Source organism: Nitrincola lacisaponensis, from assembly GCF_000691225.1.
GTDB lineage: Bacteria > Pseudomonadota > Gammaproteobacteria > Pseudomonadales > Balneatricaceae > Nitrincola > Nitrincola lacisaponensis.
In genome coordinates, this window is record NZ_JMSZ01000021.1 from 57,672 (window position 1) to 114,784 (window position 57,113).

Annotated in this window: 55 protein-coding genes (2 of these 55 cut by a window edge); 28 read left to right on the forward strand and 27 right to left on the reverse strand. The window is 52.3% G+C overall.

Features of this window, described 5'->3' with window-relative positions:
• The 6 genes from ADINL_RS07445 to ADINL_RS07470 all read left to right on the forward strand — a co-directional run.
• A protein-coding gene (locus ADINL_RS07445) for an ABC transporter ATP-binding protein (protein ID WP_036545872.1) crosses the window boundary here: on the forward strand, positions 1-196 show its end. 578 nt of this gene lie to the left of the window's left edge; 196 of the gene's 774 nt are visible here — the last part of the coding sequence; the start codon falls outside the window, past its left edge; it ends in the stop codon at positions 194-196.
• A complete protein-coding gene (locus tag ADINL_RS07450; protein WP_036545875.1) occupies positions 196-918 on the forward strand; it encodes an ABC transporter ATP-binding protein in 723 nt (240 codons plus the stop codon). The genes ADINL_RS07445 and ADINL_RS07450 overlap by 1 nt, the downstream gene beginning before the upstream one ends.
• 105 nt (positions 919-1,023) lie before the next feature.
• Positions 1,024-2,235: an ABC transporter substrate-binding protein gene (locus tag ADINL_RS07455; protein WP_036545878.1), complete on the forward strand. Its 1,212-nt coding sequence runs from the start codon at positions 1,024-1,026 to the stop codon at positions 2,233-2,235.
• Positions 2,236-2,320: 85 nt separating this feature from the next.
• On the forward strand, positions 2,321-3,208 hold the full coding sequence (locus ADINL_RS07460) for a branched-chain amino acid ABC transporter permease (protein WP_036545882.1): 888 nt from the start codon (positions 2,321-2,323) through the stop codon (positions 3,206-3,208).
• Between the two features lie 2 nt (positions 3,209-3,210).
• Positions 3,211-4,203 carry a branched-chain amino acid ABC transporter permease gene (locus tag ADINL_RS07465; RefSeq protein ID WP_152547643.1) on the forward strand — a complete coding sequence of 331 codons (993 nt, stop codon included), beginning with the start codon at positions 3,211-3,213 and terminating at the stop codon, positions 4,201-4,203.
• 42 nt (positions 4,204-4,245) lie between these two features.
• Positions 4,246-5,424 carry an acetyl-CoA C-acyltransferase gene (locus ADINL_RS07470; RefSeq protein ID WP_036545888.1) on the forward strand — a complete coding sequence of 393 codons (1,179 nt, stop codon included), beginning with the start codon at positions 4,246-4,248 and terminating at the stop codon, positions 5,422-5,424.
• A gap of 6 nt (positions 5,425-5,430) precedes the next feature.
• On the opposite strand, the gene ADINL_RS07475 is transcribed toward ADINL_RS07470, so the two are convergent.
• The gene (locus tag ADINL_RS07475; RefSeq protein WP_338036393.1) at positions 5,431-6,393 is read right to left on the reverse strand and encodes an AraC family transcriptional regulator; all 963 of its coding nucleotides are present in this window, start codon (positions 6,391-6,393) and stop codon (positions 5,431-5,433) included.
• 161 nt (positions 6,394-6,554) lie between these two features.
• On the opposite strand from ADINL_RS07475, the gene ADINL_RS07480 reads away from it, so the two are divergent.
• The 7 genes from ADINL_RS07480 to ADINL_RS07510 are packed head-to-tail and all read left to right on the forward strand — an operon-like array spanning position 6,555 to position 14,816.
• Positions 6,555-8,048: a CoA-acylating methylmalonate-semialdehyde dehydrogenase gene (locus ADINL_RS07480; protein WP_036545890.1), complete on the forward strand. Its 1,494-nt coding sequence runs from the start codon at positions 6,555-6,557 to the stop codon at positions 8,046-8,048.
• A 44-nt stretch (positions 8,049-8,092) separates the two neighbouring features.
• Positions 8,093-9,247 carry an acyl-CoA dehydrogenase family protein gene (locus ADINL_RS07485; protein WP_036545893.1) on the forward strand — a complete coding sequence of 385 codons (1,155 nt, stop codon included), beginning with the start codon at positions 8,093-8,095 and terminating at the stop codon, positions 9,245-9,247.
• A 9-nt stretch (positions 9,248-9,256) separates the two neighbouring features.
• Positions 9,257-10,033 (forward strand): enoyl-CoA hydratase, encoded by a 777-nt coding sequence (locus ADINL_RS07490; RefSeq protein WP_036545895.1) that lies wholly within the window; start codon positions 9,257-9,259, stop codon positions 10,031-10,033.
• A gap of 25 nt (positions 10,034-10,058) precedes the next feature.
• A complete protein-coding gene (locus ADINL_RS07495; protein WP_036545897.1) occupies positions 10,059-11,165 on the forward strand; it encodes an enoyl-CoA hydratase/isomerase family protein in 1,107 nt (368 codons plus the stop codon).
• A gap of 44 nt (positions 11,166-11,209) precedes the next feature.
• A complete protein-coding gene (mmsB, locus tag ADINL_RS07500) occupies positions 11,210-12,094 on the forward strand; it encodes a 3-hydroxyisobutyrate dehydrogenase (RefSeq protein ID WP_036545899.1) in 885 nt (294 codons plus the stop codon).
• 23 nt (positions 12,095-12,117) lie between these two features.
• Positions 12,118-14,010 carry an AMP-binding protein gene (locus tag ADINL_RS07505; RefSeq protein WP_036545903.1) on the forward strand — a complete coding sequence of 631 codons (1,893 nt, stop codon included), beginning with the start codon at positions 12,118-12,120 and terminating at the stop codon, positions 14,008-14,010.
• A gap of 44 nt (positions 14,011-14,054) precedes the next feature.
• Positions 14,055-14,816, forward strand: coding sequence for an SDR family oxidoreductase (locus ADINL_RS07510; RefSeq protein WP_036545905.1), 762 nt, complete (start codon positions 14,055-14,057; stop codon positions 14,814-14,816).
• 13 nt (positions 14,817-14,829) lie between these two features.
• Here ADINL_RS07510 and ADINL_RS07515 read toward each other — a convergent pair whose 3' ends face one another.
• Genes ADINL_RS07515 through ADINL_RS07530 form a run of 4 tightly spaced genes read right to left on the reverse strand, consistent with a single transcriptional unit; the run spans position 14,830 to position 20,041 of the window.
• Complete coding sequence (locus tag ADINL_RS07515; protein WP_036545908.1) at positions 14,830-16,659, reverse strand: protein kinase domain-containing protein; 1,830 nt, start codon at positions 16,657-16,659, stop codon at positions 14,830-14,832.
• An 11-nt stretch (positions 16,660-16,670) separates the two neighbouring features.
• Positions 16,671-17,855 (reverse strand): 2-oxo acid dehydrogenase subunit E2, encoded by a 1,185-nt coding sequence (locus tag ADINL_RS07520; RefSeq protein WP_036545911.1) that lies wholly within the window; start codon positions 17,853-17,855, stop codon positions 16,671-16,673.
• 25 nt (positions 17,856-17,880) lie between these two features.
• The gene (locus ADINL_RS07525; RefSeq protein ID WP_036545912.1) at positions 17,881-18,858 is read right to left on the reverse strand and encodes an alpha-ketoacid dehydrogenase subunit beta; all 978 of its coding nucleotides are present in this window, start codon (positions 18,856-18,858) and stop codon (positions 17,881-17,883) included.
• On the reverse strand, positions 18,851-20,041 hold the full coding sequence (locus ADINL_RS07530) for a thiamine pyrophosphate-dependent dehydrogenase E1 component subunit alpha (protein ID WP_036545915.1): 1,191 nt from the start codon (positions 20,039-20,041) through the stop codon (positions 18,851-18,853). The genes ADINL_RS07525 and ADINL_RS07530 overlap by 8 nt, the downstream gene beginning before the upstream one ends.
• Positions 20,042-20,252: 211 nt before the next feature.
• Between ADINL_RS07530 and ADINL_RS07535 the strand changes: the two genes are divergently transcribed.
• Positions 20,253-21,062, forward strand: coding sequence for an alpha/beta fold hydrolase (locus ADINL_RS07535; protein ID WP_204368212.1), 810 nt, complete (start codon positions 20,253-20,255; stop codon positions 21,060-21,062).
• Between the two features lie 4 nt (positions 21,063-21,066).
• Here ADINL_RS07535 and ADINL_RS07540 read toward each other — a convergent pair whose 3' ends face one another.
• The 8 genes from ADINL_RS07540 to ADINL_RS07575 form a co-directional block, all read right to left on the reverse strand.
• Positions 21,067-21,690: a DUF938 domain-containing protein gene (locus tag ADINL_RS07540; protein WP_036545918.1), complete on the reverse strand. Its 624-nt coding sequence runs from the start codon at positions 21,688-21,690 to the stop codon at positions 21,067-21,069.
• A gap of 91 nt (positions 21,691-21,781) precedes the next feature.
• Complete coding sequence (locus tag ADINL_RS07545) at positions 21,782-22,675, reverse strand: ZIP family metal transporter (protein WP_084154429.1); 894 nt, start codon at positions 22,673-22,675, stop codon at positions 21,782-21,784.
• Between the two features lie 107 nt (positions 22,676-22,782).
• Positions 22,783-23,235 (reverse strand): phosphatase domain-containing protein, encoded by a 453-nt coding sequence (locus tag ADINL_RS07550; RefSeq protein ID WP_036545921.1) that lies wholly within the window; start codon positions 23,233-23,235, stop codon positions 22,783-22,785.
• Positions 23,228-23,800, reverse strand: a complete 573-nt coding sequence (locus tag ADINL_RS07555; protein WP_036545924.1) for a histidine phosphatase family protein — start codon at positions 23,798-23,800, stop codon at positions 23,228-23,230. The genes ADINL_RS07550 and ADINL_RS07555 overlap by 8 nt, the downstream gene beginning before the upstream one ends.
• 29 nt (positions 23,801-23,829) lie before the next feature.
• The gene (locus tag ADINL_RS07560) at positions 23,830-24,888 is read right to left on the reverse strand and encodes an MBL fold metallo-hydrolase (protein ID WP_036545926.1); all 1,059 of its coding nucleotides are present in this window, start codon (positions 24,886-24,888) and stop codon (positions 23,830-23,832) included.
• A complete protein-coding gene (locus tag ADINL_RS07565; protein ID WP_036545929.1) occupies positions 24,885-25,979 on the reverse strand; it encodes an ABC transporter ATP-binding protein in 1,095 nt (364 codons plus the stop codon). Before ADINL_RS07565 ends, ADINL_RS07560 begins: the two co-directional genes overlap by 4 nt.
• The gene (locus ADINL_RS07570; RefSeq protein ID WP_036545932.1) at positions 25,967-27,670 is read right to left on the reverse strand and encodes an ABC transporter permease; all 1,704 of its coding nucleotides are present in this window, start codon (positions 27,668-27,670) and stop codon (positions 25,967-25,969) included. Before ADINL_RS07570 ends, ADINL_RS07565 begins: the two co-directional genes overlap by 13 nt.
• 6 nt (positions 27,671-27,676) lie before the next feature.
• Positions 27,677-28,657, reverse strand: coding sequence for an ABC transporter substrate-binding protein (locus ADINL_RS07575; protein ID WP_036545934.1), 981 nt, complete (start codon positions 28,655-28,657; stop codon positions 27,677-27,679).
• A gap of 144 nt (positions 28,658-28,801) precedes the next feature.
• Between ADINL_RS07575 and ADINL_RS07580 the strand changes: the two genes are divergently transcribed.
• Together ADINL_RS07580 and ADINL_RS07585 are read left to right on the forward strand one after the other, a co-directional pair.
• A complete protein-coding gene (locus tag ADINL_RS07580; RefSeq protein ID WP_036545936.1) occupies positions 28,802-29,557 on the forward strand; it encodes a DeoR/GlpR family DNA-binding transcription regulator in 756 nt (251 codons plus the stop codon).
• Between the two features lie 114 nt (positions 29,558-29,671).
• Entirely contained in the window at positions 29,672-31,594 is a 1,923-nt protein-coding gene (locus ADINL_RS07585) for a methyl-accepting chemotaxis protein (RefSeq protein WP_036545939.1), read from the forward strand.
• Here the strand turns inward: ADINL_RS07585 and ADINL_RS07590 are convergent.
• Positions 31,591-33,006 carry an aminotransferase-like domain-containing protein gene (locus tag ADINL_RS07590; RefSeq protein WP_036545942.1) on the reverse strand — a complete coding sequence of 472 codons (1,416 nt, stop codon included), beginning with the start codon at positions 33,004-33,006 and terminating at the stop codon, positions 31,591-31,593. The genes ADINL_RS07585 and ADINL_RS07590 overlap by 4 nt on opposite strands.
• A gap of 172 nt (positions 33,007-33,178) precedes the next feature.
• Here ADINL_RS07590 and ADINL_RS07595 point away from each other — a divergent pair, with 172 nt between their 5' ends.
• On the forward strand, positions 33,179-34,075 hold the full coding sequence (locus ADINL_RS07595) for an EamA family transporter (protein WP_036545944.1): 897 nt from the start codon (positions 33,179-33,181) through the stop codon (positions 34,073-34,075).
• A gap of 6 nt (positions 34,076-34,081) precedes the next feature.
• On the opposite strand, the gene dgt is transcribed toward ADINL_RS07595, so the two are convergent.
• The 4 genes from dgt to mgtE form a co-directional block, all read right to left on the reverse strand.
• A complete protein-coding gene (gene dgt / locus ADINL_RS07600; RefSeq protein ID WP_036545947.1) occupies positions 34,082-35,566 on the reverse strand; it encodes a dGTPase in 1,485 nt (494 codons plus the stop codon).
• Positions 35,553-35,882: a hypothetical protein gene (locus ADINL_RS07605; protein ID WP_036545949.1), complete on the reverse strand. Its 330-nt coding sequence runs from the start codon at positions 35,880-35,882 to the stop codon at positions 35,553-35,555. Before ADINL_RS07605 ends, dgt begins: the two co-directional genes overlap by 14 nt.
• Before the next feature lie 79 nt (positions 35,883-35,961).
• Positions 35,962-36,672 (reverse strand): MgtC/SapB family protein, encoded by a 711-nt coding sequence (locus tag ADINL_RS07610; RefSeq protein WP_204368213.1) that lies wholly within the window; start codon positions 36,670-36,672, stop codon positions 35,962-35,964.
• A 21-nt stretch (positions 36,673-36,693) separates the two neighbouring features.
• Complete coding sequence (gene mgtE / locus ADINL_RS07615; protein WP_036545951.1) at positions 36,694-38,070, reverse strand: magnesium transporter; 1,377 nt, start codon at positions 38,068-38,070, stop codon at positions 36,694-36,696.
• A gap of 500 nt (positions 38,071-38,570) precedes the next feature.
• Between mgtE and ADINL_RS07620 the strand changes: the two genes are divergently transcribed.
• Positions 38,571-39,374 (forward strand): DUF3750 domain-containing protein, encoded by an 804-nt coding sequence (locus ADINL_RS07620; protein ID WP_239644349.1) that lies wholly within the window; start codon positions 38,571-38,573, stop codon positions 39,372-39,374.
• Between the two features lie 71 nt (positions 39,375-39,445).
• Positions 39,446-39,625 carry a PLDc N-terminal domain-containing protein gene (locus ADINL_RS07625; RefSeq protein WP_036545953.1) on the forward strand — a complete coding sequence of 60 codons (180 nt, stop codon included), beginning with the start codon at positions 39,446-39,448 and terminating at the stop codon, positions 39,623-39,625.
• Between the two features lie 41 nt (positions 39,626-39,666).
• Here the strand turns inward: ADINL_RS07625 and ppnP are convergent, their stop codons facing one another.
• A complete protein-coding gene (gene ppnP, locus ADINL_RS07630; protein WP_036545957.1) occupies positions 39,667-39,948 on the reverse strand; it encodes a pyrimidine/purine nucleoside phosphorylase in 282 nt (93 codons plus the stop codon).
• Positions 39,949-40,017: 69 nt separating this feature from the next.
• Positions 40,018-41,757 carry a methyl-accepting chemotaxis protein gene (locus ADINL_RS07635; protein WP_051632645.1) on the reverse strand — a complete coding sequence of 580 codons (1,740 nt, stop codon included), beginning with the start codon at positions 41,755-41,757 and terminating at the stop codon, positions 40,018-40,020.
• Positions 41,758-41,924: 167 nt separating this feature from the next.
• Here ADINL_RS07635 and ADINL_RS07640 point away from each other — a divergent pair, with 167 nt between their 5' ends.
• Together ADINL_RS07640 and ADINL_RS07645 are read left to right on the forward strand one after the other, a co-directional pair.
• Positions 41,925-42,953 (forward strand): DUF2868 domain-containing protein, encoded by a 1,029-nt coding sequence (locus ADINL_RS07640; RefSeq protein ID WP_036545960.1) that lies wholly within the window; start codon positions 41,925-41,927, stop codon positions 42,951-42,953.
• A 1-nt stretch (position 42,954) separates the two neighbouring features.
• Positions 42,955-44,319 carry a DUF3482 domain-containing protein gene (locus ADINL_RS07645; protein ID WP_051632646.1) on the forward strand — a complete coding sequence of 455 codons (1,365 nt, stop codon included), beginning with the start codon at positions 42,955-42,957 and terminating at the stop codon, positions 44,317-44,319.
• On the opposite strand, the gene eutC is transcribed toward ADINL_RS07645, so the two are convergent.
• The 3 genes from eutC to ADINL_RS07660 all read right to left on the reverse strand — a co-directional run bounded on the left by eutC (position 44,316) and on the right by ADINL_RS07660 (position 47,601).
• Entirely contained in the window at positions 44,316-45,122 is an 807-nt protein-coding gene (gene eutC, locus ADINL_RS07650; protein WP_036545962.1) for an ethanolamine ammonia-lyase subunit EutC, read from the reverse strand. The genes ADINL_RS07645 and eutC overlap by 4 nt on opposite strands.
• A gap of 13 nt (positions 45,123-45,135) precedes the next feature.
• Positions 45,136-46,524, reverse strand: a complete 1,389-nt coding sequence (locus tag ADINL_RS07655) for an ethanolamine ammonia-lyase subunit EutB (protein ID WP_036545965.1) — start codon at positions 46,522-46,524, stop codon at positions 45,136-45,138.
• Positions 46,525-46,632: 108 nt separating this feature from the next.
• Positions 46,633-47,601 carry a LysR family transcriptional regulator gene (locus tag ADINL_RS07660; protein WP_036545968.1) on the reverse strand — a complete coding sequence of 323 codons (969 nt, stop codon included), beginning with the start codon at positions 47,599-47,601 and terminating at the stop codon, positions 46,633-46,635.
• A 113-nt stretch (positions 47,602-47,714) separates the two neighbouring features.
• On the opposite strand from ADINL_RS07660, the gene ADINL_RS07665 reads away from it, so the two are divergent.
• From ADINL_RS07665 to cobB, 3 genes are read left to right on the forward strand one after another with little or no spacing between them, the layout of a single operon-like run.
• Positions 47,715-48,656, forward strand: coding sequence for a sodium-dependent bicarbonate transport family permease (locus ADINL_RS07665; protein ID WP_036545971.1), 942 nt, complete (start codon positions 47,715-47,717; stop codon positions 48,654-48,656).
• Positions 48,657-48,706: 50 nt separating this feature from the next.
• A complete protein-coding gene (locus tag ADINL_RS07670) occupies positions 48,707-50,473 on the forward strand; it encodes an ABC transporter transmembrane domain-containing protein (RefSeq protein ID WP_036545974.1) in 1,767 nt (588 codons plus the stop codon).
• Between the two features lie 11 nt (positions 50,474-50,484).
• Positions 50,485-51,201, forward strand: a complete 717-nt coding sequence (gene cobB / locus ADINL_RS07675) for a Sir2 family NAD+-dependent deacetylase (RefSeq protein WP_036545978.1) — start codon at positions 50,485-50,487, stop codon at positions 51,199-51,201.
• On the opposite strand, the gene ADINL_RS07680 is transcribed toward cobB, so the two are convergent.
• Positions 51,198-52,292, reverse strand: a complete 1,095-nt coding sequence (locus ADINL_RS07680) for a tRNA-queuosine alpha-mannosyltransferase domain-containing protein (RefSeq protein ID WP_036545981.1) — start codon at positions 52,290-52,292, stop codon at positions 51,198-51,200. The genes cobB and ADINL_RS07680 overlap by 4 nt on opposite strands.
• Positions 52,293-52,450: 158 nt before the next feature.
• On the opposite strand from ADINL_RS07680, the gene ADINL_RS07685 reads away from it, so the two are divergent.
• On the forward strand, positions 52,451-53,239 hold the full coding sequence (locus tag ADINL_RS07685; protein WP_036546344.1) for a response regulator: 789 nt from the start codon (positions 52,451-52,453) through the stop codon (positions 53,237-53,239).
• A gap of 14 nt (positions 53,240-53,253) precedes the next feature.
• On the opposite strand, the gene ADINL_RS07690 is transcribed toward ADINL_RS07685, so the two are convergent.
• On the reverse strand, positions 53,254-53,658 hold the full coding sequence (locus tag ADINL_RS07690) for a DUF4399 domain-containing protein (protein WP_036545983.1): 405 nt from the start codon (positions 53,656-53,658) through the stop codon (positions 53,254-53,256).
• Positions 53,659-53,844: 186 nt separating this feature from the next.
• Between ADINL_RS07690 and ADINL_RS07695 the strand changes: the two genes are divergently transcribed.
• Positions 53,845-54,999: a zinc-binding dehydrogenase gene (locus ADINL_RS07695; RefSeq protein WP_036545985.1), complete on the forward strand. Its 1,155-nt coding sequence runs from the start codon at positions 53,845-53,847 to the stop codon at positions 54,997-54,999.
• On the forward strand, positions 54,996-56,042 hold the full coding sequence (locus ADINL_RS07700; RefSeq protein WP_036545988.1) for a proline racemase family protein: 1,047 nt from the start codon (positions 54,996-54,998) through the stop codon (positions 56,040-56,042). The genes ADINL_RS07695 and ADINL_RS07700 overlap by 4 nt, the downstream gene beginning before the upstream one ends.
• 92 nt (positions 56,043-56,134) lie before the next feature.
• Here ADINL_RS07700 and ADINL_RS07705 read toward each other — a convergent pair whose 3' ends face one another.
• Both ADINL_RS07705 and ADINL_RS16770 read right to left on the reverse strand, forming a co-directional pair.
• Complete coding sequence (locus tag ADINL_RS07705; RefSeq protein WP_036545991.1) at positions 56,135-56,551, reverse strand: helix-turn-helix domain-containing protein; 417 nt, start codon at positions 56,549-56,551, stop codon at positions 56,135-56,137.
• 2 nt (positions 56,552-56,553) lie between these two features.
• Complete coding sequence (locus tag ADINL_RS16770) at positions 56,554-56,871, reverse strand: type II toxin-antitoxin system HigB family toxin (protein WP_084154431.1); 318 nt, start codon at positions 56,869-56,871, stop codon at positions 56,554-56,556.
• 41 nt (positions 56,872-56,912) lie between these two features.
• On the opposite strand from ADINL_RS16770, the gene ADINL_RS07715 reads away from it, so the two are divergent.
• A protein-coding gene (locus ADINL_RS07715) for a glutamine synthetase family protein (RefSeq protein WP_036545994.1) crosses the window boundary here: on the forward strand, positions 56,913-57,113 show its start. Its footprint extends 1,164 nt past the window's final position; 201 of the gene's 1,365 nt are visible here — the first part of the coding sequence; the start codon lies at positions 56,913-56,915; its stop codon lies off the right edge, out of view.

Below are 57,113 nucleotides of genomic sequence, written 5' to 3' on the forward strand. Positions count from 1 at the left end.
CAAAGCGGCAGAGGGGCGCACCATCCTGATGGTAGAGCATAACCTGAGTGTGGTGAGCAAATTGTGTGATCGCATAACGGTGCTGACTCGTGGCGCTGTGTTGACCGAGGGCAACTATCAGGAGGTTTCACAGAACCCGGTCGTTAAAGAGGCCTATATGGGGAGTGAAGCCACGACGTTAGAAGGAGCCCACTGATGACTGATGCAATCAAACCGAATTATGAGCAGTTGAAGCTCACCGATTTGCATGCCTTTTACGGCGAGTCTCATATTCTGCATGGTATTGATTTACTGGTCAGAAGAGGCGAGCTGGTAACGCTTCTTGGCAGAAACGGGGCCGGAAGGAGTACGACGCTCAAGGCCATCATGAATATGGTTGGCCGTCGGACTGGGTCCATTATGATCAATGGTCGTGAAACGATTGGTATTCCTGCACATCATATCGCACGCCTGGGGGTCGGTTACTGCCCCGAAGAGCGTGGCATTTTTGCCAGCCTGAACGTTGAGGAAAATCTTCTGTTGCCACCTACCGTCCGCAGTGACGGCATGGCATTGGATGAAATCTATGAAATGTTTCCCAACCTGTATGAGCGACGTTTCAGTCAGGGTACGCGTTTATCCGGTGGTGAACAGCAAATGCTGGCCATGGCCAGAATCCTGCGTACTGGAGCCAATCTGTTGTTGCTGGATGAAATTACGGAAGGGTTAGCACCGGTCATAGTGCAAAAGCTGGCTGAAGTGCTGATCAAGCTAAAGGAGAAGGGTTTGACCATTATTCTGGTTGAGCAGAATTTTCGCTTCGCAGCGCCTCTGGCTGACCGCCATTACTTAATGGAGCACGGTCAGATTGTTGAAGAGATTGATGCCTCTGAGCTCAGCGCGAAACAAGAGTTACTCAATACTTACCTCGGAGTATAGGTAAATGTTTGCTGCTGTCCGAAAGGCGTAGCAAATGACCTGTGTGACACACGTGTTCTGTTATGTAAAACAAAAATAAAAGCCGATAGGCAATGGAGACACACTATGAATCTAATGAAAAAAATACTCACTGCTGCTGTTGCATCCGCAATGATTGCAGGTACGGCTCAGGCGGCTATATCTAACAATGAAGTACGTATCGGCTACCTGGCAGATATGTCCGGTACCTACCGGGATCTGGCCGGGCCGAACGGCCTGACTGCATTGCAGATGGCGATTGAGGATTTTGGTGGCCAGGTGCATGGGGCGCCGATTCGTGTACTGAGTGCGGATGACCGCAACAGTGCGGACGTTGCTTCCAGTACCGTACGTCAGTGGGTAGAGCGGGATAATGTCGACATGGTTGCCGGTATGGTTGCTTCGTCCGTGACATTGGCTGCGGTCAGAATTCTGGAACAGAACGACAAGCTCGGTATAGTGTCTGGCTCTGCTGCATCCAGTATTACCAATGAACACTGTTCACCTAATCATATTCACTATGTCTACGATACCTATCCGCTGGCGCATGGTACGGCACAGGCTGTTGTGCAGGAAGGGGGTGACAGCTGGTTTATTCTGACAGCGGACTATGCGTTCGGCCATGCACTTGAGGCAGATGTTGAGAAGGTTGTACTCGAGAACGGTGGTCGTGTGATTCAGAAGGTGCGTCATCCTTTCCCGACCAGTGATTTCTCTTCTTTTATTCTTCAGGCGCAGAGTTCAGGTGCCAGTGTTGTTGCGTTGGCTAATGCCGGTTCAGATACAACCAATGCGATTACGACTGCAGGTGAATTTGGTCTGACTCAAAGCGGCCAGACACTTGCTGCCTTGTTGCTGTTCCTGACAGATGTGCATGCATTGGGAGTTGAGGCTGCACAGGGTATACAGCTGACAACAGGCTGGTATTGGGACATGAATGATGAAACGCGTGCCTGGTCTGATCGATTTATGGAAAAAACAGGTGTGCGGCCAACCATGGTTCATGCGGGTATTTATTCCAGCACCCTGCATTATTTGAGTGCCATTGAAGCGACCGGCACGGATGATACACAAACGGTCCGTCGCCATATGATGGATACGCCAATCAATGATATGTTCGCCCAAAACGGCATCATTCGTGAGGATGGTCGCATGATCCATGATATGTATCTGGCACAGGTGAAAACACCGGCTGAATCTCAGAATGAATGGGATCTATACAATATCGTCCGGACCATTCCCGCAGAGGAGGCATATCGTCCGCTTTCTGAAAGTCAGTGCCGATTGGTAAATAACTGAAAAAAGTCATCACGCTCCCTTTAGGGGGAGCGTGTGTGATGTCTTGATTCAGTTGATTAAATTTTCTTTAGGCGGGAATTTTTGTATGAGTATGATATTCGGAGTGCCGGTAGCTGTACTCTCAGGTCAGTTACTGCTGGGTCTTATTAATGGTGCATTTTATGCGTTATTAAGTCTTGGGCTGGCAGTGATCTTTGGTTTGCTTAAAATCATTAACTTCTCCCATGGCGCATTTTATATGCTGGGAGCGCTGCTGACAGTGGTGTTATTTAACACTCTGGGCGTGAATTACTGGATGGCATTGTTTTTAGCGCCATTGATTGTCGGGATTGTGGGTGTTCTGGTTGAATACTTCCTGCTCAGAAAAATTGCCAATGAAGATCATATTTACAGCCTGTTGCTAACCTTTGGGTTGGCGCTGGTGATTCAGGGTGTTCTGACAAACATCTATGGTGTTTCTGGAATGCGTTATGCCATACCTGAGGTTTTCAGAGGGGGCGTTAACCTGGGCTTCATGTTTTTGCCTTACTACAGAGCCTGGGTCATTGTTGCCGCGCTGGTTGTCTGCTTCGGGACCTGGTTTATGATTGAAAAAACCAAACTCGGTTCCTATCTGAGGGCCGGCACTGAAAACTCCAAACTGATGCAGGCTTTTGGAATTAACGTCCCGTTGCTGGTCAGTTTAACCTATGGTTTTGGGGTGATGCTGGCTGCATTTGCTGGTGTTCTGGCAGCTCCTATTTACTCCGTTACTCCGGTGATGGGGGCAAATATATTAATCATCGTTTTTGCGGTTGTGGTGATTGGTGGTATGGGGTCAATCATTGGTGCAATTGTGACAGGTCTGGCGATGGGGGTTATTGAAGGCTTAACCAAGGTTTTTTACCCGGAAGCTGCAAGTACGGTAATTTTCCTGGTCATGGTATTGGTTTTGTTGGTTAAACCCGCAGGACTGTTTGGTAAGGAGGCATGATGATGACGCCTATTTCTGAAAACACTGCAACAAAGCGCTATGTTGAAAACGCCCTCCGATCCGAGCGTCGTCATTTCAAAATTTATGCTGTCTTATTGCTGCTGGCACTGGTTGCGCCCTTTGTCGTCTATCCTGTGTTTTTGATGAAAATTCTGTGCTTTGCATTATTTGCGGTCGCCTTTAACCTGCTGCTGGGCTATGTGGGGCTGCTGTCGTTCGGGCATGCTGCCTTTCTGGCAACGGGTGGTTACACCACAGGCTACTTGCTCAGCACTTACTCGGGCTTCAGTACCGAGTTGGCAATATTGCTCGCCACTGCGGCGTCAACGCTTCTGGGTTTGCTATTCGGTGTGTTGGCCATTCGTCGGCAGGGCATTTACTTTGCCATGATTACACTGGCATTGGCTCAGTTAGTGTTCTTTTTCTACCTTCAGTCACCTTTCACGGGCGGTGAGGACGGGATGCATGGTATTCCCAGAGGGGCATTGCTGGGCTTCATCGATCTGCAGAACAATCTGATGATGTACTACTTTGTTCTGGCTGTTTTCGTGTTTGGATTTGGACTGGTGCGTCGAATCGTGCACTCGCCTTATGGTCAGATACTGAAGGCGATCAAGGAAAATGAGCCAAGAGCAACCTCTCTGGGGTACAACGTCGACCAATACAAACTGGTTGCTTTCGTGGTGTCCGCCGGGTTGGCTGGACTGGCCGGTTCGGTTAAAACCATCGTCTTTCAATTGGCTTCTCTGAATGATGCGCATTGGCACATGTCCGGAGAAGTGGTGTTGATGACCTTGCTTGGTGGGGTGGGTACGCTGCTGGGGCCTGTAATTGGTGCCGCATTCGTGGTGAGCCTTGAGCATCAGCTGGCACAGAGTGCATTGGGGAACTGGGTGAACGTCATCCTGGGTATTATCTTTATTGTATGTGTGTTGACCTTCAGGGCCGGTATTGTCGGAGAGTTTCAAAAGTTCTTTAAAAAGAACTTCCGCTAGTCACTGGAGCGGCATTTAGTAGATCAAGTCAATGAGGTCAAAATGAGTGATTCAATTGTAATAGTGTCAGCAGCGCGCACGCCAATGGGTGGTTTACAGGGTGACTTGAGTCGTGTCAGAGCGCCTGATCTGGGGGCGGTGGCTATTCAAGAGGCCCTGCAGCGATCCGGCTTGACTGCTGAACAGGTCGATGAAGTGGTGATGGGCTGTGTGTTGCCAGCCGGATTAGGTCAGGCGCCTGCGCGTCAGGCCGCTCTTAAGGCCGGATTGCCTCTGTCTGTGGGCTGTACCACCGTCAATAAAATGTGCGGGTCGGGAATGAAAGCGGTGATGCTCGCCCATGATCAGATACTGGCTGGCAGCTGTGATGTGATGATTGCCGGCGGAATGGAAAATATGAGCCAGTCTCCCTACTTGTTGCCCAGAGTTCGGGAAGGTTTGCGCATGGGGCATGCTCAGGTGATGGATCACATGTTCCTGGATGGCCTTGAAGATGCCTATGAAGGTGGTCTGATGGGCTCTTTTGCGCAGCGTACTGCTGACCAGTTTGGTGTGACACGGGAAGCGATGGATGATTTTGCCATAGCATCGCTGGAAAAATCACTGACAGCTATTCATTCAGGTACCTTCAAGGATGAGATTGCATCTGTGACAGTCACAGGGCGGGCAGGTGACCAGTTGGTTGATACTGATGAGCAGCCGGGCAAGGCGCGTATCGACAAAATTCGCAGTTTGCATCCTGCTTTTGCTAAAGAAGGCAGTGTGACGGCGGCTAATTCGAGCTCCATATCGGACGGTGCATCAGCGCTGGTGTTGATGCGGGAGGCGGACGCGCTGGCGAAAGGGCTGACTCCGCTTGCCAGAATTGTTGCACATGCAACACACGCTCAGCTGCCAGCTGAATTTACGTTGGCGCCGATCGGTTCGATTGAGAAGGTTCTGGCCAGGGCTGGATGGGAGAAGGGCAGCGTTGATCTGTATGAGATTAATGAGGCCTTTGCTGTGGTCACCATGCTGGCTATTGAGCAGTTGGGTCTGAACCCCGACAAGGTGAACGTGAAGGGTGGTGCCTGTGCTTTGGGGCACCCGATAGGTTCCAGTGGTTCCCGTATTCTGGTAACGCTGCTGTATGCGTTAAAACAACAAGGCTTGAAACGCGGTGTAGCCTCCTTGTGCATTGGTGGTGGCGAGGCCACTGCTGTTGCGCTTGAGCTTTGTTGACGGGTTTTACTCCTTGTAGGTCGCCCGGCCCAGTCTGATATTGCGGTACTGGCTGGGCGATATACCCATCACTTTGCTGAAGCTTCTGGAAAAGTAGTAGGCATCCTCGTAGCCCAGTGTCCAGGCAATTTCACTGATGCGCTGATCAGTGATATCGAGCAAGTGGCAGGCTTTTTCAATTTTCATCCGGATAAAGTCATTAATAGGCGTGCTGCCGGTCAGTTGTTTGTAGCGTTTGATGAAATGGTATTTGGACAGGTTGGCTCTGGCTGCAAGGGTATCGATATCGAGCGATTCATGTAGCCGGGTCAGCATGAAGGTGTGTATCGCATCCAGATTAAAGCTTTGATCAAATTGATGCTGTTGCTGGGTTTTCAGGAGCGCAATATGTGTCAGGATCTGGCGCAGGAGACTGCTGGCGTGCAGGTACGCGGTAAACTGTTGCGTTGTTTTTCTCAAGTCCAGTAGCGATTCAAAGTCGTTCGCCAGTCTAGGATGCAGTCCGATAGGGCTGACAGGGCTTTGCAGGTTATGGTTGAGTGAGATTAAAAACTCGTTCAGCAAGATACCATCACAGTGTACCCAGTAAATACTCCAGGGATCATTCGTTGAAGCTTCATAGCTATGAATGACGTCCTTGGGGATCACGACGAGGTCTCCGGCAGTAATTTTGTATGTAAGTTTACCTATGCGTAAACTTCCTTGGCCTTTAACGCAATATATTAATAGTAAGTCGTCATGCCTGGATCTGGACATGCTGTGATCTCTGGCTTCCTGGTAAAAACCCAGGGCAAGAGGGTAGAGATCCTGGCTTATTCTATGAGACTTTAGTTGGCTAACTATCTGTCTTGGAAGCACAAAACGCATACTGCCTTTTGGAATTGGCCAGCTGGAAGGTTGGCTCATAATGATGGCTCTCTTTAGCTCAGGAAGTTTTTGGATTCTGAAAACTGTCACAATATAGTCCATCACCTTAGCAACTTATGCAATCATTTTGGCGCTTTCGGCATGTTAAAACATATATCTATTGCAAACCGTCTGATATGGATTTAACGTTAACGTAAAGGTAATTCAGTCTATGTCAGTCTTGGTCTTTTGAGACAATAACAACAACATCAGAGAGAACGGCTATGACAAAAAAAGTACCCCTGCTTATTAATGGTGAAATGGTCCAGAGTAAAACTCAGCACTGGATACCGGTCACCAATCCAGCAACACAGGAGGTGATTGCTGAGGTGCCGTGTGCGACACCTGATGAAGTAAACCATGCTGTTGCAATGGCCAAGGCTGCATTCCAGACCTGGAAAGAAGTGCCTGTGTCTGACAGGGCGCGTGTGATGTTGCGTTACCAGGCTTTGCTGAAAGAGCATCATGATGAGATTGCCACACTACTCAGTCAGGAAACGGGCAAGACGTTCGAGGATGCCAAAGGGGATGTCTGGCGTGGTATCGAGGTGGTCGAGCATGCATGTCATATTGCTTCGCTGTCGATGGGTGAAACGGTTGAAAACGTTGCGCGTAAAGTCGACTGTTACAGCTACACCCAGCCTCTGGGTGTGTGTGTAGGCATTACCCCGTTCAACTTTCCTGCAATGATTCCGTTATGGATGTTCCCAATGGCCATTGCCTGTGGTAACACCTTTGTCTTAAAACCATCTGAGCAAGATCCTCTGACGCCGATGCGCCTGGCGGAACTCTTCCAGCAGGCGGGTGCACCGGCGGGTTTGCTGCAAATCGTTCATGGTACCAAGGATGTGGTTGATCAGTTGTTGGTGCATCCCGATACCCCTGCTATCTCGTTTGTCGGTTCGGTTGCTGTAGGTGAACACATCTATAAGACTGGCACAGATCACATGAAACGTGTGCAGGCCTTTGCTGGTGCCAAGAACCACATGGTGATTATGCCTGATGCACAAAAATCACATGTCATTAATAACCTGGTCGGTTCATCCGTTGGTGCTGCGGGTCAGCGCTGTATGGCGATTTCAGTGGCGGTGTTTGTCGGAGCTTCACGTGAGTGGATTCCAGAGTTAACTGACGCTCTGGCCAAGGTGCGCCCCGGGGTATGGAATGATCCGCAAGCAGGCTATGGGCCTTTGATTAATCCTCAAGCTAAACAACGTGTACTCCGGTTTATTCAGGAAGGCAAGGACGCTGGTGCTGAGTGTCTGCTGGACGGTAGTGATTGCAAGGTGGACGGCTATCCTGAGGGGAACTGGATCGGGCCGACTTTCTTTAAAGGTGTCACAACCGAGATGTCTATCTATACAGAAGAGATCTTTGGTCCGGTATTGATTGCGATTGAGGTCGATACGCTGGAGCAGGCGATTGAACTGATTAATGCCAACCCTTATGGCAACGGCACGTCGATCTTCACTGCTTCCGGTGCCGCCGCACGCAAATATCAGCATGAAATTCAGGTAGGACAGGTCGGTATTAATGTTCCTGTTCCGGTGCCTTTGCCGTTCTTCTCGTTCACTGGATGGCGTAAATCTTTCTATGGCGATCAGCATGCTTATGGCAAGCAGGCCGTGCGTTTCTATACCGAAACCAAAACCGTGACGGCACGCTGGTTTGAAGATGATCTGGCGTCTGGGCCAAACATGACGATCCAGTTGAAATAAGTCATTTGAGCCGCCGTTAATCTTGGCTGCTTCTGGAGGCAGGAATGGATTTTGAACTGAATGAAGATCAGATTGCGTTTGCCGATATGGCGACAGCATTTGCGCGTAATGAGCTGGAGCCCTTTGCGGCTGAGTGGGATCAGACATCCTTTTTTCCTCTGGATGTGATTCGCAAGGCAGGCGAGATGGGCTTTGCTTCCATCTACTCGCCAGAGGCTGTAGGGGGGCTGGGACTGAGTCGTCTGGATGCCAGCATCATTTTCGAGCGTCTGGCCATGGGGTGTACCGCCACCACGGCCTATCTCACCATCCATAATATGGTGACCTGGATGGTGACCAGCTTTGCCCGGCCTGAAGTGATCGAAGCCTATGCGGCGGATCTGGTGTCTGCTGCCAGGCTGGGTTCTTACTGTTTAACCGAGCCGAATGCAGGCTCGGATGCAGCATCGCTTAAAACCACGGCGCAACGTGATGGGGACCACTATCTGCTGAATGGCAGCAAGGTGTTTATTTCCGGTGCGGGAAGTACCGATGTGCTGGTGGTGATGGCCAGAACGGGTGGTTCGGGTGCCCGTGGTATATCCGCATTTGTAGTGGATGCCCGTAGTGAAGGCATTACCTATGGTCGCTGTGAAGACAAAATGGGGTGGAACTGTCAGCCTACCCGCATGATTACCTTTGATAACGTCAAAGTCCCTGCCAATCACCTGCTCAGCGAGGAGGGCGATGGCTTTGTGCTGGCGATGAAAGGGCTGGATGGTGGGCGTATCAATATTGCTTCCTGTTCAGTGGGCACGGCGCAACAAGCGTTGAATCTGGCGCGTAACTATTTGCTGGAGCGCAAGCAGTTTGGTAAGCCGATAGGTGAGTTTCAGGGGCTGCAGTTCCGCTTGGCAGACATGGCTACTGAACTGGTTGCTGCCAGACAGATGGTTCGGCTTGCTGCGTGCAAACTGGATTCACAACATCCTGATGCCACCACCTATTGCGCCATGGCGAAGCGCTTCGCAACCGATGCAGGGTTCCGTGTCTGTGATGAAGCCCTGCAGCTTTTCGGGGGGTATGGATACATCAAGGAATATCCGCTGGAGCGCTTTGTACGTGATACCCGTGTACATCGAATTCTGGAAGGTACCAATGAGGTGATGCGGGTGATTATCGGCCGCCGCCTGCTCGCCGATAGTGACAGTGAATTTTAGGAGTTCATCATGACTGATAGTTTGTTGCTCGAAAAGCGTGGTCATATTGCCATTCTGACCATGAACAACCTTCCGGCCAACACCTGGACGGCAGAGAGTTTGCAGGCACTGATCGATATCGTTGAGGCGCTGAATGCCGACCCGAATATCTGGAGTCTGGTGTTGACCAGTGCCAGTGACAAGTTTTTTTCAGCAGGTGCTGATCTGAAGCTGTTTGCGGATGGCAACCGTGAGATGGCTCATTCGATGGCCGTGTTGTTTGGGCGTGCCTTTGAAATTCTGAGTCAGTTCAGAGGGGTGTCCATAGCGGCGATCAATGGCTGGGCCATGGGCGGTGGACTTGAGGTCGCCCTGGCTTGTGATCTTCGTGTTGCAGAAGAACAGGCAAAAATGGCGCTTCCTGAAGCCAAAGTCGGGTTGCTGCCCTGTGCTGGCGGAACCCAGAACCTGACCCTGTTGGTGGGGGAGGGCTGGGCCAAGCGCATGATTTTGTGTGGTGAACAGGTCGATGCTCAAAAAGCGGAAAAAATTGGCCTGATCGAAGAGGTGGTCCCTCGGGGAGAGGCGTTCAATCGGGCGCTGGCCCTGGCCGAGCAAGCCTGTCAGCAAAGTCCTTCGTCTCTGAAAGCCTGTAAAAAACTGATTCAAAACAATCGTCATATGCCTTTCGCTCAGGGATATATTCTGGAACGTGAGTGGTTTGTCGATCTGTTTAACACAGATGATCAGCGTGAAGGTGTCAACGCCTTCCTTGAAAAGCGTAAGCCCGAGTGGAAAAACCGCTAAGCGATGAATTCAAAAGGAGTCACACATGAGTAGTGTGTTGTTTTTTGAACATGCCGCTTCGGGGCATGCGCGTATTGCCGAGATTCGCCTGAATGCGGAAAAAAGCCTGAATGCACTGACGTTGGACATGATCGATTTGATCCTGCCTCAACTCCAGCGCTGGAAAGATGACCCTGATATCTGTGCGGTGTTTTTAGACAGTGAAGGTAGCAAAGCCTTTTGCGCAGGTGGCGATGTGGTCAAACTCTATCGTGCCATCACTGATGAGACAGACAGCCGTTTTCCGGTGGACTTTTTTACACGTGAATACCGTCTGGACTATCTGCTGCATACCTACCCTAAACCGGTGATCTGCTGGGGAAGCGGGATAGTTATGGGCGGCGGCATGGGGCTTTTGAGTGGATGCAGCCACCGCATAGTGACCGAAACTTCACATTTGGCTATGCCGGAAGTCACTATCGGCCTATACCCGGATGTGGGTGGCAGCTGGTTTCTGAACAGAATGCCAGGTGCCAACGGATTGTTTTTGGGCCTGACAGGGAATCCGGTCAATGCGGCAGATGCCCTGTTTCTCGGCCTGGCAGATCGGGCGATTCGGCAGGAATATCGGGAAACACTGCTCGATCAGTTATTGATGGCTCCCTGGCACAGTGCCTCGCCGGAACAGCTGGTTGGCGAAATACTGCGCAAGCTGGAACGGCAATCTGCAGATACCTTTGATCAGATGTCGGCCCCTATCAAAGCGCATCAGGCGATGATTCGTCAATTAATGGATCACCATAGCCTGTCAGAAATCCTGCAGGCTTTCGACCAACTTGATACACAAGACCCCTGGCTGCAGAGAGCACGTAAGGCGGTGCTTAAGGGCAGTCCGCTGTCGATTCATATCATTGCCAGACAGCTGCAGCGTTGTCGGCATTTGTCACTGAAACAGGTTTTCCAGAAAGAGCTGGATCTGTCAGTACAGTGTTGCCGACATGGCGAGTTTGCTGAGGGTGTTCGCGCTTTATTGATTGATAAAGACCAGCAACCCAAGTGGCGCTTCAGCAAGCTGGAGGAGGTGGAGTCTGCCTATGTAGATCAACTCTTCGAGTCGCCCTGGGCTGATGATCATCCCCTCAAAGATTTATAAGACCTATCTATAACCTGACAAGAACAACAAGAGGTTTCAAGCATATGGCTAGTATTGGATTTATCGGTTTAGGAAATATGGGTGGCCCGATGGCCGCGAATCTGGTCAAGGCAGGCCATCAGGTACAGGCATTTGATCTGTCTGCTGATGCACTGAGTATCGCTGAGCAGGCTGGGTGTCAGGTAACGAGATCAGCTCAGGATGCGGTAACCGATGCGGCGATTGTCATCACCATGTTACCGGCAGGAAAGCATGTTAAGCACCTGCTGATTGAGAGTGAACAGGCACTGTTTGACGCCCTCTCTCCCGGGGCTCTGGTGATCGACTGCTCTACGATTGATGCACAGACTGCGCGTGAGATTGCGGCAGTGGCTCAGCAACGCCAGATCGATTTTGTCGATGCGCCTGTGTCCGGGGGTGTCGGTGGTGCACAAGCCGGAACTTTAACATTTATTGTTGGGGGTTCTCAGGCGCAATATGCGACGGCACTGCCAATACTTCAGGGGATGGGCAAGAATATTTTTCATGCGGGTGACCACGGTGCAGGCCAGGTCGCGAAAGCCTGTAATAACATGATGCTGGCCATTCTCATGGCTGGTACTTGTGAGGCCTTGAGCATGGGCATCAAAAACGGTCTTGATCCTGCAGTGCTCTCCGAGATCATGAAACAAAGTTCAGGGAATAACTGGGCTTTGCAGGTGTATAACCCGGTTCCGGGAGTGATGGAGAATGTGCCGGCTTCGCGTGACTATCAGGGTGGTTTTCAGGTTGATCTGATGTTCAAGGACCTGGGACTTGCCATGGATTTAAGTCAGCAAAGCGCGGCAGCAACCCCGATGGGCTCAGCAGCACGCGCGTTATTCAATCTGCATAAAAGCCAGGGCAATGGCGGTCTGGATTTTTCAAGTCTGATACGTTTATACCAATAAAATAACAATAACGAGGCAGGGATATGTCTTATCAACACCGCTATGAGGCGAGCCTTGGCGACCCCTCCGCCTATTGGGCTGAGCAAGCAGAGGCGATTGACTGGTTCAGACCACCGACGCAGATGGCAGGCCAGACTGATTATGGCACCTTTCATTGGTATGCTGATGGTGAACTCAATATCAGCTATCTCGCTTTGGATAAGCAGGTGGCTGAAGGTCGAGGTGATCAGGTAGCGCTCTATTATGATTCACCTGTCACCCGGACCCAGCAGGCGATAACCTTTGCCAGCCTGCTTGATCAGGTTGCCCTGTTTGCAGGGGCCTTGCGCAGAAAGGGCGTGGCACAAGGTGATCGTGTGGTGATTTACATGCCGATGATACCTGAGGCCGCTGTAGCGATGCTGGCCTGCGCCCGCATCGGTGCTGTTCACTCTGTGGTGTTTGGTGGTTTTGCCGCTAATGAACTGGCCATCCGCATCGATGATGCAGAACCCAAAGTCATACTGACAGCTTCCTGCGGTATCGAATTTGACAAGACCCTTGCTTATAAACCGCTGGTCGACAAAGCACTGGCACTGGCCGCTCATCAGCCTGAATTCACTGTTGTGTATCAGCGACCACAGCTGCAGGCCGAACTTCAGGCCGGTCGTGATATTGACTGGCAGGTGTTTCAGCAAGGAGCAAAACCAGCGGCTGCGGTGGTAGTGAAAGGCAGTGATCCGCTCTATATTCTGTATACCTCCGGCACAACGGGTCAGCCCAAGGGAATTGTACGTGATACTGGAGGCTATGCTGTTGCGTTAAAGTTTGCCCTGCAGCATGTCTATGGCATGAATCCTGGCGATGTCTGGTGGGGTGCATCGGATATTGGTTGGGTCGTGGGGCATTCGTTTATTGTCTATGGTCCACTCATGGGAGGGTGCAGCTCTATTTTCTATGAGGGGAAACCGGTGCGAACGCCCGATGCAGGTGCTTTTTGGCGTGTCATCAGTGAATACCGGGTCAATTCAATGTTTTGTGCGCCCACAGCCTACCGTGCTATTCGGAAAGAAGATCCGCAAGGAGAGCTGGCCAGGGCGTATGATCTGAGCAGTTTGCGCTGGATTTTTGTCGCGGGTGAAAAACTTGATAGCAGCACCTGCCAATGGCTCAGTGACTTGCTGCAGGTTCCCGTGTTGGACCACTGGTGGCAGACAGAGTCGGGCTGGCCGATGACGGCTCCGATGATGGGGTGGCCGGAGCCATCAGAGGCCCGGTCGGGATCAACCAATAAACCGATACCTGGCTATGATATTCGTATTCTGGATGATGAAGGTCATGAGCTTCCAGACGGACAAACGGGAAATATTTGTATCAAGCTGCCTTTGCCTCCCGGCTTTGCATGGGGTATCTGGAATAATAATGAACGTTTCCGGCAGTCCTACCTGACGACCTTCCCGGGGTTTTATCATACCGGCGATGGTGGCTATAAGGATGCGGATGGATACATCTATATTACCGGTCGCACCGATGATGTCATCAATGTGGCGGGTCATCGGTTGTCAACGGGCGAGATGGAAGAGGTGGTTTCATCTCATCCGATGGTTGCCGAATGTGCTGTGATAGGTGTTGAGGATGCGATCAAAGGGCAGATCCCTCTGGCATTAGTGGTACTCAAGGTCGATGTGGACATTGCTGCCAGTGAGTTGGAAACGCAGCTGGTTCAACGTGTCAGGGAGCAAGTCGGTGCTGTGGCATGTTTTCGTCATGCGGTTCTGGTTGCACGCTTGCCGAAGACGCGTTCAGGAAAAATATTACGTGCAGTGTTAAGAAAAATGGCGACCAGTCAGGCTTATGCCATGCCATCTACGATTGATGATGCAACGATATTGCCTGAAATAGAAGATGCGTTAAAACAGGCCGGTTTTATAGACTAATGTACATGCTATACGTCAGTTGATGCGTACTGAGGAAATTTGTGATGCAAATCAAAGATAAAGTGTTTGTGATTACTGGCGGTGCCCGAGGACTGGGTGCCGGGATGGCATCTCACCTGGTCGGGTTGGGAGGTCAGGTAGCGTTAATTGATCTGGAGGCAGAGCAGGTTAGTCAGACGGCTGAACAGCTCGTCTCAGCGGGGGGGCGCTGTCGGGGGTATGCTTGTGATATCACGGATGAATCACAGGTTGAAGCAACCTTTGCACAAATCCGTGCTGATTTTGGCGGTATTCATGGTTTGGTGAATAACGCCGGGTTGATGCGCGATGGCATGCTGATCAAGGTTAAGGATGGCAAGTTGGTCGACAAGATGTCTTATGAACAGTGGAACAGTGTCATCAATGTGAATCTGACCGGCAGCTTTCTGTGTGGCAGAGAGGCTGCCGGGATCATGGCAGAGCAGGGCGAGGGCGGTGTAATTGTCAATGTCTCTTCTGTGTCGCGGGCGGGTAATGCCGGTCAAACCAACTACTCTGCGACCAAATCGGGAGTTGCAACCCTGGTGGTGAGCTGGGCCAAAGAGCTGGCACGTTATGGCATTCGTGTCGGCGGTATTGCTCCGGGGGTGATTGCCACTGATATGACGGCACAAATGAAGCCAGAAGCCATTGAGCGAATGCTGTCGGCCGTGCCTTTGCGTCGCCTGGGTGAAGTCGCAGAGATGGCGCATACCCTGCAATACATTATCGAAAATGACTTCTTTACCGGTCGTATTATCGAGATGGATGGTGGTCTGCGTATCTGAACCGATACATCACTCAAGCAGTGACGGTTTTGGGGTTTTTAGGATAATAGCGTTCAGGCAAGGATGCCTGTCGGGAAAACTGCCGGGTATTCTTGTAAGGCATTTTCATAAACCCGGAAACGCCCAGACCGGTGATATCCGGCAGATGCGTGACAATACGTTGCAGTGCACCTGAAAACTCTTCTTCACGACTGGGGTCCAGCAGCACATAGTAATTGTGAATTTTAAGATGTGTCGGCAGCGACTCAAAAATAATCAAACCGGTATGACGTATGTCATTCAGCCGCCGGATTTCCTGCATGATAGTCGCCGGTAGTTGTAATTGCTCATCAGGATCATCGCCATCTTCAAAGTAAGAGTGATTGCGACTGTTGTCTTCTGTCAGCGGAGCCTGAGTCACCTCAAACGGGATCTCCATACCCTGCGGCGGGATAAATGGCTGATCCATGTCCTGGCGTTGCAAGTGCAGGGTGTTTTTGGCATCGAAAAAACAGCATTTGAATACCCCCTTGCGGTGTATTGCCCGAGAGAGGGTGACCAGCGTGTTCGCTGCGGCAATAAAAGGCTGTTTTAACTCGGGATTGTGCAGGTTAAGGCTGGAATCGATGTAGACTTCATCATCTTGCCAGCGCACAGCCATGCCGCCCAGTACCGGGTATTTACCCAGACGGCTGACCGAGCACAGAAATGCACGTTCGGTTTTCCCCATACCGTGCATGAAGTTTTTATAGTATTTCTCCAGCTCCACATCCTTGACCTCAAACAGTGACTCAGGGTCGAGATGTGCTTCACGTAAAAAGCTTTTACGCGACGTATAGACAACACTTTCCATGTCATCATTGGCACTGTGTGTCCAGATCGGAATCAGTGGTTTTTCAGCAGGCTCATCCAGATCGGTGATCACCCATTTTTTCATATAGGCCATTTGTGACATTAAATAATCACCGGCCGCTCTTTTTTCATCATCTGCTCCTGCCAGCAGGGTTTGCAAGGTGAGTGCGAAGGCCTTTGGCAGGCCCAGTGCAGTGGCAGGAATCGCCTCATAGCCGTAACGGCAGCTCTGACCTGAGGCGAGCGCATAGAGTGTTCCAGCCAGACCCTGTTCATCAAAGCGCGGTGAGCTGAGTGCACCATTCAGCTGCTCTTCACCAATAAAGTAGACATCGCCCAGCTTGGCATTGGTCTGATGTGCCTGTTCATGGAAGAACAGTGTTCCCTGCTGTGCAACGGTCTGACCTTCTGCATCCAGTTGTGCAAACACACTGGAGCCCCAGTCGATTAGCTTGACTGCTTCTGTTTGCGGATCAAATACAATATTGGAGGGCTTGATGTCACCATGCACAATAGGTGCCGGTTCACCTTTGCTGTGGAACTGGCGCAGCACGCCGAGTACTTCAACCAGTTGAGCGGCTATCTTGATCACCAGGCGTGGTGGTAATCGCCCGACTTTCAGTGAGTAGGCTTCCAGATCCATACCTGCAGCGCGTTCCATCATCAGGACAGACTGTTTGGAAATGCGCGTGTATTCACTGACAGCCGGGATATGAGGATGCAGCACCTGGCTTTGCATCCAGGCCTCCTCTTCCAGTCTGTCCTGTACGGCTTGTGGCAGGTTGATGCGGGAAAATTTGAACACATAATCGGTCAGATCCTGTGTTCGTCCCGCAAATACAAAGCCATACGCGCCTTTGCCGATAAACTCGATATCACTGAAGCCGAGCAGGTTGAGTTGATCCATGCACAGTTGTACCCAGTCTTTAATCTTTTGAGCGTCCTCATGGCTCATCAGGTAAAGTGACTGTTCTTCATTGATATAAAACTGTTGCAGCAAAGGTCGCGTCATGCAGATCAGTCCTAGCGCAGATGGGCAAGCATGCTGACTGGGTCCTCAAGATAGGACTTCCAGTGATTGCAGAAGCGCGCCATGGTGGCACCATCCAGCACGCGATGATCACCCGACCAGCTCACCTGAATGATCTTTCTGGCCTCTACTTCACCCTGTTCATTGAAGCGGGGCAGGGTTTGTATTTTACCCAGTGCAGCAATGGCGACTTCGGGGGCGTTGATAATCGGTGTCGCGACAGTACCGCCCAAAACGCCAATATTAGACAGGGTGATGGTGCCTCCTTTCATCTGCGGGTTAGTCAGTTTGCCTTGCCGGGCTGCATCAACCAGTTCAGCCAATTGCCGGGCTATTTCATACAGGGATAGATCCTGAACCCTTTTGATATTGGGAACGAGCAGTCCCGCAGGGGTATCCGCGGCAAAGCCGATATTATGATCAGACTGGTAGATGATCTCGGTGCAATCTTCATTTACCTGGCTGTTCAGTAACGGATAGTGTGTCAAGGTCAGTGACAGGCTTTTGATGAAGAAGGGCATCAGGCTCAGGCGTATCCCTTGGGCTTCCAGACCAGGCTTGAGTGCAGCACGCACTTTTTCCAGTTCGGTGACATCAATTTCCTCAACGTAGGTGAAGTGTGGAATGCTGCTGGCTGAGGCCTGCATCTGTTTCGCCATTAGTGCCTTGATGCCACGAATGGGTTCTCTGGTCTGCTGAGCCGTAACCTGAGGTTTCAGATGTGCTTGCACATCTTCTTTATAGATCCGACCATTTTTACCACTGCCTTTGACATCGGTCAGGTTGATTTGCATTTCCCGGGCCAGACGTCTGACAGCCGGACTGGCGACCGGTTTACTGCACAGCGCTGCCGTCTGTGGTTCAGGTGGGGGCTGAACTGCATCAGTGGGTGTTTCCTGTGGCATCTCTACAGGTGTCGGAGACTCGCCTGATGGGTCGCTTTCAACCTCAATTTCAAACAGCGGTTGATGTACTTTGGCGATGTCGCCTTGCTGATAATGCAGTTTGCTGATCACGCCGGTGTACATGGAGGTGATCTCGACCAGCGCCTTGTCTGTCATCACATCAGCAACCGGCTGATCCTCGGTAATGGCGTCTCCTTCCTGAACCCGCCATTCAACCAGTTCACACTCAACAATGCCTTCACCTATGTCGGGCAAAATAAAATCAATTTTCATCGCTCACTCCATACTGAGTCAGATATCAGTAATTCATACTGGCCAAAATAGCTTCATAGGTTTTCAGGTGGTCAGGCATATACTCTTTTTCCAGCGCGAGCGGAAAGGGGGTGTCCAGGCCTGTCACTCTCAAAATGGGTGATTCCAGATGCAGGAAGCAGGCTTCCTGAATACTGGCAGCTATTTCAGCGCCAAAGCCGGAGGTTTTCGGCGCCTCATGGTTGATGATTAACCGTCCGGTTTTGCGAACGGAGTGAGCCAGGGTGTCTCTGTCCCAGGGCAGCAGGCTGCGCAAGTCGATTAACTCACAGGAAATGCCATCTTTTTCGGCCAGTTGTGCGGCCTGTTCGATGGCTTCCATTTGCGCCCCCCAGGCAACCAGCGTGATATCGGAGCCTTCACGCACCACCTCAGCCTGGCCCAGGGGGAGTTGATAGTCCTCGTCAGGCACTTCGCCCACTGCAGCACGATAGAGCTTTTTCGGCTCAAAAAAGATCACCGGATTAGGGTCGCGGATACTGGCCAGCAGCAGTCCTTTGGCTTGTTCCGGATTGCGTGGTACGACGATTTTCAGTCCCGGTGTGTGGGTGAAGTAGGCTTCGGGTGATTGAGAATGATAGTGTGCGCCGTTGATGCCACCACCATAGGGTGTACGAATGGTTAAACCACCCACATCAAACTGATTGCCGGAACGATAGCGAAATTTGGCGGATTCATTCACGATCTGGTCAAAGGCCGGAAAAATGTAATCAGCAAATTGAATTTCGGCAATGGCGGTCATGCCCTGAGCGGCGATGCCGTTGGCAAAACCGAGAATGCCCTGTTCAGTCAGGGGGGTATTAAAGCAACGGGCTTTGCCGAACTTTTCCTGCAGATGACTGGTAGCCCTGAATACCCCGCCAAAATGGCCCACGTCCTCACCAAAACACAGGGCCGATGGATCTGTCGACATGGCAATGTCCAGTGCATTATTGATAGCCTGGAGCAGATTCATTTTACTCATGATCGACTCTCCCTGCCGTTTTGCTGTAAGCCTGAGGATATTTGCGGATATGCTCAATGAGCGCCTGTTGTTGCTCCTGTAAATGCCAGGGCAACTGATCATAGACATCCGTAAACAGATCTCTGAGCGGTGGTGCCGGGACTTTTTCAGCTTTTTTCATCGCAGTCATGATCTGGTCGCGGTGCTGTTGTTTGCGCTGCTCATCGTCGGCCTCTGTCCACCAGTCTTGATGAATCAGCCATTTCTTGAAGCGCATGACCGGGCACTTGGCGCGCCAGGTGTCTTCTTCAGACTTGTTGCGATAGCCGCTGGGATCATCTGAACTGGAATGTGCGCCTAAACGATAGGTCATCGCCTCAATCAGTACCGGCTGGTGCTGTTCCACGGCCAGTTTGCGTGCTTCCTGGGTGGCTTTCAGTACGGCCAGAACATCATTGCCGTCGACCCGCAGGGTTTTCAGACCATAGCCGATACCACGCGGGGCAATTCCGTCACCGGCATACTGTTCGTGTGCTGGCGTGGAAATGGCATAGCCATTATTGCGACAGAAAAAAATTACCGGTACCTTGAAAACACCCGCCATGTTCAAGGCTGCATGAAAGTCACCTTCTGAGGCGGCACCTTCACCGAAGTAACAGATGACACAGTTGGGTTTCTGCTGTGCTTTTAGCGCAAAAGCATATCCGGTGGCTTGCGGCAGTTGAGTACCCAGAGGAGACGACACGGTCATGTAATGCAGTTGCCGTGAGCCGTAATGAATCGGCATCTGACGGCCTTTGCCCAGATCCTGCTCGTTAGAGAAAATCTGGTTCATGAACTGATCAGGTGTAAAGCCGCGGAAGGCGAGGGCGCCTTGCTCGCGATACTGCGCCATGATCATATCATCATCCTGCAGGGCTGCGGTGCTGCCGATATCCGCCGCTTCTTCACCGGTTTCAGTCATATAAAAACTGATACGACCCTGACGTTGTGAGGCGAGCATGCGCTCGTCAAGTGCGCGGATAAACAGGAAGGTGTCGTAGATCTTTAATGCCAGGGTTTTATCCAGAACAGGCAGGACGGCATCGCTGTAGGGGGTACCATCTTCTTGCAGTATTCGCAGGGTAGGAATTTGCAAGGCAGAGGCGTCAACAAATACCGAATCATGCACGATATGTGCATCGGTCAGACGTTTGTCACTCATATTGAACCTTTTTGTTTTTATTGTTCGTTAATTGATTGTGTCAATTACTCACTCGGGCCACCAGGATCACTCATGGCCTGTCTTGAAATGTAGCTATCTCTGTTGATCTTGTAAAGCGTTGAGTTATAGTCACTAGTCCGCCAGCCAGAGACAAACTGCCGCTGCAAGATCGGGGCAGGGTTAAACAAACCAGGACTGTATGAGGATTATTTTGGATACTTCTTTGGACCATTCGGATGGCAATGCAACCCAGGTGAAAGAGCATTTTGTTGAGGTGCCAGGAGGTCAGGTGTATGTGTGTAGCTGGACACCTGCCGTCATTGAGTCGAAGGTTCCGATTATTCTGTTGCATGATTCACTGGGCAGTGTGGCGCAGTGGCGCAGCTTTCCGCTGCACTTGTCAGAGCGCATGAAGCGTCGCGTCTATGCCTATGATCGCTTGGGATTTGGTCGGTCATCTGCACGTCAATGCTTGCCGTCCTACGACTTTATTGTTGAAGAAGCCGAAGTGGTTTTTCCGGCGCTGTGCCAGGCGTTGAATCTTCGCCAGTATTGCCTGGTCGGACATAGCGTCGGAGGGGCCATGGCATTGACCATTGCATCCTTCCATCACTCTGAATGTCAGGCAGTCGTGACGTTGGCGGCTCCGGTAGAGATTCATGAGCGGTTACTGGATGGCGTGCAGGCCGCCAAGCAGTACTTTGCGCATACGGAGTCCTTTAACAAGCTCAGAAAATGGCATGGCGACAAAACCCGCTGGGTGCTGGATGCCTGGACTGAAACCTGGCTGGCCGATGATTTCCGCTCCTGGTCCATTGATCCCTACCTGCCCGGGATAGTCTGTCCGGTGTTGGCGTTGCAGGGTGATGCTGATGAATACGGTTCTGCCGAGCTGCCAGCCCGAATCGCATCGGGCATCAAGGGAGCCGGTCAGCATGCGACCCTGGCTGATTGTGGTCATATTCCGCATGCCGAGCAAACGGATGCTGTGCTGACGCTGATTGAGTCGTTTTTAACCTGAAGGATCAGGCCTTCAGACCTTTTCGAAACAGGACAGACAGATTATTGGCAGGCATGGCATGTATGGCTTCACAATAAAGCCCTGCTGATTCAGCTAATGCACTGACCTGCTCCAGGTCACGAATACCCCAGGCCGGATTGCGTTCACGCAGGGATGCATCAAAGGCGAGGTTGCTTTCGACAGGCACCACGTCCTGCTGCCAGAAGGGACCATAGAGGTAGAGAATGCCGCCGTCTTCCAGCGTATGTCGGGCCAGTTGCATGAGTCCTTCAGCGGCATGCCAGGGCGCAATGTGAATCATGTTGATCGCCAACAGGGTGTTATAGGCGATTGCAGGTGAGTCCGGTGTTGTCGTGGTGTCCAGATATCGGGCAGGCTGCAGTGCCGGATGAGGGTCTGCGTGTCGCCAGGCGTCAATACTGCCCAGCGCAGCCGGGTCTATGTCTGTGGGTTGCCAGTACTCGATGTTTGGCAGTTGATGCGCCAGATAGATGGCATGTTCACCTGTTCCGGCTGCTATCTCCAATACCCGGGCGGGCTGAGGCAGGTATTGCTGCAACACCTGTCGTATCGGTTCACGGTTGCGTTGGGTGGCCGGAGCCTTGAGACGAAGCCGGGGCTGGGTCATATCGATTCGCTTATTCAGGTGAGGATGGTAAAAAATTAAGGCCCAAATGATGGGCCTTAATGTAGCTTAAAGCAGTACAGAGGTCATCCTGTCAAAGTGCGGTGTCAAGCAGCAGCATCAACACAAATCCCAGAATCAGACCATTGGTGGCAAAGAACTCATGGCCTTTGCGGTGTGATTCAGGAATGATCTCATGACTGATGACAAACAGCATGGCTCCTGCTGCACCGGCCAGTCCCCAGGGTAACAGGTGTGTACTGAATTCCAGCAGCGTGGCACCGATGATCGCCATGGCGGGCTCAGCCAGGCCGGTTAATACGCCGATGCTGATTGCAAATACCCGGGTATAACCTGCTGCAATCAGTGCCATGGCAACGACAAACCCTTCGGGCATGTCCTGAATTGCAATGCCTGCAGCCAGGCCATGACCCTCACCGGCGGCATAGGCCGCGCCGATAGCCAGACCTTCCGGAAAGTTATGCAGTGCTATGGCCAATACAAACAGCCAGCTTTGGCGTAACCGGGTACTGGAAACACTGTCGTTCCCTTTGATAAAGTGCTCATGTGGTACCAGCTTTTCAATCAGCAACATCATAGCGGCACCCAGCAATACGGCCAGCGCGACCTGGCTGGAGGACAGAAAGGAGCTGCTGGTTTGGCCCTGCATCATCTCCATGGAAGGAAGAATCAGTGAAAAAATACTGGCTGCCAGCATCACGCCTGCACCGAAGCCCATCAGGCTATCGAGCATACGATCAGAGATGCGATTGGCAAAGACAGCCATAGAGGCCCCGATGGCTGTAGAGGCCGCTGCCACCATACCCGCGTAAAAGGCATAGCGAACCAGCTCGCGGGTCTGCAACAGCACGATCAGCTGGTAGGTCAGCAATGTCAGGCCGGCGATCAGGATCAGGGCCCCCAGTATTTTGTTCAGTGGGAACCGGGAACCGCCTGATCGCGTCGGTGTCAGGATGCGGGTATTCATTGGTGGACTCCCATGTTTATCTAATAATAATCATTATCATCTAAGATGGGCGATCTCACCAGTAGAATTGTGCTATACCCTGATTAAATTTTGGCTATCACCAGGTTTCAGAAATCTCCTGGGGCACATTGCAGGCAGGTCAGTCCAAGCGCGCGCCACTGATGCACCACACTGTCACGATCATCCAGTACCAGCCAGGGGTTGAAGCCTGAGTCACGTATCTGCTGCAGCAATCTGGATTTAACCACTTCGTCTTTCAACTGGTCGTCACCTTGCTCGCGCAGGAACACCGCATCAAACGGAATCTCAAAACGGGTTAACCAGTCCAGTGTATGTTGACGGTGGCTGTCCGGGCGTCCACTGCAGATCACGATCTGCTGGCCCTGTTGCTTTAGCAGTTTGACCAGACGGCAGATGGACTCAATGGGCTGAGCACTGGCCATATGAGCAAAAAAGGGATCCCAGTGTTTCTCTTCGCCCAGTACCCAATGGTGAACGGCTTGTGGATCAAACTCAGCCAGAGTGCCATCCACATCCACAATAACGCTGTCTTTAAGCAAAATAATACTCCTTGGTTTGTTGGGTAAAGGGTTTGAAGGTCCATTCCGGTCGGGTGGCATCTGGCGGCAACAGCAGCACGGGTTGGGCATTACCAATACGTTCTCCTTCAGGTGTGCCAGTCACTTGTGCACGAATGACGCGATACACCCCTGAGTGTGCAACGATCAATGGCCAGTCATACTGGTTCAGCTGCTGATTGATCGCCTGGATGACCCGTTGGGTAAAGTCATCCCAGCTTTCGCCTGCCGGTGGCGTGTCGGTATAGGGTGGCAGGGCAGCCCAGGGAGCACCTTCCAGTTGGCCCCAATCACGTTCACGCAGACCCTCGACAGGCGTGAGAGGTTGCCCGGCGGTTGCACGTTGTGCAGTTTCCCATGCACGCAGTAACGGGCTTGCAGCGATACAGCTCCAGCGTATGTCTGCCAGTAGTGTGGCAGCCATATCGGCTTCCTGCTGTCCTTGAGCATTCAGCGGTGTATCTGTACTGCCGCCAATGCGCTGTTGCTGATTCATGGCGGTTTCACCATGACGAAGAAAAACAAAAGGTTTGTGGATCAATTTCATACCAGTATCCAGGTTGATGAAAGTTGGATTTAGAGAGTAATCACCGGTTCAACGCTCAGCCGTTTTCCCAGGGCAGTCTGCCAGCCGTTGTGATCAAGCTTGCAGAAAAGCGGGATAACCTGTTCAGCCTGAAGGGCATCTGCCAGCTGTTGAATGCAGGAGGTACGTGGGTGAACATTCCAGCGATACCAGCTCGCATGTCCTTGCTCGACATCCTGCTGTGCTTTCGGTGGCAGGTAGCCGGTATAGATGATCTGTCCGGTATAGTCTGGATCATCGATCAGTCGAGCGGCTTCACCACCAGTACCATCAGCATCCGCTGCCAGTCGGATCAACCGGCTTTCCTGGGTTTCAGCTTGCTGCCAGGGGAGCGGTTTCAAGGCGCTTAACTGTTGATGAATCCTGGGTTTCAACAGTTCCGGCGGTAATGTCTGCAAGGCTTTCTGAAATCGCTGACAGGCAGAATCCAAGGTCCAGGGCAGTGCCATTGACTGGCACCAGAGGGCTAACTCCAGTGCTCGCCCGGAGGGAGGTACCGGCAGCAGGCTGGCATGGTTCAGCTGTTGCCGGAGGATGGTCTGGCATTCAGTCTGATTGATTTCATACAGTCCATAAGAGGCATCCAGCAATGCCAGTCGTGCCTGAGGAGGCCAGTCGAAAGGATAGAGCAATGACTCAAAGCTGAAGTCACCGCTGTAAAAAATACCGCCAGCAATATCTAAATGCAGCCAGATGCCATCCAGAGAATGACCGGCCAGTCCGCAGGTGACAGTGACCCCTTCAATGATAATCTGTCCACGGCGTGGCAGAGGATGCCAGCGACGACCGGCAGGCAGGCTTTGTGCCACCGTGGGGGTGCAATAGAGGGGAATGGTATCGGGTAGCCAACGCACAGCACCCAGATGGTCTACATGATCATGTGTGATCAGCAGTGCATCCGGGTGCTGCTCCTGATACCAGTCACAGGGCTGGTCTGCCTGCAGAGGTCCCCCTGCATCCAGCAGCAGTGTGCGTCCATTCAGGTCAATGCGAATGGCGGCGGGTGCTTTGGCATCCAGCCCGCTGAGTATTTCAATGCGAGGCATCATGCCGCAGACTCCAGGCTCCAGCCCTGTAAAACCTGAAGTAGCACCTGACTGCCAGGAGCGATGGCCTGGTGATGATAGGCGGTCAGCAGGCTGCCATTGTCCAGTTGTAATGCAATCTCGTGACGCTCACCACGAAAGACACTGCGTTGCACGCGACCCTGCAGAGGGTTATCCGTGCTCAGGTCATTGAGCAAGGTGTCACTGGTGTGCAACCGGATATGTTCAGGCCGGATCAGTACAGCGGTGGTTTTATCTGAGTGGTTTTTATCTAAGGCGCTTTTGCCTGAAGCGATGCCCCGACTTAGCTGCCGCAGATCTTCACCGGAGAGCTGCTGTCCTGCTGGAATAGCGGGCACCTGAAGGATGCTGCCTTGGCCGATAAAACTGGCGATCCACTCGGTTCTGGGGTGCTGGTACAGGGTTTCAGGTGTTGCCCATTGTACCAGCTCCCCTTGTTGCATGACGGCGATATGATCTGCCAGTGACATGGCCTCGGACTGATCATGTGTGACATAGACCAGGGTTGCTCCAGTGCGCTGATGAAATTCACGGAAACTCTCTTCCATGGAGGCTCGCAGATGGCGGTCGAGATTGGCGAGCGGTTCATCCAGCAGGACAACATCCGGTTCGGTTACCAGGCAGCGGGCCAGTGCCACACGCTGGCGCTGGCCACCGCTCAGGTCCTGAGGCATGCGCTCAGCCAGACTTTCCAGTTGCACGATGGCCAGTGCTTCCTGAACGCGGCGCTGATAATCCTGTCCGCGAATGCCGCGATGCCGCAACGGATAGCCAACATTTTCGGCGACAGACATATGCGGCCAGAGCGCATAGGATTGAAAAACCATGCCGATATTGCGTGCTTCGGTGGGTACTTGCCATCCGGGGCGGGCCAGGCAATGCCCATCTCGCAGTATTTCGCCTTCTGTCAGGGTTTCAAAACCGGCCAGCATGCGCAGGGTCGTGGTTTTTCCACAACCGCTGGGGCCCAGCAGTGCGATAAACTCACCTTTAGGCAGGGTTAAACTCAACTGCCTGACCGCAGCACTGTTGCCGTAATGCTTGGATACGTTATTCAGAATCAGTTCTGCCATGGAATCACTCCCTTGGGTAAATAGCGAGCCATCAGGCTCAGAAGTAACATCAGTGCAGCCACCATCAACACCACCAATACCGCGATGGCAGAGGCGAGAATGCTGTCACCGCTTTGATCTAGGTTGAAAATCAGGACCCCGAGGGTTTCTTTGCCGGCACTCCAGAGCAGTGCTGATACCGTCAGCTCGTTTACCGCCGTCAGAAAGACCAGCAGACCTCCGGCAAAAACCGCCGGGGCGACGAGTGGCAGCAGAATATCCATCAGACGACGCAAGGTGCCAGCTCCGGCTATACGCGCGGCTTCTTCAAGACTGGGGTCTAACTCACTGAAACTGGCGGCTATCGGCTTGAGGCTGACCGACAGAAAACGCGCCAGGTAAGCGATGAAAATAATGCCGAGGGTACCGTAGAGCGTCAGATTCAACAGAGGTATCGGTTTGGCAAACAACAGGATACAGGCAATAGCCAGCACAACTCCCGGCAGGGCATAAGGGATTTCAATCAGACTGTTAAGTAGCGATTTCAGCGAATGCGGCAGGCTTTGCATCCGGTAGGCCAGCAGCGTTGCCAGACACATCAATACGGCGGCGGCGCCTCCGGCAAGCCACAGGCTGTTATGAAAGGCCCGGCGTGTCACGCCTTGACGCCCGATCATCTCCTGATAGGCGGCAAAGCTCAGGTTATCCAGCGTCAGGGGAACTCCCAGTGCGGGGACCAGTGAACTGGTGATCAGTGCCAACAGCGGTGCTACCAGGATCAATAACAGGATGACTGCCAACACAGCTTCCAGTGCAAAGCGCCAGACGCCGAGCGAAAAGTCCTGCGCACGACCACTGTGTCCCAGCAGGGTGAAGCGCCGCCGTTTCAGCATATGTTGTTGCAACATGACACCCAGGAGGGCCAGGACACCGATCAGTATCGACAAGGAAGCGATCTCGCTAAGTACACTGGTGCCGAAACCGGACATTTTCTGATAGATCAGCGTGGGCAGGACATAGTAGGACGCCGGAATACCCAGCATGGCGGGAATCCCAAAATTTCCCAGTGCTGAAACAAACGCGATGGAGGCTCCGGCTATCATCCCGTTACGACTCAGCGGCAGAATCATATCCAGCCAGACAGCTCGAGAACCTGCACCACTGATCCGTGCAGCTTCAATCAGATCGCGCGGCAGATGAATCAGACTGGTCCGTAATGCCAGAAACACCAGAGGTGCATGCTGGATACCCAGCAGCAAGGCAATCCCTTCTGCAGAGTAGAGTGGCTGACGTGATCCCAGCGGAGGTGCAATGCCCAGCGTATTCAGCAACGGACTGCCAGGGCCGGTCAATTGTAACCAACTGAGTGCTGTGACCTGTGGTGGAATCATCATTGGCAGCATAAAGCAGAATACCCAAAGCGCTTTCAGGCGAATGTTGGTCAGTGTGAGGGTAAAGGCAAACAGACTGCCCAGCAGCATGGCAATCAGTGTTCCCAGTGTGCTGGTGTAAAGGCTGTTCCAGAGGGAGCGCCAGGTTGCAGGTTGCTGCATTACTTGCATCAGTGGGGAGTCACTGCCCAGTTGCCAGCCTCGCAAGGCTTCCATCAGCAGACGGAGTGTCGGCAGAAGTGTCAGCAGGCTGATCAGCAGAACCAATAACATCAGCAGCCAGCGTGACTGGCTGCTTGCGTCGAATACGCGTTGAATCATCTGTGATTAACCGCCGAAGAGTTCACTGAAGCGCTGTTTGTTGGGCTCGGCATCATCCAGTGCCTTGGCGGCATTCAGCGGAATCAGCTGAATGCTATCCCGTGACGGAAATCCGGCAGGTGGCTCGATCCCTTCACGTGCAGGCAGGTATCCCTGCTCGCTGACCAACTGCTGGCCTTCTGCAGAGAGCAGAAAATCCACAAAACGCTGTGCGGCTTCGGGTTGAGCCGCATCTTTCAGAATGGCCACCGGTTCAGTGACGGCGGTGACGCCTTCCTGTGGAAATACGAATTGGATTGGCGAGCCTTTGGCCGCCTCACGAATCGCCATGAAATCCACGATCACTCCATAGGGATGTGTACCGGCGGTGATGGCAGAGAGTACGGCACCATTGCCTGCCTGGGCCGATGCTCCATTTTGCTTGAGGGCTGCATAGTAATCCCATCCCAGTTCGGCCTGGTCGGTGAGTGCAGCCAGATGAATCAGAGCTGCACCAGAATAGAGCGGACTCGGCATGACAACCTGATTACGGTATTGCTCATTCACCAGATCTTGCCAGCTGTCTGGTTGCTGCGATGCACGGGTGTGATACGCGATGCCGGTGGTAATCATCTTGGTGCCATAGTAATAGCCTTCCGCGTCATACAGCTCGGCATCATAGGCGTCGCGCTCCGGGCTCAGGTAAGCCTGTAACAGACCTTCACGCTTCAGGGATTCCAGCGTTACGTTGTCAGCAATCAGCAGCACATCGGGTTTGCTGATGCCTGCGCTCAGTTCAGCACGCAAGCGGGTGATGAGTTGGGTGGTGCCATCGCGTACCCAGTCAACCTGAATATCCGGGTTGGCGCGGGTAAAGGCATCCACTGTCATTTGAGCATCAGTGTTGGGTTGGCTGGTATACAGCGTCAGTGTTTGTTGGGCGAAAGCCGCACCCGGCAGTGTCAGAGCAGTAGCCAATAACCATGTGCGCAGTGTTGGGGTTGACATGACAGCATCTCCAGTTAGGTCGAATGAAGTGCATAGCCTAGTGTCATCAAATGACAATAAAGTGACATTAAGCTTTCGCATGCAGGTGGTGTTCTTTCGCTTGCATGTCTTTTGTTTTCGCTTTTTGACAGAGGAGCCGGGTGAATGAATACACTGCAGCGTCGACAGCAGATCGTGGCTTTAATCAATCAATCAGGCCGACAGTCGCTGGAGTCCATGGCGAAGCAATTTGGTGTCACGATACAAACCATTCGCAGTGATGTTCGGGTCTTGGCCAACCGAGGTCTGCTGATGCGTCAACATGGCAGTGCAGCCCCTTTTCCCGGTCGTGAGAATGTCGAATTTGATCAGCGTCAGATCGTCAATCGCAGTGGCAAACAGGTGATTGCCGAGCATTGTCTGACACTGATCAGTGATTACCACAGCCTGTTTCTGGGAACCGGTACAACGGTTGAGCAGTTGGCCATGCTGCTCAGTGCCCGCCAGGGAATTCGGGTAATGACCAACAACCTGCATGCGGCAACACAGCTGTGTCATCACCCTGACTGCGAACTGATTATTGCTGGTGGTCTGGTGAGAAAGCGTGATCAGGATGTGGTGGGCGGAGATGCGCTGCGTTTTTTCTCCCGTTTTCGGGTGGATGTCGGCATTGTATCGGTAGGCGGTATGAATCGGCAGGGACAGTTGTATGACTACAATACCGATGAAGTGATGGCTCGAGAGGCACTGCTGGAAAATGCCCGACTACGGATACTGCTGCTGGACAGCTCCAAGTTCGATACTGAAGCCAGTTGCAGTGCCGGACATCTGACCGATTATGATGTGGTGGTGATGGATCAGGCACCCGTGCCGACTCTGCGTAATCGCTTGTCAGCTGAAAAAGTGCGTTTGATTTATTAACAACTGAGTGCGTGAAGGGGTGTTGTACTGCGCTGGTATATTTATTGCTAGATGAGATCGTGTTTTAATATCATACTAAAGTACTAGGACTATATTTTAGCATCAGGACTGCCAATGAACTTACAAAAGAAAATCTATTTGATGTTGGGCGGCCTTATTGCGCTGGTCGCCGTGATTGCAGCCGCCGGCACTTTTCTGAATCAGCGTATTCAGATGCAGGCAGCTGCTGAATCGATACGCCAGGATGCTGTTGCGAATGTCACCTCATTATTGTCTGTTACAGACAGTATCATGTCGGAACGGGTGCGTAGCAGTATGCGTTTATTGATGGAGCGTGGTGAGTCATTGGGACGCGCCAATCAGGGCGAGGCTGTCAGTGTTAATGGGCGGATGGTTGCCGAGCTGTTGCTGGGTGATCAGGGGCAGGCAAATCGTTTCGAACTGGTGGATGGTGTGACCTCAGTAATGGGTGGCACAGCGACGCTGTTCTCCAGAAGCGGTGACGATTTTGTGCGCATATCTACCAATGTGATCAATCAGGGCCAGCGTGCTATCGGCACTCTGTTGGATCCTCAGGGGGCTGCGATTCGGGCTAACCGGGAAGGGCGTGCCTTCTATGGGCAGGTGGATATCCTTGGGAACCCTTTTTTGACAGGGTATGAGCCGATCCGAAATACTGCAGGTGAGGTGATCGGAATCTGGTATGTAGGTTACTCGGCAGATTTGCAGGCCTTGCAGGACGTGATTCAGCGTACACACATTCTGGATCAGGGCTTTATTGCCTTACTTGATGGTCAGGGGCGTGTGCGATTACATTCCGGTCATATGGAAGCGGATGAAGTGACCAATATTCTCAATACCCCCGGCCATTGGCGTGTAGAAACTTCAACCTTTACACCCTGGGGTTATCAGATTGCCACAGGCATCTCGACACAGGAGGTCAGCTCTATCGCCTTGGCGAATTCTGTGAAAGCCGTGCTGGTGATAATGGTGGCAGCCTTCTTGATTATGATGGTACTGGGTGCCTTGATCCGGCGTCAGGTCATTGTACCCATTAACCAGACGGTGACAGTGCTGTCGGGCATTACCGAAGGTGAGTCGGATCTGACCCAGCGCTTTAATTCAAAAAGTCAGGATGAGATCGGAGCACTTGGGCGTGGATTTGACCGTATGCTGACACGCCTTCAGGATATGGTTCGCAATATCCGTCAGTCCATGCACAGCGTGGTATTGTCGTTGGAGTCGTTGCATCAGCGTGCATCCAGCTCCGTTTCTGCGGCAGATCAACTGGACAGTGAAACGGAACTGGTTGCGACGGCTATCAATGAAATGGCCTGCACCGCTGAAGGTGTGGCTGTGCATGCTCAACAAGCTGATCAGGCGACCCGGGATGCCAGCCTGCGTGCTGAAGAGGGGAGTTTGTCTCTGGATAAACTGAGTCGCAACATTACGGATCAGTCGTCACACAGTGACAGTTTGATAGGGGTTACTGAAGAGCTGCGTTCCGCCAGTGAAGCCATTTTTTCGGTACTGGAAGTAATCCGGAATGTAGCGGAACAGACCAATTTACTGGCACTGAATGCAGCCATTGAAGCAGCGCGGGCGGGTGAGCAGGGACGGGGATTTGCCGTTGTCGCAGATGAAGTCAGAGCACTTGCCGGTCGGACTCAGCGTTCCACTGATGAAATTCGTGTCATGGTTGATCGTCTGGATGCAGGTGTCAATCAGGCTGTTGGCTTGATGCAGGACAACCAGTTGCTGGTGAATACCAATGTTGAGCTGGTGACAGAGGCGGGTGAATCATTTCGGGCGATTGTTACCAGCTTGAATGCGGTGCAGCAAGTCACGGCTGAGATTGCCAGCTCTGCAGCAGAGCAAAGCCAGGTTGCAGGCGATATTAACCAGAATATTGTCCGCATCCGTGATCTGGCTACACACAATCTGAACACCCTTCGGGAAGTGGACGCATCCACTGTTGAATTCCAGCAGGCGTTTGAACAGATCGAATCCCAGGTGGGGCGCTATCGAATTGATTAAGGGACGGGCTGGTCCAGGGCAAGGCTTTGATCAACGAGGGCTGAAAAGTGCTCCAGTCGGGATTGAATCGCCTCATCCAGTGGCCAGCCAGCGTTAAGACGTACATAGCTCTGATACAAGTCCAGCGTGGTAAATGCGGGGCCGATGCGCAGGTCCAGCTGTTGCTGGACTGCCCGTTTCCAGAGATGTTTACTGTTCAGTCCCGGAATTTGTAACCACAGTACCATGCCACCCGTGGGGCTGCTGATGGCTGTGTCCGGCGGTAAGGTTTGCATCAAAAAGGCTCGATAATCTCGCAGGTTTTGTTGCAGGGTCAGACGTACCTTATTGAGATGACTCTGATACTGACCGGTGCTGATAAAGTCTGTCAGCCCTGCTTGTACAGGCGTACTGATACCGAAGTGGCTGACGGCATGTCTGTGTAGATAGGCATTTAGAAAACGTCCTGGCAAACACCAGCCGAGTCGTAAACCTGCGCTGAGGGTTTTGGAGACTGAGCTGCACCAGAGTAGAAAACCGCCTTTGTCCCAATGCTTGGCAGGCAGGGGGAGTGTTTTGCCCTGCCCCAGTTCGATATAGATATCATCTTCAATGACGGGAGTCTGGTACTGATTTGCCAGCTCTGCCAGTCGCTGCTTTTGTTGCGCAGACATACTGATCCCCTGGGGGTTCATATGTGATGTACTAAACAAACCCGCCTTGATTGTTGTTGCTTGCAGCAAGTGTTCAAACTGGTCCAGGTCGACACCTTCATCTGTTGAGGGTATCTCTATCACCTGGCGATCAAGTTCGGCCAAAAGTTCCAGCAGACCACTGAAACAGGGTGAGTTAACCGCGATGGTATCCCCCGGACCCGATACGGTTTCCAGCGCCATGCGTACTGCATTGATACACCCGCCGGTAATCACCAGTTCTTCATCCTTGAATGGAAAGCCCTGGTTCGAGAAGTGCTGTGCCAGCGCTTTTCTCAGTGCCGGATCTCCCTGTCGATCAGGGTAGGAGCACAGTTGTTGATCCAGGCGTTTGAGACCGCGTTTCATGCTACGTTGCAGGCTTTCTATAGGCATCATTGACGGGCCCAACTGAGAAATGCCCAAAGGACCCGGTTGCTGCAAACCCGTCAGATAGTCAATCTCTGATTCCCGAAAGGCGAGGCTTTTCGGTTGACTGCGGAATTGGGGTAAGGCGGGTGTTTGGGAAGATAACAGTGGTTGAGAAACATAAAAACCCGATTGAGGCTTGGCGATGATCCAGCCCAGTTCTTCCAGGTGGTGGTAGGTGTTGATCGCTGTTGTCATGCTGACATCAAATTGCTGCGCCAGTTTTCTCAATGAGGGCATACGACTGCCCTGAGCCAGTTTTTTATGGCTAATATCGTCAATAATTTTTTCGGCAATCCCCTGGTATCGCATCGAATGACAAATCCTCTAATGGCAATCCCGTTAACTGGCTCGGTGACGATCAAGATTAACGGCTGTATTGCAAACTGTATACTTTTTATTTTCATAAATTGAATCTGTTATCTTTCTTTCCCGGGTGTGACACTGATGGCTACACACTACTGAGGGTAGGGGAGAGAGCGTCATGCGTTTAAAGGATCTGCTGGTCGGTCTGGCCATTATGTGTTTGTGGGGATTTAACTTTTCCGTTATCAAGCTCGGTGCGGATCAAATCAATCCAATCGTATTAACAACCCTGCGTTTTACCTTTGCCGTATTGCCGGTGATTTTTTTCATTCGATATCCACGTGTGAAACTGCGCTATCTGATTGGGTACGGTATCACTTTTGGTGTCGGAGTCTGGGGAATGATGACTTCAGCGATTTCACTGGGTGTATCTGCCGGAATGGCGGGTGTCCTTATGGATTTGAGTCTGATCTCCAGTCTATTGATTGGTTGGTTTGTGTTGAAAGAGAGAATTACGATTCGTCAATATATTGGGGCTGTACTGATCCTGATTGGCGTTTTGGCCAGTCTGGGTCTTCAGGATGGCTCTGTTCCTTTGGCCGGTTTGTTGTTGGTGCTTATTGGAGCCATTAGCTGGAGTGTGATAGGTCTGATTGTCAAACTGGCCAAACCTGAGCAGGTGTTTGCGTTTAGTGTTTGGGGCATGCTGTTCGCGCCTGCTCCCTTGGCACTGCTGGCGCTGATGTCCTATGGACCGGAGGTGTTTACGAACCTGCCTGCACAGATGAACGCCAGTGTCTGGTTCTCGGTGTTGTTTCAGGCCTACCCTACCACCTTGTTGGGGTATTGGGTGTGGAATCGGCTCATCGCCAAGTACCCACTGTCAACGGTTGCGCCACTGACTATGTTGACACCGGTGTTTGGTATGCTCGGCAGCATGCTGTTTCATGGAGAGTTGGTCGATAACACCAAGCTGTTGGCATGTGGCTTTATACTGCTGGGATTTTTTATTGGTCAATGGCAGCAAAACTGGTTTAAACGCCAGACTTGTGTCAGTAGCGGCACCCTGCGCTAGTCAGGGTTACACTACCGATAGCGTTTTGAATTCATCCAGCGCAAACTGATCCGTCATGCCGCTGATCATGTCCTGAATCAGGCGGCAACGGCAGTAGCTTTCCCATATATCCACATCACCGACCGGTTCCTGGCACAGCTGGTGATAGGCTTTGATGTGTTTATTGGGCAGGCGTCTGACCAATAAACCTTCCAGCAGCATACCTTGTGACTTGCCATCCAGTAGTTGGCGGAACTGGCTACGGGAGAGTTTGAGCAGCGGAGAGTAATGATCCAGCAGTCCGGTCAGAATGCGATAACCTTGCAGCTCCAGTGTTTTCACTTCATCAACCGAGAACACATGGCGGATAGCCACTTTTTTCAGGGTGCTGACAAGGGCGTGGCATGGGGAGTCATCTTCCAGTAAGGCACGGTTTAAACGTCCTGCATAGATGTCTTCGATATGATCGATAAAGGCTTGAGCGGCATGCTGTACCAGTGGATGGATCAGGCCAACTCTGAGCCAGACAAAAAACTCATGGTCCTTGTTGATGGTTTCTTTATCTGCACGGTCCAGTGCATACCGGACCAGTTCAGTAAAACTGCTGGCACTGCGTCTGCCGGGCGCTTGAAAATGCTTGTCGTCGGCATCCAGTGGTCGCAGTCGGGCAAACTGCTCAATGAGCAGATGTGTGAGCTGACGGATACTCAAGATCCCTTTATCGACGGCATCTTCCAGATCAGCGAGACAGTAAGAGATGTCATCCGCCGCTTCCATCAGGTAGGTGAGGGGAAAGCGGTGCCCTGGTTTGATTGCCAGGACCGTCTGCATATCCTGGATGAATTGGCGTTCCGAAAAATAGTAGCCAGGTTTCTTTTGCAGGTAACTGAGTGGCTGTTGGGCATCCGGTTTGGGGTCTGTCGCACAACGGGTGTATTTGAGTATGCAGGCAGATTGCAGGTAGGTGAGGTTCAGCTTCTGTAATTGGCTGATCAGCCGGATGGCCTGTGCATTGCCTTCAAAAGAACAGAGTTCCCGTTTCAGTTGTTGAGCCAGTAACTGTCCTTCTGGTGTACTGGCTGGCAGCATGAATCCGGGTAATTGATCGATATGTTCACTGAACCAGCGAGAGATCGCGGCTTCTCCAAAATGGCCAAAAGGCGGATTGCCTATGTCATGCATCAGGCACGCCATTTCGACCAGGCTTTCGGTGGCACGCTCACAGCCCGACAGACCGTAGCGTGCGGCATCAGCCCCCAGCTTGTCGAACAGGGTTCGGGTAATAAAACGGCCAGTTTGCTGGACTTCCAGTGAGTGGGTCAGACGAGAACGGACGGCGGCGTTATGCTCCAGCGGAAACACCTGGGTTTTCTGCTGCAAGCGACGTACCGCCGCCGAGTTGATAATCCGGCCTCGATCACTCTCTAACTGTGCATCCAGTTGACTGGATGCACTGGTTTTGCTGTAGGGGCGGCGCGCTGAAAAACGCTCGAGAAAATTAATCGAGGTCATCCAGTGTCACGACCAGATCACGTGTGGAGACATCGACACCCCAGAAGGTGTAGGTATCATCATCCTCATCAATCAGGCGTATATCAAACTTCGGGCTTTTATAGCCTTTCAGCGTGACCCGACGAGTTTCGTTATGACGCATCACTTCGCTTCCCAGAACATCCTCTTCCCAACTGGTGGATTTCTCCGGGCTGATATAGAGGTAGTAAATGGTGTAGCCTGTATTGTTGGTGATGTCGATGTAATAATCAGCAGCCAGGGTACTGCTGCTGATCAGCATGGACAGCAGAAAAGCGAGTATCAACTTGATTTTCATGGCGGTATCCGTACGTATCGCAGGGTTGATGATTGTGCTATTCACTATATCTCAGATTTAGAGAATAGCAATCGCCTGTTTATAACTCTTTCACATCCCAGCCAGCCGAGGTGACGGAGGCTTCCAGGCTAAGACGACCGATTACCTTTTCAACCACCGGATCATTGCGTTCTGTTGCCATCAATCGTGCTCTGACACAAACGCGCAATGTATCCTGATCATGCAGGTTTTCACTTTCAAGCTTCTGTAATTGAAGGCCGCTGTCTGCAAGACCTTCCAGCAACAAGGCGCGATTATGTGCCTCTTCCTGTTCGCGGCAGGTAATTTCCAGCAAGTACTGCCACCAGATTTCACCCTGTTGCGCTTCATCCATAGGCTGCCGATTGATCAGGCGAACCAGTGGCCGCAGCAGCATGTTGGTGGCCAGGATCACGCTGGCTACCACAACCGCCGCCATAAAGTATCCGGCACCCGCCATCACACCTATAGCCGCAGAGCACCAGAGTGTAGCTGCAGTATTCAGTCCCTTGATATTGGCACCTTCTTTCATAATGACACCAGCACCGAGAAAACCGATGCCGGAAACCACCTGTGCGGCGACACGTGTCGGACTGGCATCACCCTCGACCATCATTGACATCAGGGTAAAGCTGGCTGCCCCAAGGGACACCAGCGCATTGGTTCTGAGTCCGGCCATGCGCTGGCGCCATTGGCGCTCCATTCCGACGAGAGCGCCCAGAGCAGAGGCCAGCATCAGGGGCATTAACAGATTGAGTGCTGTATGCATCATTATCTGGTCCTCCGTGGGTTATCAGGCCAGTGCTGCAGGAATATCCAGTATCATGGTGGCGACACTGAAATAGATGATGACACCGCAGGCATCCGCAATCGATGTAATCAACGGCGCACTGGCTGTGGCCGGATCAAATTTCAGTTTGCTGAGCAGGAAAGGCAGGGACATGCCAATCACACTGCCGACAACAACGACCAGCTGCATGGTCAGTGCTACGACCAGAGCGATCTCCATACCACCGCGCCAAATACCCAGCAGGGAAACAGCGGCGGCCATGGTGGCGCCCAGTAAGCCTGCAACGGCCAGTTCGCGGCCCAGCATGCCTGCCCAGTCTTTCATGATAATCTCACCGGTTGCCAGTGCGCGCACCATCAGCGTGGCAGACTGGGAGCCCGCATTACCACCACTGTCAACCAGCAGTGGCAAGAAGAAGACCAGGGCGATATAGGCTTCAATGGTTTCTTCGAAGTAGGCTATCCCAGCGCCGGAAAAAATATTGCCGAACACCAGCAGGACCAGCCAGAACACACGCTTTTTATATAGCAGGCGAATGCTGGCTTCCTTCAGACCGCCCGCTATAGTGCCAACGGCACCGACCTTGCGGAAATCCAGGTCTGCTTCTTCAGATGCGACATCCATCGCATCGTCAATGGTGACGATACCCACCATCTGATTCTGCGCATTGAGTACCGGAATCGCCAGCAGGTCATATTTACTGATTGCCTGGGCAGCCAGTTCACGAGCTTCATCTGCACGCACATAGAGTGGGTCCATCACCATAAAATCCAGAATCCGCTCTTCCGGTTCAGCCATGATCAGGTCACGCAGAGAGACGGTGCCCACCAGGCAGCGATTATCATCAACCACATAAGCCTGATAGATGGTTTCTTTATCCTTACCGGTCTGGCGCAGTTGCTTGATACCCTCGGCAGCAGTGGACAGGGCCTCCAGAATGGCAAAATCAGAGGTCATTACCGAACCGACTGTGCCTTCCTCGTAGGCTGCCAGCTGCTGCATGTCTTCACGCTCAGGCTGGCTCATGTCACGCAGCAGGGATTGCTGTGCTTCCTCTGACAGCAGATTGAACAGGTCTGCACGCTCGTCATGAGGCATGGCATCAATCAGACGTGCCAAACGAGAGGTTTCAATCAGTGCGACCAGCTTTTCCTGCAGATCGGGTGGGAAGTAGCCCAGCAACGCCGCGGCACTGTCATCAGACATCAACAGCAGCAGATCACGTACTTCCTGTATTCTGAAGGTTTGCTGTGCCAGTTGCAGCTGGAGTGCATCGGCAATATCTGCCATCAATACCTGTTCCAGCAGGTTTTCCATGGCTTGAATATTTCCGCTGATACGAATTGCCCGAAGTTCACGGACCAGGTCTTCAAATTCCATTGTTATCACCCTCTTGGTTTGATGAGGTAATAAAATCCCTGCACTGAATAATCACTGAGTATATTCGGCGCATAAAAAACCCTCGGCATTATAAATACCGATGATGTCGGAAATATGATTTAAAAACACGTTTGGACCCAACTGAACAGATACAGTCAGATGACTACAGACTTGGTCTGTTGCAAACGGCTTTAAAAGAGTAGGCTTGTCGGTTCGGGCGGAAGGTGTGCGATTTGCAGCATGTCAGGCACTGGATTGACCTGACGGATAGAGTCGGAAAGAGGCTCTGGGTCAGGAAATTCCATGTGCAGGACAGTCACCGTCTGAACGGATAATCCTACTCTGGTATAATCGACTACTGGGGTCGTCCATTAGATTTTATTTCACCTCTGGTTTAAAAGTCGTTGCAAATTTTAGTCGGATAATTTTTAAAGTCAACCTTAAAAGTTTTATTGTTCATAAATATTTCATGAACTTTTATGTCCAGACTGGAGAATAAGGTGATCATTGTGTTGAGAACAGGATTTAAATGGTTGTTGCGTTCATTGGTGTTTGTTGTATTGGTGTTTTTTATACCGGTAGGGTGTGCGCTGACCTCTCACTGGAGCGGAGACGAACGTCATGCAGACTGGCGTACGGCACGTCTGGATAGTGCGGGTCTATTGACGGATGTACCCGGGATAGATGAAGCCGTGATACAGGTTTATGCCGCGCGAGCCTTTCGCTGGCGAGGTGCGTTTGGAGTGCATAGCTGGATCGCCGTCAAGCCCCGGGGCAGTGAACATTTTACCCGCTTTGAAGTGATGGGCTTTAATGTGGCGCGTGGCGGAGAGGCCGTTCGTATTGCACGAGGAGTCCCGGATGGCTATTGGTACGGTAACCCGCCGGTATTATTACGTGATCTCCGTGGAGGGGAAGAGGTAGATGCCCTGATTGAGCGGTTGTATCAGGCTGCAGAGGGCTACTCTCATAACCATGAGTACCGTATCTGGCCAGGGCCAAACAGTAATACCTTTATCGCCTATCTGGCGCGTGAAGTACCTGAACTGAGGGTCAATCTGCCCCCCACCGCTATCGGCAAAGACTATCTGCCTGACGGAGGGATTTTTGCAAAAGCACCGAGTGGTACAGGTATTCAGCTTTCTCTGGCGGGCCTGTTTGGGGTATTGCTGGCCAGAGAGGAGGGGCTGGAGATCAATTTTCTGGGGTTGAATGCGGGGGTGGATTTCTGGCCCTTGGCACTGAACCTGCCGGGTATAGGTCGTATCGGAATGCCAGTGCATGCGCCACTCAATGATAATTAAGTGCTCAAGTGGTTTGAAAAAACGCCTTGAGGTATGCTCTGGGGACCAATGAAATACAAAAGGAGTCGAAAGTGATTTCAATCGAAGTGTCAGGGATTTTGGGGCTTTTACTGCTGGTTCTGAATGTCTATGCGATTATTCGTATCGTCCAGAGTCGTGCCACAACCGGTGTGAAAGTCTTGTGGGTGGTCTTGATCCTCGTGTTGCCCTTGCTTGGTTTTATACTGTGGTTTTTGCTGGGGCCCAAATAAAACGGTTGGCAGGGGATGGTCATGGACCATCCCGAAGCGGCTTAGCTGTAGTAGCACAGGTAGGCTGTTGGCGCGGCGACTTTCAGATCAAATGAATCGCCAGCGCTGATATTGAACTCAGTGCCTGCCGGGAAAGCCTGCCAGTCCTGTTGACCAGGCAGTTTCACCACGAGTTCACCGTGTGTTACACACATGCGTTCATTCTGGCTGGTGCCAAAGGTGTACTCACCGGGAGCCATGACGCCGGAGGTAACCGGACCTTGCTCAGCCGTAAAGCCAATCGATACCACCTTGCCTTCGAAATACTCATTTACACTTAACATCGCGATTGCATCTCCACAGAAAAAGTGGCGCTCATCATAATGCGCTTTTCAAGCGGACGCTATTTTTCTCTACCAGACTTTTCCCATCCAGCGTTGATTCAGTTCGCGATATTCAGGACGTTTACGGAACGCCTGAATAAACTGATTAACAGCGGTTAACAGGTTTCGGCTGGCGGGATGATTACTGGCCCCTACGCTGTAATGCCAGTATTCATTGGCAAGATTGCCGGGCAGCAGTTCTATCCGGTTAAACCAGGGGCTTTGTGGATCTGTTGCTGCCCAGTAATAGATTGGCAGATCAACAGCAAAGGCGTTGACGGTGCCATTACAGAGGGCATCATGAATCCAGCTTTGATTGGTGTAGGCCAACAAGTTTGAGAGTTGAATCTGCCCACCTGGCACCTGCTGATTACTGCGCCAGCGCAAACCGGCATCTTCCAGCGTGGTAAAGGCGGCAGGATCATTGATGCACCCCAATACCTTGCCTTGCAGACTTTCAATACCCTGTATCGATTCATCTCCCTGGCGACGTGCCAGAATATAGGGAAGATAGACATAGGGTTCAGAAAAGGCGACACCTTCATAGTTCGGGTTTGGAGGCAGGGCGCTCCAGACAAGATCGACAGCCGTCTCATCAGGATGATCATGACAGTCGAGCAGTTGGGTACACAGATCCCAGGGTTGCTCGATAAATTCACATTTTACTCCGATTGATTGGGCGAAGTGGCGAGCCATTTCGGCATCGAAACCCTGTAAGGGGGCATGATTATCTGAACGAAACGAGAGACCTTTAAAATCAGGTTCGATGGCAATACGAATGACGCCCCGGGAACGAATTGCACTAAGACGATCAAAGTTTGGGTCGGTGATAATATGCTGCTGATGGCAGGTGTGCTGCCATTGCTGCTGAACAGCTGTTTTTCGTGTTGCCTGCGGGACAAGCAGAGAGATTAACTGACGTCCCTGGTGGATTTTCTGATCAGCGCGTTCGCCAGCTCCACTGCCTATTTCCAGTGTGGCATTGATGATGCGATTGTTGCTGTCTATCTCATCCAGGTGATCGGTCATCCCGGCAAGCAACTGGTGCAAGCGTTCCAGAGAGCGTTCAACCTGGCCGGATAACTCTGCAATGCGTGCTTCTGACCGATCCAGAAGCTCCAGAATGGCCTGTTCCAGAGGTGACAGGTCGATTTGCTCATAGGCGTTACGTGCACTCTCCCGTGTGCGTCGGGCCAACAGGCGGACTTCATCGGCGACAACCGCGAAACCGGCACCCGCTTCACCCGCACGTGCGGCTTCGATCGCGGCATTCAAGGCCAGCAGGTCTACGGTTTTACCTATTTTATCGATCCCTTCAATAACTTCACGTGCATGCTCGGCTTTGGTGTTCATGTCACCACGCAAGCGGGAGAGCTGTTCTGAAAAAAATTGGTGCACCGATTGCAGTTCCTGCTCAACTTCAGTGCGCAGGTGCTCTGCCTCTGCCGAGCCTGTTTGAACCGATTGTCTGGAGCTGAGCAGATAGTCTTGCTGCTCACAGGTTTTTCCGGCGATTTCCAGCAGCGTGTTACGTGTAACCCCCAGGCTGTGTTGTGTATGTCGTTGCAGCGCATCCAGACGGTCCAATGCGGCACACAAGGGCTGAGTGACTGTGGCAATCGATGGATCCTGCAGTTGTTGCTGTAAGAAATGCGGCAGATCCCTGGCGTTCAACAGCGCGTCTTCCTGAGCAGACTCGATAGCAGTTAACCACTCGGCAGTGGGTGTGTCGCGAGGATCGAGTCGTGATGGCGTTGAAAAAAACAGCATACATTCCTCTCCATAAATTCATATCCCTGATAGGAATGCAACTTTCGCGCCTACTTAATTATCCTGGAAGTGCCAGATACCGCCCGGGTCATCCCGGAGTGCTACCGTCTGGTGCGGGCAGTCGGTATGATAGTGGGCTTGTACATGAATAAAATTAGGGATCAGGCTTGAAGTTTCAATTACCCCTCTGGCTCTATCCGCTGGCTTTCCTGTTTGGCATCCTGATCGGAGCGGCTGCCTTGCGCTATACGCCGGATGGTCGAATTAACCTGATGCTGGTCTGGCTGGTGTGGGCCGGACTGCCCTTTGTCGGTGCCTGTGTTTCCGGGTGGATGATGTTTCGTAAACAGCAGGTTCCCTGGATACTCCGGTTCACTGGCTTGCAGCATTGGCAACTTGATCCTCAGGTACAGCTCAAGCTTTGGCTGAAGCTGCATCAGTTGTGGTGCCTGACGGCAACAGGTGTTCTGGCTGCGTTTCTGGCGCTGTTATTGTTTACGGATCTGGCGTTTGGCTGGAGCTCGACACTGGTGGATGATCCGCAACGTATTTATCAGCTGACGCAGTTGATCAGTGTGCACTGGCAGGCATACTGGCCTGCAGCGGTGCCGGATTTAACCCTGATTGAGAACACCCGCTTTATTCGTATTGCACCGTCCACCGCAGATGCTGGCAATGCGGGTGACTGGTGGCCTTTCTTATTGGCGAGTCTGCTGATTTATAACCTGTTGCCACGTGTTTTGCTGATGCTGGTTTGCCTGCTGCAACTGCGTCATCGTACTGTCACGCAGCTGTCTGTGTCGGCGCAACAGAATGCCGTGTCTGCAGATATCAATTGTTTCAGCCCCAGTGAGTTACAGCAGCAGTCCTGTTCAGCCTGGCAGGATGCTGAACGCGTGTTTTGGGAAGTGTCCAAACCCTCAGCCGATGGCCTGGTGCTGGGGCTCGGCTCCTGGGAGCAGGATCAACAACAATGGCAGATGCTTCTCAAACGTCGGCCCGCCAGACTGGTCTGGTGTGTTGACCTGCGCCGCTCACCGCTGGCAGAAATGGCGGACCGGATACAGCAGGCATCGGCTCAGGGAGTCCAGCAAGCACTTCAGATCTGGGAGCAGGATCTGGATGCTCCCTCCCATGCGCGTGAAAGCTGGAAAGTGTTTGCCCAACAGCATCAATTGATCTGGCTGGAGGCCTGAGATGGCAGCTGTCGCACATTTCTGTGTTGTTGGACATCCGAACAAGGGTAAATCTTCTATTGTGTCGACGCTTACCGAGAATGATACCGTTCAGGTGGGCGCCGTATCCGGTACGACGCGACAGGCTGACAGCTTTTCGTTCAGTGCGGACCAGCAGTTGCTACTGACATTGACTGACACACCGGGTTTTCAACGTGCACGCCAGGTGCTGGCCTGGTTGCAGGCTGAAGCAGTTGCTCCCCATCAACGTGCAGACAGGGTCAGGGCATTTCTGGCGACAGCGGAGCATCGGCAGCGTTTTCCGGACGAGGTTGAATTGCTGACACCGGTGATGCAGGGTGCTGGTATTATCTATGTGACAGATGCTGCAGGACCGGTTTCTGCCAGTGATCTGGCTGAAATGGAAATCTTGCGTTGGACCGGCCAGCCTCGTATGGCGGTGATCAATCCGATGGCAGGTACAGCGCATCAGCAGGAGTGGCGCCAGACATTGAATCAGTATTTTCAGTGGGTGAGAGTGTTTGATCCCATGAATGCACAGCTAGACTCACGATTGCAGCTACTGCGTGCGATGAATGAGCTGGCTGAACCGGCGCAGCAAGCCGCGATTGAACGCTTGATTACTCATTTGCAACGGCGTGAGCCGGATCGCATGAAGCACGATGCACAGCAGTTGGCCGCCTATTGGTGTGAACAGATGACACGCACCCTGGATGAGCAAGCCCGAATGCTAGGTGAGTCTCCTGAAGCCGCTTTGCATCGGCAACTGAATCAGGCGGAACAGACGCAATTCCAGCTGTGGTTAAAGCAGAGTGGTTATCAGCGTTTGGCACTGGAAACACAGCCGGACTGGGTGAAAGATTTTAATCAATTGATGAATACAGAGCACTGGTCTTTTTGGGGGCTGACCTCCAAAGAACTACTGATCGTATCCGGGGCTGCCGGTGCCGCTGCGGGCTCCTTGCTGGATCTGGGGACCGGAGGAGCGTCTCTGTTATTGGGGGCTGTTACCGGAGGACTTGTGGGTACGGCAGGTGGCTGGCTTGTCTCGAAACAGAAACCGGGTTCTCGCCTGGCGTTACCCGGTGTGAAAACAAAGCGGTTGATAGGTCCTGTTCGGCATCCCAATTTTCCATTTGTCGTGATGGCACGTGGCCTGAGCTTCCTGCAGCAGTTGAAATCACGAACACATGCCCGCCGTGATGCGCTTGAATTGCAGGTCAATGCGTCAACCTGGTCACAAGCGGAACAGGTACGCTTATTGGGCTGGGCCAGGCAGCTGCAATCCAACAAGTGGAATGTGAAATCTCAGCAGGCACTGGAGGCCTGGATACTGTCTCAGTCTTATCCGGACGAGCGGATTTAATGTTTCCCGGGTAACAGAAAATTCTGTTTTGATGACTCCAGTCCAGAGGTGTTTTTACGCACAGAGGTGTCTTTAAGTTGTACGCCTGATAGCTCCCTTCGGTAAGACTCCATCAGCAAAAACATCAGCTTGTCTGTGGCTTCATCATAGCTCAGCCCCTGGGGCCGAATGTTGGAGATACAGTTACGGGCCGCGTCTGTCAGGCCCACTCTGGGTGCGTAGGTGTAGTAGATCCCCAGACTGTCAGGTGAGCTGAGTCCGGGACGCTCGCCGATCAGTAAAATCACTGAGCGGGCATGCAGTAATTCACCCACTTCGTCACCGACAGCGACACGTCCCTGGCTGACCAGGCAGACAGGTCCGGGTCTCAAGCCTTCATGGTTGAGCGCCGCGCCCAGGCGTCGAGCCATGGGGGCTGCATGAGCGGCAACCGCAGTGGACGATAAACCATCGGCGATAACGATCAGCGTGTCGGGCGCTGAGCGTTGGTTGGCCTGATGTTGCAGATAGTCGACCGAGGCTTCATTGAGACGTCGTCCAAAATCGGGACGCTGCAAGTACTCCTGCCGATGACGTACCCGGCTGCTCAGGCGATAGACTTCAAAGCCATCTTCATGCAGTTGTTGTTGCAGGGCATCCTCATCCAGCGGCAGGTGTACAGCATCGCGTGCACGTGCATGATCCAACTGAAACGCCAGTTGCTCTCGTGTGGGAAGGCTGATGCCGGCGCGTCCCAGCCCGATACGTGCATCGGTAAAACGGCGCAACAGTTGCCAGCTATTGTGAATGACAGGGTCGGACATACTCGGGCACTCCTCAACGCAGGTTCAGGTTCAATTCGGCAAAGGCACCGGGTAGCTGGCTACCGGTACTGAGTCGCCCTTGTGCATCAAAAATACCCTGGCGTTGCAGCCAGGCCTCAAACTCGGGTGCCGGTTTTTTACCCAGAACCTGACGTATATACAGCGCATCGTGAAACGAGGTGGTCTGGTAGTTCAGCATAATGTCATCTGATCCCGGAATACCCATGATAAAGTTGATTCCGGCGACCCCCAGCTGTGTCAGCAGCATATCCATATCATCCTGATCCGCTTCGGCATGGTTGGTATAACAGATATCACACCCCATCGGGACGCCAAGCAGTTTGGCGCAGAAGTGGTCTTCGAGCCCGGCACGGATGATCTGCTTACCATCGTAGAGATATTCAGGGCCGATAAAACCCACCACCGTATTGACCAGTAATGGATCAAAATGCCGTGCCACAGCGTAGGCTCTGGTTTCGCAGGTTTGCTGATCGACACCATGGTGTGCGTTTGCTGACAGGGCGCTGCCTTGACCTGTTTCGAAGTACATCAGATTGTTACCCAGCGTGCCGCGCTGTAGAGAGCGGCCGGCTTCCAAAGCCTCACCCAACAGTGCCAGATTGATACCAAAGCTGGTGTTGGCCGCTTCGGTACCGGCGATGGACTGAAAAATCAGATCGACAGGTACACCCTTGTGTATCGCCTCAATTTGTGTGGTGACATGACTTAGGATGCAGAATTGAGTCGGAATGTCGTAGCGTTGAATGACGTCGTCCAGCATCTGCATCAGCGTGGTCACAGCCTGATAGTTGTCGGTAGCCGGGTTGATGCCGATAACGGCATCGCCACTGCCGTAGAGCAGCCCATCCAGGACACTGGCCGCAATGCCCATGGGATCATCGGTCGGGTGATTAGGTTGTAAACGGGTAGACAGGCGTCCAGGTAGCCCGAGAGTGTTTCGAAAGCGAGTGATAACCTGACACTTGGCGGCTACCCGGATCAGATCCTGCACGCGCATGATTTTACTGACGGCTGCGACCATCTCCGGCGTGAGTCCGGGGGCCAGTTGTTGCAGTGTCACTGTGTCGGCCTGATCGGAGAGTAGCCAGTCACGAAAATCTCCAACCGTCAGGTGTGCTACAGGTGCGAAGGCGGCTGTGTTATGGGTGTCCAGAATCAGCCGGGTGACCTCATCGGTCTCATAGGGAATCAGGGCTTCGTTCAGAAAGGTTTTCAACGGCAGATCGGCCAGCAGCATTTGCGCTGCAACACGTTCCTGCGCATCCTGAGCTGCCACGCCTGCCAGACAGTCCCCCGAGCGTAGCGGGGTGGCGCGTGCCATCAAGGCTTTCAGATCCTGGAACTGATAACGTTGTTCACCCAATACACATTGATAAGCCATGCATCACTTCTCCTGGCGCCATTGATCAGTACAGATGACAGGTTTGTTTATAACAAACTTAGCAGACACTTAAACTTAAACAAAAAAATCAAGCATAAAATATGCCAGTTATTCTGCTTCCAGAGGCGTTGCCAGTGTCAGTAACAGTTGATCCGTTTCGTGGCAAACATAGGCTGGGTCAAGGCAGTTCTCCAGCTCTGCATCAGCAAATTGAAGAAAGCGCCGTGCAGCATGGGGCAGGCGTCTGTCCCGGCGAACGATAAAGTGCCAATGGCTTTCCAGTGCAAAGCCGGGGACCGTCAGCTCAACCAGCCCGGTTGCACCGCTGGGAATGACATGACGTGAGATAACAGCAATTCCCATACCCGCAGCGACACCGACACGTATGGCTTCATTACTGGCCATTTGCAGGCTGCGGTTGAGTTGCAAGCCCTGAGTTTGTAACCAGCCATCAAACAACATCCGCGTCGCCGATCCGGGTTCACGCAGTAAAAAACGTTCTTTGAGCAGATCGCTCAGGCAGATCTCGGACGCTTGAGCCAGCGGGTGATTTGCGGCGGCGATAATCACCAGAGGGTTACGTAAAAATCGTGCAGCGGCGGCGTGGTCCAGTGCCGGGGGATGACTGAAGATATAGATGTCATCAAGTTGCTGGTTAAAGCGTTGCAATACTTGCTCCCGGTTACCTATCTCAAGGGTCAAGTCCACGTCAGGAAAGGTCTTGCTGTATGGCCCCAGTAATCTTGGCAAGACATACTGGGCGGTATTGACCATGGCAATACTGAAACGTCCGTGCTGCCCGGCCTGCACACTGTGAAGCTGATCCTGCAGGTCATCGACCCGCCCCAGCATATCCAGCGCTGCGGCATAGACCATCTGCCCGGTATCGGTCAGGCGAATACCCTGGCGATCGATCTCCAGCAAGGGTTCACCAATCGCTTCACTCAGGCGTTTAAGTTGCAGGGAGACGGTAGGTTGCGTTAAATGTAACTGACGAGCGGCCTCACTGATACTGCCGGTTTTAATGACCTGGGTGAATACTTCAAGCAGGCGGAAAGTCAGGTGGCGTAGCTTCATGGGAATATGGCCTATAGATAATTATCTATACTATATGTGTATTAATTTAATTAGTCTAAATATTCTATTCGGGGCAGAATGCGCCAACTTTGACTGAATGGAGTGAAATCAGAATGCCGGATATTGTGGTGATGTTTTTTCTGCTTGGGCTGGTTGCGGGACTGGTCCGTTCAGATCTGAGTGTGCCCAAGGCGGCCTATGACCTGTTGAGTCTGCTGCTGATGTTGACTATCGGCCTGAAAGGCGGTTTTGCACTGCACGGTCAACTGCGCCTGTCATTGATTCCTGAACTGCTGGGTATTGCGGTGATTGGCGCCTTGACACCCTTATTACTGATGCCTTTGCTGCGTCGCCTGGTGCGTTTGTCCCTGGCAGACAGTGCCAGTCTGGCTGCGCACTATGGTTCCGTGAGCGCGGGGACTTTCGCGGTGGCATTGGCCTACAGTCAGACCCATTTGCTGACGGTAGGTCCTGAAGTCACGTTGTATCTGGTGATGCTGGAGTTACCGGCGATTATTATGGCCCTGTTGCTGTATCGTCGGGCACAACCGGCAAAGCAGGGGACGATGGCAGGCCTATGGCATGAAGCCTTGACCAATCGCGGTGTGATTCTCTTGGTCGGTGGTGTCTTGATCGGCTTTATGTATGGTCCTGATCAGGGTGCCAATGTAACCGGTCTGCTGACGGGCGCATTTCAGGTGGTATTGGCTCTCTTCCTGCTGGATATGGGGTTGACTGCCGCCACGACGCTGAGACCTTTCCCGCGTGCCCAATGGCGAGTGCTGGTGTTTGCTCTAGTCGCTCCACCTGTGCTGGCGATAGCCGGTTTGCTGATGGGGGTATGGCTGGCATTACCATTGGGGTCAGTCGTGATTCTGGCCAGTATGACCGCGAGTGCTTCATATATTGCGGCCCCCGCGGCCATTCGGAATGCGATACCTGAGGCGAATATCGGTCTGGCAATGCTGGCTGCACTGGGCCTGACCTTCCCGTTGAATGTGATGTTGGGTATACCGCTGTATCATCAGATGGCAATTGCTCTACAATCACTTTGATTCTTTCAAGGGTGAAAGGACGTGGCTGACACTCTGTGTCAGGGAGATGCATGGCTAAAAACCACTTGCTGTTGGGTATTCAACCTGGCTTGTTCTGGCGCCTGGGGCGCTTCCTGTCACCCTACAAGCGCCAGATAGTGTTGGCGGCACTGGCCTTGATGCTTGCAGCAGGCTGTGTCTTGCTGCTGGGTCAGGGGCTCCGGCTGGTGGTAGACCGGGGCTTTGCTGCCAGTGATCCTCGCTGGCTGAATCGCGGGTTGCTGGCGACCCTTGCCGTTGTTGCTGTCATGGCGTTGGCATCAGCTGCACGTTTTTACTGGGTGAGCTGGATAGGTGAGCGGCTGGCAGCTGACCTGCGACGGGCGGTTTTTGATCATTTGCTGACACTGGAGCCGGAGTTTTTTGCCCGTAATGGCGCCGGTGAAATTCAGAGCCGTTTAACAGCGGATACCAGCGTGTTGCAGAGCCTGTTTGGTTCTTCGATCTCCATGGCGTTGCGTAATCTGTTGACCTTCATTGGCGCCCTGATTTTTTTATTGATTACCAGTCCGGTACTGACATTGATGGTGCTGGTAGGCATTCCACTGACGGTGGTTCCGGTGATCTGGTTTGGTCGTCGGGTACGTCGTCTGTCGCGCTCCAGCCAGGACCGGGTGGCGGAGCTGGGCAGTTACGCCGGAGAAGTGCTGCAGGGGATTGAGACAGTGCAGGCTTCTGTGCATGAAGCACAGGACCGGCAGCAGTATGCGACTCGGGTCGAGGATGCGTTTGACAGTGCCCGTGCCAGGATTGTGCAACGCGCCTTGCTGACCGGCTTTGCCATGTTGATTATTTTTTCGGCTGTAGGGCTGATTCTATGGCAGGGTGGCCAGGATGTGTTGGCCGGGCGCATGTCACCTGGCGAACTGACGGCTTTTGTGTTTTATGCCTTGATTGCTGCCGGAGCCGTGGCAACCCTGGCAGAAGTGGCTGGCGAGGTGCAGCGGGCAGCGGGCGCTACTGAGCGCTTGCTGGAACTGCTGGATGCACAGCCGCAGATTGCAGTGCCGAACCCTGCCAACCCCTTACCTTCACCTATAAGAGGCGAAGTGTCTTTTCGGGCCGTCAGCTTTGCCTATCCGTCCCGTCCTGACAACCGGGTGCTGGATCATCTGGATATCACTATTCAACCCGGTGAACGGGTGGCGCTGGTGGGGCCTTCCGGTGCCGGCAAAACCAGTCTGTTAAAACTGCTGTTGCGTTTTTATGATCCTCAGCAGGGTGAGGTGTGCCTGGACGGAGTGCGTCTGGACAGCCTCGAACCACAGGCATTGCGCAGTTGTATGGCACTGGTATCCCAGGAACCGGTGTTGTTTACCGGTAGTGTGGCGGACAATCTGCGCCTGGGTCGTGCGGACGCGGATGAGCAGGCGTTAATCACGGCTGCACAACAGGCCCAGGCCTGGGAGTTTATTCAGCGTTTGCCGCAGGGGTTGAATACACAGCTGGGAACCGGAGGCATGCAGCTTTCAGGTGGACAACGCCAGCGCCTGGCGATTGCCCGAGCCTTGCTTCGAGATCCGCGCGTGCTGTTACTGGATGAAGCCACCAGTGCTCTGGATGCTGAAAATGAACAGCGGGTACAACAGGCATTGGATCAGTTAATGCTGGGACGTACGTCGCTGGTGATTGCACATCGCCTGTCGACGGTGATCTCGGCTGATCGTATTCTGGTGTTGGAGCAGGGACGTCTGGTGGCTTCAGGAACACATCAGGCATTGTTACAATCCTCTCCACTCTACCGTCGACTGGCTGAGCTGCAGTTCAGTCTTGAATAGAGGTATGACAGATGCGATACAGACAGATAGTGGTGTTGACCGGAGCCGGGATTTCAGCTGAATCGGGCATCCGTACCTTTCGTGATCAAAATGGCCTATGGGAAGACCACAGGATCGAGGATGTCGCCAGCCCGGAAGGGTTTCAGCGTAATCCCGGACTAGTCTACCAGTTCTATAATCTGCGCCGTCAGCAGCTACTCGATCCTGCGCTTGAACCGAATGCGGCTCACCTTATGCTGGCCGAATTTGAGGCAGAGCATCTGCGTCGTGGTGGGCGTTTTACGCTGATCACACAGAATGTCGATAATCTGCATCAGCGTGCGGGCAGTCGCCACATCATCCCGATGCATGGTCAACTACAGAGTGCGTTGTGTCAGTCGAGTGGATTGTCACACCCCTGGACGGGTGAGCTAACTGCGGTTGACCGCTGTCGTTGTTGTGCAACACCGCAACCCCTGCGTCCTGATATCGTCTGGTTTGGTGAAGTCCCGTATCAGCTGGATCAGTGTTTTGATGCGTTATCAGTCGCCGACCTGTTTGTCTCCATCGGCACCTCAGGCAAAGTCTATCCAGCCGCCGGCTTTATGGATGTGGCACAACAGGCTGGTGCGGTGACAGTGGAACTGAACCTTGAACCTACCCGCAATGATGTCGACCAAGGTTACTATGGCCCAGCCTCGGAAGTGGTGGTTGAATTCTTTGAATCGCTGATGGAGCTGCCAGGTTAAGCCAGAAAACGCTGTAATATCTGCCGGTAAGCCGGAGTCAATTGTGACAGACGCCAGTCGTCAGGTGCCGGTTGTTCTGGTGGTGTCTGGAGCCATCGGGTTAATTGTGACAGGGCGGCATCTGCTTCAGTATCCGGGTCTTCAGGGTAGCTGGCATAGCAGTGTTCCGGTGGAATATATTCCGGGTAGGCCAAACGTTCAGGTGCCAGCGCGAGGCAACCTGATGCCATGGCTTCGAGCATCGATAATCCCTGAAAATCATGCAGTGCCGTCGATATCACCAGGTCAGCCTGTTGCAGCAACTGGTGGTAATCCTTGACCTGAGGCAGGTATCCGCAGTGCAGCAGACGTGCTGCATGGTCACGCTGGATCTGCGCAAAGGCTTCAGGCTGTTGGCGGAACTGTTCACCGACCAGACTCAAGCGAAAGTCCTGCCCTTGCGAAACCAGCTTATCCAGCAGCTTCAGCAACCGGTCCGGCCCTTTGTCGTATTCCCAGCGATGGTTCCAAAGCAGGTGCGGGCAAGCGGTATGGGTCAGGCGTGCCCGTTTTACAAACAGGGTGTCTTCAATCGGAACCGGCAGAATAGAGGATTTCTGTTGCAGTGTCTGCGGCAGGTTTTTAGGCAATGCATCGGGCAGTTTTTTCAATAACCCGGCAACACCCTGTACAAAGCTCTGGCGGTTCCATTCACTGTTAAACAGCAAATGGTCCGCTGCTACAGCACTGTAGAGGTTGATCATCTGAGGTTCATAGCTGTTGAACTGACGCCCGGAGTCTGGAAAGGCAAACTGGTTTTCGTGCAGGTAGAGGAGTGCGGGCACGCGTGCCAGAGATGGATGGAAACCTTTCAGACCGGCAAGGTCTGTCATGGATGTCGCCAGCAGCAGGTCCCAGGGTTGTTGCAGGAGAGGTTCATTTAACCAGCTCAGTGCATTGCCGCGTATACGCCAGCTGAAGTAGCGCGGCGGCAACGACAGGCAATGCCAGTCAAATTCCGGCAGAGCCTTCACCAATTGTTGTCGCCAGCGTTGGTGGCTGGCTGCATCATAGGCTGAGAGAATCAGTATTCGTGGACGGTGAGTGTGCATGTCAGGGTGTGGTGTCACTCGGGTAATTGATACAGCGGTTTTGCAAACGCACTGTATCCATGGACTTTTTTCGGTATGATGTAGTCAAGCGTACCATAGCTTTCGATGCGCATCCTTGGGTTTTGCCTGTTTTTTACTCTGAAAGGTCGATTGTGTTGATGAACTCGTTATCTGTTCTCGTTGTCGATGATGCAAAATTTATTTGTGAACTCGTGACCAAAATTGTTAAGAACTCCTTTCCCGGTTCTACGGTGACGGCTGCCTATCATGGGCAAGAAGCACAGTCGTTGATGAAACAGGCGAAGTTTGACCTGATTCTATGTGACTGGGAAATGCCCAAGATGAGTGGGCTGGAGCTATTGACCTGGACACGTCAGCAACCGAGCTATCAGACAACGCCTTTTGTTATGGTGACCAGTCGTGGTGAGCGCGAGTATGTATTGAAGGCGATTCAGGCCGGGGTGAATGACTATCTCGGCAAGCCTTTTACCGCAGAGCAGCTGACCCAGAAAATGAACAAGCTGTTATCCGGGGAAACGCGGGGGCCCAGTGCCCGCAAAGTCGATCAGGCGGCACAGACTTTGAGCAAAGCTCAAGAAACAGCGGCTCAAGCTGCCACACAAAAAACATCGTTGAAAGCCAAAGGTCTGGCTCAGTTGCGTGTTCGGGATCAGGTGATTAAATGTGCCATCAAGGATCTGAGCTTGAGAGACGTGCTGGTGGTGATCAAGAATGAAGGTGTATTTCCGACTATCCTTGATCAGGCGGTTGTCGATATAGAGCAGCTCTCTGGTGGCAGCGTGGCGCGCGTCAATGGTTTTATTGAGCGTATCGAAGCTCTGGAGCGTAAGGTGGATGCAGCGTTTATCCATGTCAAAGTCGCATTTGTCGACGATGACCCTGAAAAAATGGAACACCTGTCTCGCTACATCGCTTCGGTACGCTGAACGTTTTGAGTTGATTACTCCACCCTGATAGTGATTTTCTCGGAAATCATCGGTTCAGCGTGTGGAATGTGCATCTTGTCGCCCAGTAGCAGTTGTAATGTATGTTCCCCGGGTTCCATTTCCAGTGTCACTTCCGTCTGTCCACCACCAAAATGCAAATGACGCTCGTCAGTTGGTACCGGCATGTCCAGCGGAGGCAAGGTCTCCACGTTAATTAACAGATGATGATGTCCGGTGTTGGGAAAGTCTATACCGGCAGGTGCAACGCCCATGCCTTTCAGTCCAAACTTCACAGTGACCGGGCTATTTACAGTTTCGCCATCTGCGGGTGAGATAATGTATAGCGTCTTATCCTCGGCAGTTAAAGGCGCCAGCGGCAGTAACAGCAGCACGCTGATCAGAGGGGCATACCATTTCATGATGAACTCCTGTTATGTTTATTGTTGAGTGCATGCAGTCAATTCAGCCTAGATCAGACCGGGCATTTGTCAATTTTCTCCTGAATTGGAGCGTTCTCTTGAGTGTTGTGAGTGTGCAAATTTTGTACATTCCTTAAACCTCTTCTACAGTCATAGACTCGGGCTTTAACAAGCAGGGGAGAGGATATGATTCCGCGCACCATGGCAGCCATGTGCCTGATGGGACATGGTGGACTCGATCAGTTAATTTACCGGGAAGATGTGCCTGTACCTCAGCCGGGACGTGATGAGGTGTTGGTTCAGGTGACTGCGACGGCAAAAAACAACACCGACCGTAAAGTGCGTGAAGGACTTTATCCGGTCAACCCAACGGACCAGGCCACTTCTTTTCAAATGAGTGGATCGGCTACGCTCAAGTTTCCACGTATTCAGGGAGCCGATGTAGTGGGGCGGGTAGCTGCCGTTGGCGTCGGCGTACCTGATACACGTATTGGCGAGAGAGGGCTGCTGGATTTCAATCTCTACGCCAGTGAATCTGATCAGATCAATTTGGTCCCGGATTATTATGGCCATGGAGCCGATGGTGGCTATGCCGAGTATGTGGTAGTGAAGTCCAGCCAGTTTTATTGCATCGACAATCCGGAACTGGCTGATGCCGAGCTGGCGGCACTGGGGATGTGTTCCTATCAGACTGCTTTGCATATGTTAAACGTTGCCCAGGTTAAGGCGGGTGAGCGTATTCTGGTCTCGGGTGCCAGTGGCGGAGTCGGTACCGCATTGATCCAGCTGTGTCGCTTGCTGGGTGCAATTCCTTATGCTGTCAGTCAGCAGAACAAGACGGCCGCTCTGATTGCTTTGGGCGCTGAAGCCGTTGTGGATCGTGGTGACCTGACAGATTTTGTTAAGCGCACCCTCGCAGTGACCGGAGGCGCACCGATTGATGCAGTGATGGATCTGGTGGGGGGAGACATGACTGACCTTTTTATCGACACCATGATTCAGAATATGCGTGTACGTACGACCTACCCGCGTATCAGCATTGCGGGTGCCAGTGGCGGAAATTTCAGCCGGATCATGTGGACGCGAATCTATCTCTATCAGGTGCAGTTGTTCGGAGTATCACATGGTACGCCTCAGGAAGCTCGTCAATTGATCACCTGGATTCGGTCTGGAAAACTGAAGCCCGTGTTGCAGGGGACATTCAAACTGTCACAGCTGCACCAAGCTGAAGAGTATTTTATTGATCGTGATCAGAACCATCTGGGCAAGATTGTTATTGTGCCGGATGCACAGTGGGCTGAGCATGGGGCTCGCTTTGCTGTTCGTGGGCTCTCAGTATGAAACGACATCAATTAAATCTCATGGACATGCATGCCGGTGGCGATGTCAGCCGTATTGTGTATGGGGGTGTCGGTTCCTTGCCGGGTGAAACAGTCAGGGCAAAGATGGAATATCTTCAGGACCATGCCGATGTCTTGCGGCGGGTGTTGTTAAATGAACCTTATGGCATACCTGAAATGTCTGTAGATCTGCTGGTGCCTGCATCCAACCCGAAAGCTGTGACAGGCTATATAATCATGGAAGTCATGGGATACCCGGTGTATTCCGGTTCAAATACCCTGTGTACGGCAACCGCTGTGCTGGAGCTGGGTCTGCTACCCAAGCAGGAAGGTCGGCAGCAATTTATACTCGAATCACCGGCTGGACTGGTGCAGATCGACGCTGAAATACGCGACGGGGTGGTGGAGTCAATTACCTGTGAAGGCCTCCCTAGTTATATTGACACCTATCAGCAGACGATTTCAGTACCCGGCCTGGGCGAGGTAACCTATAGCATCGCGTACAGTGGTGGGTTTTATGTCCTGGTGGATGCCGCTGAATTGGGTTTTAGTCTGACATTGGATGAAGAGACACGCTTAAGTGCCTGTGCACACGCTATTATTGAAGCGATTCGAGCCGAACGAAATTTCCGTCATTATTCTCTGGGTGATGTTGGGCCTATTCCTTTTCTGCATTTTATGGGGCCGGTGGAAAGTTCAGCTAAAGGACAGTTCACCTCCCGCTCGGCTACCTATGTACATCCGGGTGTCATCTGCCGCAGTACCACGGGTACCGGTACCTCTGCGCGTCTGGCTTTGATGCAGCATGAAAAGCGCATTCTGCCAGGTGATACACTGGAAACCTGCTCTTTGAGAGAAACCCGATTTGTGGGCCGATTTACCGGTTTGAGTCAGGCAGAAGGGCAAACGCTGGTTGAAAACAGCATTACCGGTAAAGCCTATGTGTTAAATCGTGCTGAAATAATCGTGAATTCAGATGATCCCATGGTGAAAAGTGGTGGGTTAGGCTCGCTGCTGCATCCACGTAAGGGAGGCTGCGAATAATTCTACCGCATGGGATTTGGGCTTATTCGCAGCTTCCTTAGGTGCTGCAAGCTTGTTGGCCTGCAGCAGAGAAGAAGATTATCCAGTGTGCATCAGATAAACAACGCAGGAGATACGCCAAAGCGTTGGCTCAATGCTCTGATATGATGCAGATTCAGTTTTTTGCCCTCCGCCCCATTGAGCAGCTTGCTGACATTGCTTTTTGAGCCCAGCTCAGGCAGATCAGCAACACCAAGATTATGCTGTGCCATTAGTGTTTTCAGCACAGCCAGACCCTTGTCCATATCAGCCAGCGCAGCATTGAACAAAGCGAACTCCTCAGCCTGATCTTCCCAGTTTTCGATGCTGATGGACAGCATGTCGATCAGTGCCTTATTTGCACTGTAGTCATCAATCATTTCATCCATCAGCGCCAGGGCCAGCTCATAATCCTGTTGGGTGTTGATCTCAGTCAGATAGGGGATCTGTGCCAATGCTTCTCTGATTTCTATGCATGCAGTAGGGATCATAATCATGACTCCTTTGTTTGACGGTATTTATCAGTCAGTTTGTCATGCTCAGCATGGCTGACGACGTGTTTGACATACATCCTGTTGTCACGGAATTCTATGAAAGCGATCATTCGCAGATTATGGCCTCCAATATCGATGACCCACCATTTATCCCTATAGCATGCTGGTTTCAGAAATGGAAACCAGTAATTTGTTATTGATTTAGATGTATATGCGCCCACCCACTCCTGGCCTGGATGGCCGATCTGACAACGACTGAAAATAACGTTTTCCCCCTCGTTTTGTGTCAGTGTTTTTGCTATGTTCGAAGTCAGCATAACAATAACAGACTGTTTTAAAACATGATGAGGTGTTGGCAATGGAGTTTGCAAGGGTGCAGGAAGCGCTGGATTTTCTGCAGCGTTATCCCGAAATAGAGTTGTTTGAGTTGTTTATTCTGGATGCCAATGGTGTGCCCAGAGGAAAGTTATTACATCGTGAAGAACTGCTGCCTGTGTTTGAATCCGGGCGGCCTTTGCCGAGCACAATTATGGGTTTGTCGATTCTCGGTGAGGATGTC

Bases quoted from the DNA above. Each gene is read 5' to 3' on its own strand.
- ADINL_RS07585 (WP_036545939.1), top strand. From the start codon at position 29,672: ATGAACTTACAAAAGAAAATCTATTTGATGTTGGGCGGCCTTATTGCG.
- ADINL_RS07575 (WP_036545934.1), bottom strand. From the start codon at position 28,657: ATGTCAACCCCAACACTGCGCACATGGTTATTGGCTACTGCTCTGACA.
- ADINL_RS07470 (WP_036545888.1), top strand. From the start codon at position 4,246: ATGAGTGATTCAATTGTAATAGTGTCAGCAGCGCGCACGCCAATGGGT.
- ADINL_RS07700 (WP_036545988.1), top strand. From the start codon at position 54,996: ATGAAACGACATCAATTAAATCTCATGGACATGCATGCCGGTGGCGAT.
- ADINL_RS16770 (WP_084154431.1), bottom strand. From the start codon at position 56,871: ATGCTGACTTCGAACATAGCAAAAACACTGACACAAAACGAGGGGGAA.
- ADINL_RS07515 (WP_036545908.1), bottom strand. From the start codon at position 16,659: ATGACGCGACCTTTGCTGCAACAGTTTTATATCAATGAAGAACAGTCA.
- ADINL_RS07560 (WP_036545926.1), bottom strand. From the start codon at position 24,888: ATGATGCCTCGCATTGAAATACTCAGCGGGCTGGATGCCAAAGCACCC.
- ADINL_RS07665 (WP_036545971.1), top strand. From the start codon at position 47,715: ATGCCGGATATTGTGGTGATGTTTTTTCTGCTTGGGCTGGTTGCGGGA.
- ADINL_RS07510 (WP_036545905.1), top strand. From the start codon at position 14,055: ATGCAAATCAAAGATAAAGTGTTTGTGATTACTGGCGGTGCCCGAGGA.
- cobB (WP_036545978.1), top strand. From the start codon at position 50,485: ATGCGATACAGACAGATAGTGGTGTTGACCGGAGCCGGGATTTCAGCT.
- ADINL_RS07545 (WP_084154429.1), bottom strand. From the start codon at position 22,675: ATGAATACCCGCATCCTGACACCGACGCGATCAGGCGGTTCCCGGTTC.
- ADINL_RS07540 (WP_036545918.1), bottom strand. From the start codon at position 21,690: ATGACCCAGCCCCGGCTTCGTCTCAAGGCTCCGGCCACCCAACGCAAC.
- ADINL_RS07635 (WP_051632645.1), bottom strand. From the start codon at position 41,757: ATGCTGTTTTTTTCAACGCCATCACGACTCGATCCTCGCGACACACCC.
- ADINL_RS07695 (WP_036545985.1), top strand. From the start codon at position 53,845: ATGATTCCGCGCACCATGGCAGCCATGTGCCTGATGGGACATGGTGGA.
- ADINL_RS07645 (WP_051632646.1), top strand. From the start codon at position 42,955: ATGGCAGCTGTCGCACATTTCTGTGTTGTTGGACATCCGAACAAGGGT.
- ADINL_RS07680 (WP_036545981.1), bottom strand. From the start codon at position 52,292: ATGCACACTCACCGTCCACGAATACTGATTCTCTCAGCCTATGATGCA.
- ADINL_RS07485 (WP_036545893.1), top strand. From the start codon at position 8,093: ATGGATTTTGAACTGAATGAAGATCAGATTGCGTTTGCCGATATGGCG.
- ADINL_RS07530 (WP_036545915.1), bottom strand. From the start codon at position 20,041: ATGAGTGACAAACGTCTGACCGATGCACATATCGTGCATGATTCGGTA.
- ADINL_RS07490 (WP_036545895.1), top strand. From the start codon at position 9,257: ATGACTGATAGTTTGTTGCTCGAAAAGCGTGGTCATATTGCCATTCTG.
- ADINL_RS07580 (WP_036545936.1), top strand. From the start codon at position 28,802: ATGAATACACTGCAGCGTCGACAGCAGATCGTGGCTTTAATCAATCAA.
- ADINL_RS07590 (WP_036545942.1), bottom strand. From the start codon at position 33,006: ATGCGATACCAGGGGATTGCCGAAAAAATTATTGACGATATTAGCCAT.
- ADINL_RS07450 (WP_036545875.1), top strand. From the start codon at position 196: ATGACTGATGCAATCAAACCGAATTATGAGCAGTTGAAGCTCACCGAT.
- mgtE (WP_036545951.1), bottom strand. From the start codon at position 38,070: ATGGAATTTGAAGACCTGGTCCGTGAACTTCGGGCAATTCGTATCAGC.
- ADINL_RS07465 (WP_152547643.1), top strand. From the start codon at position 3,211: ATGACGCCTATTTCTGAAAACACTGCAACAAAGCGCTATGTTGAAAAC.
- dgt (WP_036545947.1), bottom strand. From the start codon at position 35,566: ATGACCTCGATTAATTTTCTCGAGCGTTTTTCAGCGCGCCGCCCCTAC.
- ADINL_RS07610 (WP_204368213.1), bottom strand. From the start codon at position 36,672: ATGATGCATACAGCACTCAATCTGTTAATGCCCCTGATGCTGGCCTCT.
- ADINL_RS07455 (WP_036545878.1), top strand. From the start codon at position 1,024: ATGAATCTAATGAAAAAAATACTCACTGCTGCTGTTGCATCCGCAATG.
- ppnP (WP_036545957.1), bottom strand. From the start codon at position 39,948: ATGTTAAGTGTAAATGAGTATTTCGAAGGCAAGGTGGTATCGATTGGC.
- ADINL_RS07690 (WP_036545983.1), bottom strand. From the start codon at position 53,658: ATGAAATGGTATGCCCCTCTGATCAGCGTGCTGCTGTTACTGCCGCTG.
- ADINL_RS07555 (WP_036545924.1), bottom strand. From the start codon at position 23,800: ATGAAATTGATCCACAAACCTTTTGTTTTTCTTCGTCATGGTGAAACC.
- ADINL_RS07655 (WP_036545965.1), bottom strand. From the start codon at position 46,524: ATGGCTTATCAATGTGTATTGGGTGAACAACGTTATCAGTTCCAGGAT.
- ADINL_RS07505 (WP_036545903.1), top strand. From the start codon at position 12,118: ATGTCTTATCAACACCGCTATGAGGCGAGCCTTGGCGACCCCTCCGCC.
- ADINL_RS07525 (WP_036545912.1), bottom strand. From the start codon at position 18,858: ATGAGTAAAATGAATCTGCTCCAGGCTATCAATAATGCACTGGACATT.
- mmsB (WP_036545899.1), top strand. From the start codon at position 11,210: ATGGCTAGTATTGGATTTATCGGTTTAGGAAATATGGGTGGCCCGATG.
- ADINL_RS07460 (WP_036545882.1), top strand. From the start codon at position 2,321: ATGAGTATGATATTCGGAGTGCCGGTAGCTGTACTCTCAGGTCAGTTA.
- ADINL_RS07670 (WP_036545974.1), top strand. From the start codon at position 48,707: ATGGCTAAAAACCACTTGCTGTTGGGTATTCAACCTGGCTTGTTCTGG.
- eutC (WP_036545962.1), bottom strand. From the start codon at position 45,122: ATGTCCGACCCTGTCATTCACAATAGCTGGCAACTGTTGCGCCGTTTT.
- ADINL_RS07570 (WP_036545932.1), bottom strand. From the start codon at position 27,670: ATGATTCAACGCGTATTCGACGCAAGCAGCCAGTCACGCTGGCTGCTG.
- ADINL_RS07660 (WP_036545968.1), bottom strand. From the start codon at position 47,601: ATGAAGCTACGCCACCTGACTTTCCGCCTGCTTGAAGTATTCACCCAG.
- ADINL_RS07605 (WP_036545949.1), bottom strand. From the start codon at position 35,882: ATGAAAATCAAGTTGATACTCGCTTTTCTGCTGTCCATGCTGATCAGC.
- ADINL_RS07595 (WP_036545944.1), top strand. From the start codon at position 33,179: ATGCGTTTAAAGGATCTGCTGGTCGGTCTGGCCATTATGTGTTTGTGG.
- ADINL_RS07565 (WP_036545929.1), bottom strand. From the start codon at position 25,979: ATGGCAGAACTGATTCTGAATAACGTATCCAAGCATTACGGCAACAGT.
- ADINL_RS07495 (WP_036545897.1), top strand. From the start codon at position 10,059: ATGAGTAGTGTGTTGTTTTTTGAACATGCCGCTTCGGGGCATGCGCGT.
- ADINL_RS07480 (WP_036545890.1), top strand. From the start codon at position 6,555: ATGACAAAAAAAGTACCCCTGCTTATTAATGGTGAAATGGTCCAGAGT.
- ADINL_RS07705 (WP_036545991.1), bottom strand. From the start codon at position 56,551: ATGATCCCTACTGCATGCATAGAAATCAGAGAAGCATTGGCACAGATC.
- ADINL_RS07475 (WP_338036393.1), bottom strand. From the start codon at position 6,393: ATGGACTATATTGTGACAGTTTTCAGAATCCAAAAACTTCCTGAGCTA.
- ADINL_RS07685 (WP_036546344.1), top strand. From the start codon at position 52,451: ATGAACTCGTTATCTGTTCTCGTTGTCGATGATGCAAAATTTATTTGT.
- ADINL_RS07520 (WP_036545911.1), bottom strand. From the start codon at position 17,855: ATGAAAATTGATTTTATTTTGCCCGACATAGGTGAAGGCATTGTTGAG.